The organism is Campylobacter sp. P0085, from assembly GCF_002139495.1.
GTDB classification, from domain to species: domain Bacteria; phylum Campylobacterota; class Campylobacteria; order Campylobacterales; family Campylobacteraceae; genus Campylobacter; species Campylobacter devanensis.
The window spans coordinates 173,015-229,212 of sequence record NZ_MJKB01000003.1; the positions used below are offsets into that span (position 1 = coordinate 173,015).

Genomic DNA, 56,198 nt, shown 5'->3' on the forward strand with positions numbered 1-56,198 from the left:
TTTTAGCGAAATTCATGTTAGCGGCCACGCAGCCCAAGAGGAGCAAAAGCTTATGCTAAGGCTGATTAAACCTAAATTTTTCCTTCCAGTTCATGGCGAGTATAATCACATAGTCAAGCACAAAGAGACAGCGATGAGCTGTGGAATTGATGAGAGAAATATATATTTGATGAGTGATGGAGATCAAGTTGAAGTATGCCAACGCCATATCAAAAGAGTAAAAACAGTTAAAACTGGTAAGGTATTTATAGATAATCAGATAAACAAACAGATCGCCGATGATGTAGTAATTGATCGTCAAAAGTTAGCTGAGGCTGGAGTTGTTACTATCATTTCACAAATTGATAAAAATGCTAAAACTCTAATTCATAATAGAGTAATTAGCTATGGATTAGTAAGCGAAAGACATACAAGAAGTCTAAGTAAAGAGCTTGAAGAGATATTGCTACAATTTTTAACTAATGTCAAAGATGATATGCTAAACGACCAAAGAGCGTTAGAAAATCAAATTCGTCAAGTTATTAGAAAGCATATATTTAGAAAGCTTAAAAAATATCCGACAATTGTACCAGTTGTCTATCTGATGTAACGGAGTTAAAAATGGATATAGCTAAAATTGCAAGTGAAGTTTTAAATTTAGAAGCTGATGAGTTAAGGCGTCAGGCTGGTTTAGTTGGTAGCGAATTTCAAAAAGCTGTAAATTTAATTTATAGTTGCAAAGGCAAGCTAATAGTAACTGGCGTTGGCAAAAGCGGCCATATTGGAGCTAAGATTGCTGCTACTTTAGCAAGTACTGGAACGCCTAGCTTTTTTATCCATCCAACAGAGGCTATGCATGGTGATTTGGGGATGATTGGGAGTGATGATGCAGTTTTGGCTATTAGTTATAGTGGCGAAAGTAGCGAGCTATTAGCTATTCTTCCGCATATTAAAAGAAGAGATATAAAAATCATAGGCATCTCTAAATCAGGTTCAAGCTTAGCTAATTTAAGTGATGTAAATTTAAATATAGATATAGAGCGTGAAGCTTGTCCAATAGGTGCAGCGCCTACAGTATCAACTACGCTAACCTTAGCGCTTGGTGATGCGTTAGCTGTTTGCCTTATGAAGCTTAGAGATTTTAAAAGCGAGGATTTTGCAGCATTTCATCCAGGTGGAAGCCTTGGCAAAAGGCTATATCTAAAGGTAAAAGATACTATGAGAAAATCAAATTTACCAATTGCCAAAGATGATATATCGTTAAAATCAGCCATTACAGCAATGAGCGAAGGTAGATTAGGTAGTGTAATTTTAGTAGATAATGATGGCAAGCTTAGTGGAATTTTAAGCGATGGAGATTTAAGAAGAGCATTAGAGCAAGATAGCTTTGATATTAACTCTAAGGCTATAGAATTTGCAACCAAAAATCCAAAAACTCTAGATAATCCAGATATGTTAGCATATGATGCATTTAGATTAATAGAAGAGTATAAGATTCAAATTCTCATAATACAAAAAGATCAAAAACCAATAGGTCTTTTACATATTCATGATTTAACGAGCTTAGGGCTATAAAATGCGTATCAATAAATTTATCTCACACAATACAAACTACTCACGCCGTGAGGCTGATGAGCTTATCAAGGCTGGTAAGGTCAGTATAAATGGGCGAATTATAAGCGACTTATCAACCGATATCAAAGATGGCGATAAAGTAAGAATCGGCTCAAGGCTAGTTAAGCTCAAAAAAGAATTTAGCGTCATAGTCTATAACAAACCAAAAGGCGAGCTAGTAACCAAAAGGGACGATCGTGGCAGAAGGACGATTTATGATAGTTTGCCACGGGGATTTTCTAAATTTATTAGTATCGGTAGGCTAGATTTTGCTAGTGAGGGGCTTTTGCTTTTGACTGACGCTCCTGTGATTGCTCAGGCTCTTATGGATAGTGATATAGAGCGCGAATACTACCTAAAAATTAAAGGCAATATCACAGAACAAGTGATAAATGCGATGCGTGAAGGCTTTTTCGCTAAGGATGCTACCAAAGGAGCTCATGCTAAAACAAAGCAAATTTCAATGGAATTTAAACCATTTTTAGCCTATAGAATCATAAGCCAAAGCGGTGGCTACACAAGGCTAAAAGTCATCATAAATGAGGGGCAAAATAGAGAGTTAAGAAGGTTTTTTGGCTATTTTGATTTAGAGGTTATGGATCTAAAGCGAGTTAGCTTTGGTAGGGTTAGCTTGGATCAATTAGGCGAGGGGAAATGGCGGTATTTCACGAATTCTGAATATGATGATTTAAGAGATTTTTTAAAGCAAAATGGAGTAAGGTATTAAGTAAGATGGTTCCAAAATTTAATGAAATGGCTTTTGTAATTTTGAAATTTGCTATGAGTAAAGATGTTTTTACTCGTCAAGATGTTTATGCTTTTGTAGCTGATTATTATAAATTTAGTCAAGAGGATTTGGAAAAAACTACAAAACGAGGACAGCAATTATATAAAAATAGGGCAGATTGGGCTATTACTTATTTAATGGGTTCTGATAAAACAAATGGTAGTATAAATCGCATCATGAGAGGCGAGTACAAAATTACTGAATTTGGAATACAACTTAGCAAAGATGAAAATAAATTTAATAAATGGTTTTATGACAAGACGCCGACAAACCAAAATTTAGTAGACGATATCCAAACTCCAGATGAAAACCTAGAAGCAAATATCGAAGAGATACATTTAGAAGTGAAAGATGAGATCATTAGTCGAATTTTAGAGCGTGAGCCTAGATTTTTTGAGAATTTGGCTTTGGAGCTTATGAAAAAGATAGGCTATGACGTGGGTGGCTCTAGTTTAACCCAAAATGGTGCAGATGGCGGGATAGATGGTATTATAAATGAAGATTTATTTGGATTTTCTAAAATTTATATACAAGCTAAACGTTATGATAAGGGTAAAATCGGTCGTGATGCGCTTCAAGCATTTGCAGGAGCGCTTTCAAATAAACCAACAACAAAAGGGCTTTTTATAACTACTTCAACATTTACAAAAGAAGCTATAGAATTTGCTAAAGAACATCAAAATTATTCTATAGTTTTGATAGATAAATACAGACTTACTGATTTGATGCTAAAATATGAAGTTGGCGTGGAAGTCAAAGAGATCAAGAAAATTTATAAAATAGACGCTGATTTTTTTGAACAAGAAATTTAATAAATAGGATAATTATGCGTCGAAGTGATCGTGAATTAGATCAAGAGATTGCCTTGAAGATTATCGATGAGTGTCAGTATGCGACTCTTAGCTGTATAGATGAAAATAATGAGATATTTAGTATCCCTATTTTTATAGCTAGAGATGGTATGAGTATTTATATCCACGGAGCAAAAACTGGCTCAAAAGCTAGATTATATAAAGATGGTAAAATCGTAGAGCTAGTCGCCGTTAGCCATAACAGAGTTCCCACACCTAGCTATGAGTATTGTGAGAGTATCAAAGATAGTGCTAGTGAGCTTGGGAGTAGAGTTTTTACTACTGAATATCAAAGTGCCATAGCCAAAACTAAGGCTTATGAAGTTACTAATGAGAGTCAAAAGATAAAAGCTTTGGAGCTATTGTGTAAAAAATATACGCCAAATTATATGGATTATTTTGATACTGCGGCGATTGGATCGCTAAGTAAAATCAATATTTATGAATTAAAAATAGCGCATTTAAGTGCTAAAGCAAAGATTATCAAATAAATGATATTTTAAAGCAAAATATAAAGAGGTGTTAATGGTTAAATCAATTTTGTTTGTATGTCTTGGCAATATTTGTCGCTCGCCTTTGGCTGAAGGCATCGCAAGAAAGGCGCTTAATTTTTTTTTAAGTTAAAATTAGGGAATTCTAGAATTCCTAAGATAATTAAAATTAAAAGGATATAAAAATGTATAAATGGAAAGATGGCTTTGAGCCTGATATTTGCGATAAAGACGAGCAATGTAGATATGTGCTTGGCAAAAAAGGCAATAAAACAATGATTTGTATAGGGGCGAATCCTAGCGTAGCAAAAGGCAATGAGTCTGACAGGACTATGAATAATATTTGTTCTATTTTAGCAAACAATGGCTATGACGGCTATGCGATGATAAATTTATATCCGCTAATATCTACTAACCCAGATGAACTAAAAGACTTTGATGAAAAAATTCATAAAACTAATTTAGAAAAAATCAAAGCTATATTAGCCGAGTTTAAAAATAGTGATATTTTGCTTTGCTATGGTGATGTTTTAAATAAGCGTAAATATTTGAAAGAACCTTGCTTAAAAGATATTTTAAAGCTTTTTGATGGACATAAAATAAAATGTCTTGGAACCACAAAAAATGGCTTACCAAAGCATCCATCACGCATAAGCACTAAAAGCGAAATAATTGATTATAAAATAAAAACCGACAATAAATAGTCTGTAATTTTAGCTAGAATTCTACTTGTAAAACCTAAAACCAAAGGATAATCAATGTTTGCGTATATTCACGGATATGGCTCAAATAAAAACGGCAGAAGTGGAAAGGTGCTAAAAGAGCTTTTAGGGGCAAGGGGCGAAGTTTTAGAGCCACTTGGCTGGGATAGTAATGCCACTTATGATGAGATTTACGCTGATTTAAAGTCGCAAATTCTAGATTTGCAAATTCACACAAATGATAGTCTAACGCTAATTGGCTCATCGCTTGGTGGATATCTCTCAGCTCGTTTTGGTATGGATTTGGGGCTAAAATCTGTGCTTTTTAATCCATCTTTAACACCTCGCTTTCGTATCCCTAGTGTGCCTGATTTGGTGCTTGATAAGCCTATAAATGCGCTTATTTTTGTATCTGCTGATGATGAGCTTTTAGCTCAAAATGATATAAAAGTAAAAGCACTTTTTGGCTCTAAGGCGCAAATATTCATCACTCACACCACTCATAGAGTGATGGACTATGAGCCTTTTATAGCTAGAATTCTAGAATTTGCTAAAAACTAGAATTCTAGTTGTATTTTGATATAATACTATTTTTATTTAAGGGGAATAATATGCTTGAATTTAGCGTTAAAATCGATCCTAGCTTAGAAAAAGTAGCGATAAACGCAATAAAAGATGTGCTAAAAAAAATTGACCCAAGTGCGATTTTTGTGCAAAATAGTGGGCTTAGCAAAAACGATGAAGATGATTTTAAAGAGCTTTTAAAGGACAAAAAAGCTGGAAAATTAGAGTTTATAAACGCTGATGAAATGTGGGCAAATATAGATAAAACAATAGCAAAATACGAATGAAAATAATTTATAGTAAGAAATTTCAAAATTCCTTAGCGAATATAGTAGATTTCATCGCACAAGACAGCCCAAAAAGAGCTAGAGAATTTGCCACAAACCTTAAATCAAACAATCGCTTTTATGCCCTATAAGCATAGAAAAAACTTCATAGCAAATGATGAAAATATCCGTGATTTTATTTTTAAGGGTTATGTAATTATCTTTGAAATAAATGAAAATATTGAAATCTTAAACATTTATAAGCACAATTTGCCTAAATGATAAATTTAAAAACGACAATAAATAGTCTGCAATTCTAGCTAGAATTATGTTATAATTGCCAAAATGCAAAAAATGTATCGGCAGAAAGGATAATAAAATGGATACAAATCTTACAAACTACTTGGAATTCTTAGAAAATTCTAGCAAATTCAAAGCGATGGATAAAGCTGCGAAGGCGCAAATGCTAAGCCAAATAAATGAACTTATCAAAAGCGACGCTCTTTGGGTGCGAAACTCACACAAAGATGAGATTAAAAGGCGCATTTCAAAGGCTCTTTTTGCTAGGCTTTATAGTGACAAAAAAGATGAAATCATCGCAAAAATCAAAGAAGAAAAAATTGCTATTTTTAGCGTGTTTAGCAAAGAACCAAACCAAAAATACCCAAAAGAGCTAAAAGAGCTTAGAAAGCGTGGAGATATAGAATTTGCCGTAGCTTTTGGCAGGGGCAAGGACGAGAGCGGCGAGAATATTTTTGCCACTACTTTTATCGCATTTGCCAAATCAGTAAGCCTGCCTATCTCGCCTATCGCCCAAAGGGTAGCTTGCAAGTATGAGTGCGGTGGCAAGTATATTTACGGAATAAATAGATTTAAAATTTATGATGCTTTTGATGAGAGTAGCGAGTTCTATGGCATTGCCAAAAAGTGCGATATAATCAATTTTGATAAGCAATGCGAGATAAATTTGGCTTTGCTTAAAGAGCTGATTTTTCTGCCTGATTGGATAAAGGACTTTGCTTTTACTCACGCTAAGGCGCTGTTTTATGAGCGGCTCTGCGATGAGATAATAAGCGCAAATAGGCAAGTAATCGGCTCTGTCACCGGACAAACTGCTCGCTCGCTGTGGAGCGATAACTACGATGTAAGCTCGTATTTTAAAACCCCAGAGCCAAGCAATACCACGCTAAGTTATGTATTTAAAGTGATAGCAGACAAAATGGAAGAAGATAGGAATTTAAGTGGTTTATACAAAGAGAGCTAGAAAAAGACTTTAAATAGTCTGCTTGTTTTGTTAAAATTGATACTTTAAAAAAGTTATAGTTTTACTATAATCATAAAATTTTTTGAAATTCTAAAACTAAATCTTTTAAGGAGAGAAAATGACTAAAATATTGCTAAACAAAGTTTTTGTTGGTGAGTATTTAGATAAAAATATTGGTCACGAAGCAGTATGTCTTTTTAAGGCGGATAATGGTGAGCATTATATTTATGTAACACCTTATGGTGAAGTTAGTAAAACAAATGAGCTTAAAGAGAATGATTATATTCTTTTAGTAAGAAGTGGTATACAAAAAAAATTTCTAGAAGTCATAGGCTATGCTACTGGATTAGAGTGTATTTGTAGTAAAGAATTTTTAAAATGTAAGAATAACAATAAAAACGATAAAATAAAAGCGCAAAAAGAATGGATAGAAAACAATAATATACGATATGGTGGCGCATTACTTACTGAAATATTAGAAAGTAAAAATACAAAAAAATCGGATGGAACAGAGTATAAAAAAACAGCATTTTATACTTCATTTAGAGCCAAAAAAGTGAAGTTAGCAAAGGAAAAAATATACATTACTAGAGATGAGAATGAGGAAAAGAAGGATGGAGAATATGAAAATATATGTTATATCCCTTATACTTTTACAAGAAATACTCAGTATTTGTATGATGGCTTACTTTTGGGGAAAAATAAAGATAAAGTAAAATTAGAAAAACTTATTAAAGTTATTGAAAATGATAAATTCTGGGACGATAATATTAAAAAAATCAATCTAGAGGCTGAAGATTTTGAAAGCCTTGTAAAAAATGAAAATTTAAGTTTTATGAAAATTATAGGCAAACAAAATGATGAACTGGCATTTTCGAGCTGGATAAGCTACTGGCTTGATGAAGATAGAGAGTTGTTAGCTAAATTTTGCCAAAAATTTACCAACACGGAAATAGACAAAGAAAATACTAGGATTTTTAGAGAATATGAAAATATAGATATTTACATAAAAGATGACAAAAATGCTATCGTGATAGAAAATAAAATTAAATCTGGTATAAATGGTATAAAGCAAGATGAAGAAACAAACGAAATAACAAGCCAGCTCGATAAATATTATGGTGTTGCCAAAGAAAAAGATAATGAAGAAAAAGAAAGAGAAGTTAAATGTATTTTACTTTTACCAAACCATCACAATATAGTAAAAGAATATGCAACGGAAAACAGCGAAAAAATATATAAGACTTCAAAGGACATTGAATACAAAATTCTAACATATACCGATATTTATGGCTTCTTTAAAGAATATTTTGAAGATAATAAGCCAAAAACAGATTTTGAAGAAGCAATGCGCAAGGAGTTTCTAAAAGCCTTAGAGCCACATACAAAACCATATCAAAATGAGCTTTACGAAACAGCTATGTATAGATTGGCAAAAAAAATTATAAGTTTGAATAAATAACATTAGGAATGAGTATTTTAAATGCTCATTCCTAATCTAAAATTCTCATAAAGCCAAAAAACCGACAATGAATAGTCTGCTTTATATGTTAGAATTCCTATAAAATTTATAAAATCAAAGGAATTCTAGATGGAAAAATATCGGCCAAAAAGTTTAGCCCAGCTAAAAGCTCTTGTAAAAGATGAGAGCGTGTATCTAGGCGATATCGATACTAATCTTATTGCCGATATGACTTCGCTCTTTGAGCCTGATGATATGTTTGGTGGCTGTGATTGCGCCGTTCCTAGCTGGTATAATAAAATGAAAGGATGAAAAATGGGCATCTCAAAATCTCTATATATAAATGATATGCAGTGTCCTAAGCTGCTGTGGCTAAGTAAGCACCGCAAGGGCGATGAGAGTGTGTTTGCGCCAAATGCTAGCTTGGAGGCTGTTTTTGAGCGTGGAAATGAAGTTGGTGAGCTAGCGTGCGAGCTATTTAAAGGCGGAGAGCGCATTGAGTGGGAGGGCACGAGCTTTGATGAGAAAATCGCTAAAAAACGCAAAGAGCTACTAGCTTATTGCGGACTTGATACACTGGCGATGGTAAAGGTGCTCGAAGGACTAAAAGAGCTGGTAAAATAGGTATTTGCAGCTATAAAAATAGTCTGGAATTTTGGCTAGAGTTATTAGTATTTTTAGGAGTAAAGATGAAAAAAGTGCTTATTTTAAGTGGTGCTGGGCTATCAGCTGAGAGTGGGCTAAGGACTTTTAGAGACTCTGACGGACTTTGGGAAGAGTATGATATAGAAGAGGTCTGCTCGGCTAGGGGTTTTAAAAAAGATAGGCAAAAAGTGCTAGATTTTTACGACAAGCGCAGGGCTCAGTTAGCTGGCTGTGAGCCAAACGAGGCTCACCGCATGATAGCTCGTATAAAGGCAAAATACCCTGAGCAAATCGCAGTACTAACGCAAAATGTAGATGATTTGTTAGAGCGGGCAGGCTGCATGGATGTCGTTCATTTACACGGATTTTTGCCTGAGATTTACTGTGAGCATTGCAAAAAAATAGAATATATCGGCTACGAGGCTATAAATGCTAGAGAGCATATTTGTAAATGTGGGTGTAAGAAGTTTCGCCACAATATCGTTATGTTTGGCGAAGCAGCACCTTTTTATGCTACTTTATACCACGAGCTAGAAGATTTACGATATGCTGAGGACTCTCTTTTTGTATGTATAGGCACGAGTGGTCAAGTGCTAGATGTGGCAAGCTTTGCGCGCTTTGCTAAAAATAGCATTTTAAACAACCTTGATAAAAGCGATATAGACCACGCATTTAACAAATGCTACATAGAAAAAGCCACAACTGCTGCGCCAAAAATAGAAGCTGATATAGAGAAGTTTTTTAGCTAGAGTTTTAGCAAAATAGCTATATAGAGCTTAAGAGATGCGCTTGTTTTAATATCCTTATTGGATACTGGGATGTAAGTAGTGTAGAAAACACAGAAAGCATGTTTAATGGAGCTAGGGCTTTTAATCAGCCCTTAGATAAGCCAGCAAATCTTAAAATTTAGTGTCGCATGTTTCATAATTGTAAAGGTTTTACCTACTTACTAAACGATAAAAAATGCAAAAAGATTACTTACCACGCTGTTATTTTATATATGAAGCGATAAATAAATAGTGTGATAATTACTCACGCTATTTATTTGCTAACAAGGTGTATAATTTGCAAATTATACACCTGCTAAAATTTTTATAATAAAATATAAGAAATCGTGCTTTTCATAATGAAAATCTATTAAAAATACAACAAAATGGTTTGCCCAGGCTAAGCGCAAAGGTTGATTTTGAAAATAATGATTTTGCTATTAAGCGTATAAATCCAAACAAACTCATAACCTTTTTAGATGATATTTTAAAAGGATTTGAAATTAACTTAGTGGAGTAAAAGTGGGGAGGCGTCTCCCCATAAATCATTTTAATTATAGCGCAATTTTAGCCAAAAAGCAAGAGTTTTGCGATAAAATTTTGCGCTATTTTCTTTGTTTTATTCCGCCTAGCATGATACCACAAGTGATTGTATCGCTTGTTTGCTCTTGGCTTGTGTTTGTGCCGATATAGACATCATCAATCTTGTTGCCTAAGCACTCATTTATCGTTTCTATGGTGTTTTGCGCTATCTCAAATGGTAAATCAGGGCGAGTGCTAATGTGGATAAATGCTATTTTTGCGCTTTTTAGATTGTAAAGTTCGCTCTCTATATCAAAAAGCTCTTTGATTTTTAAGACTATGCTTTGCTCATTTGCTTTGATTTCTTTGATATAAGAAAGTCCGCCGATATCTAAAAAGTCCTTTAAATCGTTATGGTCAAAATAGATATCGTCTTGCTCATGTGCTTTGAAAAATGATTTTAGTAGTTGCATTGTTGTTCCTTTTTTAATATAAAATTATAGCAAAACAAAGCGACAATGTGTGTCGGTTTTTAGGCTTTTTAGATATATCTTGGGTTTATAAAAAAGCTACAAAATTAGCTATAATCACAAAAACTAAAAAGGGAAGAAAATGAGTAAAGTTAAATTAAAAGAGCTTTTAACGAAAGAGTCTTTGCTAGAAAATGGAGTTAATGGGTTAGAAGAAAAATTTGATGAAATTGCCAAAATTCTACTAACAAAAACAAAAATAGTAAAAGGCATAAGAGAATACTATATTACGGATATAGAATTCTACCTTTATTGCGATGGACATGAGGATATTATCACTTATCCACGAAATTGTGAGGCAGGCGATTGGTTTTTTCACGATAGTGGCGTAGATATAAGTTTTGGTAGCAATTTAAGTTTTGAAGACGATAAGGCGATTTTGGAAAATAATTCCTTTTTTGGCGGAATTTTACTGCGTGGAATAAAGCCAGTGGGTGGATATTCAAGCAGCAAAAACCTAACGGATGCCCCTAAAAATATTGTTGACGAACTTTTTGATAAATTTAGTGCTTTTGAAGAATCGGAGCATTTTTTAGTAAATTTTCCTCTTTTAAAAGAAGAGTCAGGTCATGACCTAAAAGATCGAAAACTGAACGATATTGTTACAAGAACTTATCGTCATCATATTTTACGGAAATGCGAAAACAATAAAATAATAAAAGGCTTTATAGGAAAAGAAGAAATTGATAGAATAAAAAGCAGCATAGAAGAAATAAAAAAATATTCAACTCCAAGAGCTGAGTTGATTCTATCAGATAGGTATGTAATTAACAATGATAAAGGAAAAGAGAATATAATAAATGCTTTTGCTGATAGTGCTCTAAAGCCTTACCGCTACACAGTAAAATTAAACTAAATAACTTACTAGAATTCTAGAATTCTCTTAGGGGAATTCTAGAATTTTCCCCTAAGAAATTCATAAGAAATTTTTCAGTTTTACTACATTTTTACGCCGTTATAATCTCACAAAAAAAGGCGCAAAAATGAATGATTTTGATACAAACTTTGTGTATATCTCAAGGCTTTTGCGAAGTGATTTTAAGCCCTTTTGCGATGAGCTAACTGGGCTTTTTGATAAGCTTGGCATTGCATGGGATTTTTTAGATGGCACGAGAGATATCTGGGTGCGTGATTTCATGCCAGTTCAGCTGAGCAAAGATAGCTTTTGGGGCTACAAATATAGCCCTGATTATCTGCTGGGCAAAGAGCGATATATCAGCGACCAAGCCAAAATCGCTAAGAGTATAAAACTAGAATTCCGCCCTAGCGATATAGTCTTTGATGGTGGAAATATCGTCTTTGCTGGCGAGTATGCGCTGGTCTGCGATAAGGTTTTTGCTGAGAATTCTAGAAGCAAAAATGACAAAGAGTTTATAGCTCGCTTAGAAAAAGAGCTTGGCAAAAAGCTGATTTTCTTGCCTTGGAGAGCGCACCCTAGCGATAAAAATGGCGATATTTACGGACATAGTGATGGCTTTGTCAAATACTTCGGAAAGAACAAAATTCTAATGTCAAGCCACGCTGATAGCTATCCTAGCGAAGCGCAAGATATAAAGCTAATTCTAGAATTCCATGGATTTAGCGTGGAGCAGATGAGCTTTGCCAAGCCTTGTTATGAATACGACTGGGCATATATAAACTTCTTACAAATAGGCTCGCATATCATCATGCCTAGCTTTGGCGGTGCTAATGATGAAATAGCAAAGGAATTTATAGCTAGAGCTTTTGTGGGGGCAAAAATATCTAGCATAAACTGCCAAAAAATCGCTAGTTTAGGCGGTGCCTTACACTGCGTAGCATGGAATATTTTTAAAAAATCTAATGCTACAAACGACAAATTTATGTCTGCTTAGTCTTGTATAATACTATAAAAATTCAAAGGAGCTAAAATGAAAGTTTACACGCCAACTGGTCTAAGAGATAAAATCAAGCTATGGGCACTAAGAGCGATATTTGAGTGCGATGGAGTTTATGACCTTGTGATTAGAAATGATGATAGCTGTAATCTTTTTGGTATTCCTTGTGATTTGGAGAAAAAAGACGCTCCAAAGGTAAGCAAAATGCTAAAAGACGAGCTAAGACGCCTTGAAGAGCTAAATGAGGCTGGTAAAATAGGCTCTAATGCTAACCTAAACGCAAACTTAGAGCTAGTAAAAAACACTCTTGGTCTAAGTCAAACTGAGCGTGATTTGCTAGAGTTTTTTGCTGCGTCAAAGTCTATAGGAGTGTTAAAAGAGCTGATGAGAGATATTAAGGTGGATACTTCCCAGCTAAGCTTTTTCATCTCAAAGGTGCTTGGAGTAAGGCTAAATCTAGTAAAATCTGCGCTAAAGGCTAACTCGGCTCTGCTTTCTTGTAAAATAATTAAGCTTAATAAAAATCGTTATAGACCTGATTTTGACGATTTGATAGAGTTTTGCGATGATGATTTTCCTTTTAATTTAATAGAGCTTAAAAAGCCTAGTATTGATATGCTTTTTGCTGGGATTTTGCGCAAGTGTTCTAGCCCAAAGCTTGAAATAAGTGATTATGAGCATTTGAGTATAAAGACTGATGATATCTTAGAGTATTTAAAAAACTGCCAAAAAGGCGCAAATATCTTGCTTCATGGTTTGCCTGGCACTGGCAAAACCGAGTTTTGTAAGGCTATTGCTAGCAGGCTTAAAAAAGAGCTTTTTGAGGTGGCATTTTGCGATGATGATGGGGATAGTCTAAACTCACCCCAGAGATTTTCTAGCTTAATTTGTGCAAATGCTCTGTTGGAAGCGAAAAATAGCGTTATTTTGTTTGATGAAGTGGAGGATATTTTTAGAGATAGGCATATTTCAAAGGCTCTCATAAACCGCACGCTTGAAGAAAATATAGTGCCTACATTTTGGCTTACAAATGATGTTTATAGCATGGATAATGCGTATATTAGGCGATTTGATATGGTAATAGAGTTTAAAATCCCACCAAAAACTAAGCGCAAAGAGCTAATAAAAAATTACACAAAAGGGGCTGTGTGCGAAAAAACTATAAATAAACTAGCCAAAAACAAAGATATCGCCCCAGCTCTAATAAGTAGCGCAAGCAAGGTGCTAAATACCCTAAAAGTAACAGATGAAAAAGAGCGAAATAAGCTCTTTACTACACTAATAAATGCTAATCTAAACGCCCAAGGCAAACTACGCATAGAGAGCAAAAAGTCTAAAAAAATCAAGGGTACAGAACTGCCGCAAAGCTACGATACTAGCTATATAAATACTAGCGTAGACCCGCAAGCCATGGTAGCAGGGATAAAAGAAAGACCAAATGCTAGAATCTGCCTATATGGCGTAGCTGGCACTGGCAAAAGTGCGTATGCTAAGTTTATAGCTAGCGAGCTAGGCTGTGAAATAATTATCAAAAAAGCTAGCGAAATCCTAGGTATGTATGTGGGGCAAACTGAAAAAAACATAGCAAATGCCTTTAAAGAGGCTAAAAATAAAAAAGCCGTGCTAGTCTTTGACGAGGTTGATAGCTTTTTGCAAGATAGAAGCAGCGCAAATCGCTCGTGGGAGATAAGTCAAGTAAATGAAATGCTTGTTCAAATGGAAAGCTTTAATGGTGTTTTTATCGCTACAACCAACCTTTGTGAAAGCCTTGATAAAGCGAGTTTAAGGCGCTTTGATATGAAAATTGAGTTTGGGTATTTAAAGCCTTGGCAAGCTAGCGCATTATTTAAAAAAGAATGCGAGCTTTTAGGACTTGAAATAAGCGCTGGTGCTTTGGAGTGTGTAAGCTCTCTAAGAGCCTTAGCCCCTGGCGACTTTGCGGCGGTTAAAAGAGCAAATGCCTTTTATCCTATAAAGGATAGCGATGACTTTGCTAAACGCTTGGCTGATGAAGTAAAGATAAAAAACGCCGAGAGTGGCAACAAACTAGGCTTTGTGAGATAGGGAATTCTAGAATTAGCTGAGGATAAAGGTAAAAATTTACAATTTTACCTTTATTTTTAAAATATTTTGCTATAACATGGCTTAAAGCGTTAATGCGCCAATGTAGTCAAGGCGGACTGCAAACATAGGGAGATATAGGTTCAACTCCCGCTTAGTGCTTTACTTTTTTACTCTTGGCTACTTTTCTTGTTTTTGTTATCTTACAAGTTTGAAATATATCATTATTATGTTAGAATTTTGAAAATTAAAAAAGGCAAAGCATGAAAGAAATACAAAAAGAACCAAATGAGCGTTTTTGGCGCATAAATGAAATCTGTAAGCTAATCGTAAAAACTCCACTTAGCACCAGCCAAATCGCAGACAAGCTAGGAGTGAGCGAGCGCACCATCCAGCGTGATTTAAATGGCGTTCTAGTCAAATACGGAGCTGTGCGAAATGGTAGGCTGTGGAGCATAGATGAGAGTAAAATTGACCCAAAAGACGAAAATCAAATCATCCTAGCCGTGCTTGATAAAATGGCAAAAAATGTAGGGGCTGAGTTCTACTCAAAGGCTCATGGTTTGCTAAAAGGTATAAGCGAAGGGCTAAATCATCCGATTTTTGTAAGTCTAAGCGCTGAGAAGCTAGGGAAAAAAGACATTGAGCTAATAGAAAACCTAGAGAGTGTCATCGCAAGTCGCAATGAAATAGAACTACTGTATTTTAGTAAAACTCACAGACTCTCGCCTATTAAAATTGCGCTATTTGATGGCTTTTGGTATCTGCTTACAATGGCTGGTGAAAAGCTTAAGAAATTTCACCTAAAAAGTATAAAAGAGATAAAAATTCTACCTAGTAAATTTAAGATAGATGAGAGCCTAGAAAACCGCATTAAAAGTGCTAATTCGGCTTGGTTTGACCCTGAGAAAAGCTTTATCGTAAGGCTATGGATAGATAAAGTGGTCAAAAAATACTTTGAGCGAAAACCACTGCCAAATCAACAAATAATGTGTGAGAACGAAGATGGCAGTATAGAAATAGAAGTTCAAATCACACATATAATGGAGATAAAACCGCTTGTTTTTTATTACCTGCCGCATATCAAAGTTATAGAGCCTAGCAGTCTAGCCGATGATATACTAGCGGAGATGGAGAGGTATATAAAAGAAATAAGGGGTTAGTTTTGTTTGTTATAATTACTAAAGTGCTTAGAAAAGGCAAAAAATGAAAGATAAAAAACAAAAGTATTTATCCCTTATAGAACGAGCAAGACAAAATTACGAATATAAAAAACACGCAAATTTCAAGTGGTGTGATGAGTGTAAAAAAGCAATAAACCTATGGACTTATTGGCAAGGTCTAGGCTATGAAATAGATACTCCAAAAATAAGTATCTTGCTTGTGGGGCAAGACTGGGGCAATACAGATTTTGACAGTGGAAAAACACTAGAAAACATTTCTAAGATAAATTCACTAAGTCCAAATGAATATGAAAAGATACAATATTTAGATAGTTTAAAACCTTTTGTAACTGATAAAAATTTAGTAGAATTATTTGCCAGCATCGGCTATCCTAATATAGACAAAAAGCGATATAGCGATTTATTTTTTACAAACATTTCGCTAGGATATCGCAAAATAAATACTTCAGCACACATTACAAAAGCCGAAATTTCTACAGATAAAGAGATTTTTAAAGAGCTTGTAGAAATTCTAGAGCCCAAATATATCATAGCTCTTGGCAAGATGACTTATGAGATTATTTTAGAAGCATTAGAGCTTGAAGTACCAAAAATTGCATCATTTAATCATTTTATTGTAACACAAAATGGCTTAAAATATAACAAAAGCAAAATCTATGTTGTAGCGCACCCTGGCGGAATGGGTAGTGCAAATAGAAAAAAGGGTGATAAAAGCAATAAAACTAGCATTGAGCTGCAAAAAGAAGATTGGATAAAAATATTTTTTAATACGACATAAAAGTGTCTGTTTTGATATATATAATTCCTTTCAAATCCTATTGTCTGATGAAAGCAAATACTACGGTGAATTAGTTGATGAAAGGGTAAAAAAGGCGACTATGAATACGAGCTTTGCGGATATAAGCTTGTTGATGATGCGGATGATGATTTTGAGTTTTGGAGTGCTTATATCTCTAAATGATGACTTTTGAGGTACCAGTAAAATATCTCTCTCGTATTGAAAAAAGTGATGATTAAAAAATCATGCCTTTATGAAGAGGGCGAGATCGCTTTATCAAAAGTTATTTTAATGTTTTAAATGATTTTTACAACAGATAATAAATAGTCTGCAATTCTAGCTAGAATTATGATATAAAAGCAAATATAGAACTAGGGAATTCTAGAATTCCCTAGAATTATAATGTTGGTTTTGTTATAATTCACAAAATAATTTTAATTATAAACTAAGGAAATATTTTGGTTTTACAAACTTTTTGGCTAGAAATGGTGGTAGAATTATATAATTCTTAAAAAAATTAAAATTGGAATGATATAAAAATGTATAAATGGAAAGATGGCTATCCGCCACATCCATCACGCAAAAGCAAAACAATTAAAATAATTGATTTTAAAATAAAATATAAGAGGTCTTAATGGTTAAATCAATTTTATTTGTATGTCTTGGCAATATTTGTCGCTCGCCTTTGGCTGAAGGTATCGCAAGAAAGGCAGCCAAAGAGCGTGGCTTAGATATTTTGATAGATTCGGCAGGGACTAGCAATTATCATATATCAGAGCCACCAGATAGTCGCTCTATAAGGATCGGGCGGCAAAATGGAGTTGATATCTCTATGTTAAAAGGTAGGCAAATTGATAGGAGTGATTCTAAATTTGATTTGATTATAGCGATGGATAGGCAAAATTATGATAATATTTTGCGTTTAAAGCTTGGCAATAAGGTAGCTTTGATGGGGGATTTTGGGCTTGATGGGGCTGAAATTCCAGATCCGTATTATGGTGATATGAGTGATTTTCAAAGCGTTTATAATATGCTTAAAAATGCGATAAATACGATGTTTGATGAGGTTTGTAAATGAGTTTGGATTGTAGATTAGTTGATATAAATAGCGATATTTTTACAGATATTTTAAGGCTAAATTCAGAAGTTTTCCCTTCAAATGAGCTAGTAGCACCAATAAATTTATCTAATAACATATATGCAAATGATGAAAATCTATCTATTTTCTCTTTTTATAATGATAATGAGTTTGTAGGTTATGCTGCTATATATAGCTATGAAAATATATCTTATTTAGCATTTTTAGCAGTTTGTGTTAAGTATCAAGGGCGTGGTTTTGGTGGTTTAATTTTAGAAATTTTAAAATCAAATTTTAGCCAAATTGTCTTAGAGATTGAGAGTTTAGATCCAAAAGCTACTGATTACTTACAAAGAGTCAAACGCAGTAAATTTTATAACAATCACGGATTTAAAGATTCTGGTTATAAAATATCATATTGCAAAATGACCTATAGTATTTATAGTAATTTTGAGTTTGATTCTAAGCAATTTATAGATATGTTTAATCTATTTAAGAGCAAAAATTATTTTGATTTTAAATTTGAATAGCAGATAATATTTAGCTAAATCCAGCCAAATTTGGCTGGATATAATTATGAGTATAAAACTGATTTAAATCTATTTGCGATCATTTGAGCGCGCATTAAGATCATATCAGCAATTTCAGGCTCATAAATGCTATCTAAGCTCTCTTTAAACAAATTTAGCCAATTATCAAAATATTCAGGCGGAAATGGATCAAGATTCATATGAGCTTGCATAGGATTGCCTCTAAATTCGCTCTGACCTATGAGCATCCCTTTCCAAAATTCACCAATCTTAGCCTTATGAGCGTCCCACGCCTCTTCGCTTGTGCCGATTTTGTTATTAAATATCTCGCCAAGACCGCTCTCATCTTCTCTAATAGCTTCATAAAAGCTCTCCATAAGCTTAGCAATGCTCTCGTTTGTGATCTCTTTGTATTTCATTTTTTATCCTTTTAAATTTGATTAATGACAGCCAGATCTACTCATATCAGGCTGAATAGCTGAGTTATCAGCACCGCCATTTGCGTTGATATCTTCTATAATCTCCCATAGCTTTGTAGCGGCCTCTTCATATCTTTTAGCGCTAATTGAATTTGGCTCATAAAAGCTAACTGGCCTTCCGCTATCACCACCTATTCTAACAGATGGTTCTATAGGAATTTGGGCTAGTATCGTGGTATCATACTCACTAGCTAAAGCATCAGCTCCACCCTTGCCAAATATATCATACTCTTTGCCATTATCAGGGCAGATAAATCCACTCATATTCTCTATCACGCCAGCCACTGGAATATGGAGCTTTTCGAACATATCAAGGCTTCTAGCGGAGTCATCTAGGGCGACTGTTTGCGGAGTTGTAACGCAAATTCCAGCTGTTACTGGCACGCTTTGGGCTAGGGTGATTTGTGCATCGCCGGTGCCTGGAGGCATATCAAGAAGCAAGATATCTAGCTCTCCCCACTCAACTTCATTTAAAAGCTGAGTTATAGCCTTCATAATCATAGCGCCACGCCACATTAATCCTTGACCCTCTTCTATCAAAAGCCCCATGCTCATCATCTCGATTCCGTGAGTTTGAAGTGGCTTTAACTTTTGGCCTATGACTTCGGGCTGTTTGCCTTGGACACCTAGCATTCTTGGGATATTTGGCCCATAGATATCAGCGTCTAATAGCCCTACTTTTTTGCCTTGTTTGGCTAGGCTAATGGCTAAATTTAAAGTAGTTGTGGATTTACCTACGCCACCTTTGCCGCTGCTTACCATTACGAAGTTTTTAATCTGTGGGGCGATATTTTTGCCGCTTTGTGAATTTGATTGCTGGGTTTGAGGTTTTGGGGCGATGATCTCTATCTCTTTGTTTAAATTTAGCTTTTCTATCTCATTTTTGATAGTTTGAGCGACTTCAGGTTTGGCTGAGGTGATCTCTACTATGATCTTTGGATCTGTGGATTTAACAAAGCCAAATTCTACAATGCTCTTTTTAAAGCCTGGGTAAATCACGCTTTTTAGTCTGTCTAGAATTTTTTCATCCATTTTTAGTCCTTTTTAAAATTTAGGTATATTAGCTAAAAATTATAAATCTTTGGCTAAAATTTTTTAAATTAAAATAGAGAATTATATGAGTGAATTTAGCATTTTTGGTAAATATTTATATCGTGATTTAAAAAGCGAATTTATCTGCTTTAATAAAGATGAGCTTAATCAAGCTTTAAAAACTATACAAAAGATAAAAAATTTATATTTTGTAGGTTATATAATTTATGATATTAGCAAAACAGCGTCAAATTACCCTATAGCGCACTTTAAAGGTTATAAAAATAAAGAGATTTTCAAACCTAAAAAAAGCTTTGAATTCTCTATATTTAAGCCATATTTTTATCCGCAAATTGTAAAAAATTTATCCAAAAAAGAGTATGAAAAAGCATTTAATCAAATAAAAGATGAATTAGCCAGTGGCAATAGTTATCAAATAAATTTCACAAATGAACTACAAATATCCACCAAAGCTAGTAGCAAGGAGATTATAACCTCACTTTTAAGTAGGCAAAAGAGTAGATATTTTGGCTATTTTAAGAGTGAATTTTGTGAGATAATATCATTTTCGCCAGAGCTGTTTTTTAAATTAAAAGGCAAGAAAATCACCTTTGCGCCTATGAAAGGCACTATAAAACGGGGTCAAAATAAAGATGAAGATAGGGTTTTAAAAAATAAGCTTAAAAACGACCCAAAAAATAGAAGTGAAAATTTGATGATAGTTGATTTGCTCCGTAATGATATGAGTAAGATTATCAAAATTGGCTCATTAAAGCTAAAAGAGCCGATGAAAATCATCAAGCTAAAAACGCTATTTCAAGCGATTTCGCCGCTTAAAGCAAGGCTTAAGAGCAGAAATTTAAATAAGATTTTTGAAGCGGTTTATCCTTGTGGGTCGATTACTGGTGCGCCAAAACTTGCCACAATGCGTATTATAGAGCGTTTAGAAGCTAGAGATCGTGGGGTTTATTGCGGTGCGATGGGGGTGATTAGTGATAAAAGGGCGGAATTTAGCGTGCCGATTAGAACGCTTCAGAAATGGGCTAAAGATGAATATTATAGATATGGCGTTGGGAGTGGCGTGGTATGGGACTCAAAGTGCGATGATGAATTTGCTGAATTGGAGCTAAAAAGTAGCTTTTTAAGACCAAAAATTGAATTTAATCTTTTTGAGACTATGTTGCTACGTGGAGATAAGATATTTTTGTTACAAAATCACTTAAAAAGATTGATAAATAGTGCTAGATTGCTAGGATTTAAATTGCCTATGGGATTTGAGCTTTGCGAGATGGATGAAGAGAGATTGAAATTTAGCGATATAGTTGGTGGGATTAATGGCGGATTTGAGAGTATAGATAAATTTACAGATATTTTTGCTAATTTAAGGGCTGATAATGTGGATTTAAGAGTGAATTTAACCCTTAATAAAAATGGCGAATATCAGATAACTCAAACTCAAATTCCCCCACTTAAATCCCATAAAATCGCAATTAGCCAAAACCGCCTAAACTCTTGTAATGATCTATTGTATCACAAAACCACGCTAAGAGATGAGCGGATTATAGATGATGGGCTTTTTGATATTTTTTATCTTAATGAAAGAGATGAGCTATGCGAGGGGAGTCGCTCAAATATCGTCTTAAATATCGGTGGTGAGCTATTAACACCAAAATTAGATTGTGGTATGCTAGATGGGACTTTGCGCAAAAGGCTACTGAAATTTGGCGAGATAAAAGAGGCGATTTTGGGTTTAGATGATTTAAAAAATGCTAAAGAAATTTACGCTATTAACTCACTTCGTGGCGCTATCAAGGTGGAGTTATGAGAGTTTTACTAATAGATAATTATGACTCATTTACCTATAATATAGTCTATTATTTAAAGGAGTTAGGCGCTAAAGTCAAGGTAGTCAAAAATGATTTTGCTAAAGCCAAAAAAGCTATAAAATATGCTAATAAATTTGATAAAATCATTATTTCACCAGGCTTTGGCACACCTGATGATTCTGGAGTTTGTATGGATATTATTAAGGCTCTTGGGGCTAAAAAGCAGATTTTAGGTATATGCTTAGGTCATCAATGTTTGGCTAAGGCTTTTAGCGCAGAAGTGGTGCGGATGCCACGCCCTTTTCATGGGGTGAGCGTGGAGTGTGAATTTAGCAAATCCACACTTTTTAAAGGGGTGAAAAAGCCATTAAAAATCGCTTTGTACAACTCATTGCGAGTTGTAAATACGGCTGAATTTGATATCTTAGCAGATATAAAAGTGGAGAATAAAAGCATTATAATGGCTATCAAACATAAAAAATATAGTTGCTATGGGGTGCAGTTTCACCCTGAGTCTATATTACAAGCTCAAGGTAAAAAGATATTAAAAAATTTCTTAAATTTAAAATAGCAAATTTGCTAAGACAAAAGCCAAAACAATAAGCCACAAAAATATCAAACTAGAAGCGATAAATACCTTTAAATTCGCATTTTTCAAAGCTTTTTTGGTGATTGTAAGCCCTAGGGCGCTCATCGCAACACTAAGTAAGAAATTATCAACTAAAGATATGAATTCTCTAACTTGCGGATTTATAAATCCAGAGCAGAGCAACGCTACAAAAAACCATAGAGCAAAATATGGGAAATTCGCCCTAATGCTTGATTTTTCGCCGATGAAAAATCCACTAGCAAGGCTTAGAATTATCAAAAATGGCGCTAGCATTAGAACTCTTAACATTTTTATTATAATTGCGTTATTGGCTACTACTTCATTATAGGCACTAGCACCAGCTACATGCGCTACTTCGTGTAAGCTAGCACCGATTATAAATCCAGCTTTGAGATTTTGAGCTTCACTAAGGACAAATGGATATACAAACATCCCTAAACTACCAAATATCACAACCGAGCAAAGTGCGATGGCCACGGCATTTGGTGAAGCTTTAACAATACTTTGAGTAGCCATCAAAGCAGCCGCACCACAGATGCTAGACCCAGAGCTTATTAAGACTGAAAGTTTCTTATCAATACCAAAAACACGACAGATAAAATATCCAAAAATAAAACTACTAAAAACAATGATAAAAGCGCTTAAAATCCCAGCATAGCCGATACTAAGTGCATCATCAAGGCTGATTTTAAATCCATATAAGATAATGCCTAGTCTTAGAATTTGCTTTGTAGATATAGCCAAAATCCCACTTCTAGCTATCAAATTCGCACTTTTTTGGCTACTATTGGCTAAAATAGCACCCAAAATCACAGCAATTATCAAAGCGCTAATCCCATAAGCACTTAAAAAATTCGCTAATAAAATAGATATCGCCGCTAAAATTATCAAGATAGTAGCGGCGTAAATTTTCCTTGTTTTATATATCTTTGCTCTCATTTGTAGGGTAGCTTTCACAGCTAGTTTTGGCTATCTCTTGGCTGATTTTATAAGCGCAAAATTTCGGCCCACACATAGAGCAAAATTCAGCTTCTTTAAAGACATCTTGAGGCAAGCTCTCATCATGAAGTTCTCTAGCCTTATCAGGATCTAGGGCTAATTCAAATTGCTTATTCCACTCAAATTTATATCTAGCGTCGCTCATAGCGTGATCTCTATCTATAGCTCCTGGTCTATTAAGGGCGATATCAGCAGAGTGGGCAGCGATTTTGTGTGCTATTATCCCATCTCTTACATCTTTTGCGTTTGGTAGGCCTAAATGCTCTTTTGGCGTTACATAGCATAGCATACTAGCACCATGATATGCAGCCATAGTCCCACCAATAGCACTTGTAATATGATCATATCCAGCGCCTATATCAGTTGGAAGTGGCCCAAGGATATAAAATGGCGCATCATCGCAAAGTCTTTGCTCCTCTTTCATATTAAATTCAATCTGATTAAATGGCACATGGCCAGGGCCTTCTACCATTACTTGGACATTTTTGGCCCAGGCTCTTCTAGTTAGATTGCCAAGCTCTTTAAGCTCGGCCATTTGAGCCGCGTCACTCGCATCAGCCAAGCAGCCAGGACGCAAGCTATCACCCAAAGATAGAGCCACATCATATTTAGCACAGATATCGCATATATCATCAAAGGCTGTGTGGAATGGATTTTCTTTGTGATGTTTCATCATCCAACTAGCCATCAAGCTACCGCCACGGCTGACAATTCCCATTTTGCGTTTAGCCACTAATGGCATAAACTCAAGCAAAAATCCAGCGTGGATAGTGAAGTAGCTAACGCCTTGTTTAGCCTGTTTTTCGATACAATCTAGCATAATTTGTGGTGTGAGATTATCTAAATCCTTGATATCGTGAATGATTTGGTATATTGGCACGGTGCCAATCGGGACGGTTGAGTTGGCTATTATAGCCTTTCTAATAGCATCTAAATCCCCACCAGTGCTTAGATCCATCACGGTATCGGCTCCATATTTTAAGCATACATTTAGCTTTTCTATCTCTTCATTTATATTGCTGATTATCGCACTTGATCCGATATTTGCGTTGATTTTACAAGTTACGGCTCTGCCTATTGCCATCGGAATTAGATGATGATGATTGATATTTGATGGGATTATGAGCTTTCCACTTGCGATTAGGTCTCGAATTTGGGTTGCTTGAAGCTTTTCTATCTTGGCTACATACTCCATCTCTTCAGTGATTATGCCCTTTTTGGCGTAATACATTTGAGTTGGGGTAGCGTCGTTTTGGCGTTTTTGACACCACTCTTTTCTCATTTATTATCCTTTTTTAAGCGTTTAAAAAGTGAATTTTACAATATTTAATTAAATACAAAACAACTCTTAAATAATTTGTTGATTTAAATTTGATTTATATAATTTGTTCATTAAATTTAGACTATTTTGAGCTATTTGTGTTACAAATTTAGCTGTTATAATATTATTGAGTAGAGATTACACATTAAAAAGCTTAAATTTAATATATCTTAAATATAGTTTTTAAGTGGCTTTTGTAAGTAAATTTGGTTTATATTTGATTAAAATATCTATAATTTGGTGATTAACTAGCCAAATTTGGATTAAAATTTATGTTAATTTCAGTCAAATGAAATTTAAAACTATGTATAATTTCGTAACATGATTTTAAATTTAGGATCTATTTTGATTGATATATCTTTAATAATGCTAGGTGCGGGAAGCTCTACAAGGTTTGGATTGCCTGTTAAAAAGCAGTGGTTACGCAGCGGCGATACCCCATTGTGGCTAAAAGCGACTAGAAATATAAGCTCAAATTATAATTTCAAAGAGATTATTGTAGTTAGTAATGAGTGCGAATATATGTCCAAATTCGCTACTAATATTAAATTTATCCAAGGTGGCGCCACTAGGCAAGAGAGCCTTAAAAACGCTCTTAATCATATAAATAGCGATTATGTTATGGTAAGTGATATAGCTAGAGTGGATATAAGTCAAGCTTTGATAAAGCGGTTGATAGATAATGCGAATTTGGCTGATTGTATCGTGCCAGTTCTAAAGGTCAGCGACACAGTTGCTTATGGTAGTGAGTATATAAATAGAGATGAATTAAAGCGAATTCAAACCCCACAACTCTCCAAAACTGCGGTATTAAAAAAGGCTTTAAATAGCGATAAAATTTACACAGATGATAGCTCGGCTATCGCTGCTACCTGCGGTAAGGTATGGTATATTGCTGGTGATGAGAGAGCTAGGAAACTAACATATAAAGATGATTTGAAGCTTATAAATCTTGATCCGCCTTCATCTGATATATTTTGCGGTAATGGCTTTGATGTCCATGCCTTTTGCGATGGGGATCATCTGAATTTAGGCGGTGTGAAGATAGAATTTGATAGAGCTTTTAAGGCTCATAGTGATGGCGATGTAGCTATACACGCACTTTGTGATGCGATCTTAGGGGCGGCTAGTGCGCCTGATATTGGGCAGTTGTTTCCTGATAATGATATGAAATTCAAAGGCATTGACTCCAAAATTTTGCTTGAAAGGAGTGTGGATTTCATCCGTTCTATTGGATTTGAGATTGTAAATGTGGATTTGACTATCATTTGTGAAAAGCCTAAAATCTCTCCATATAAAGATGAGATGGCTCAAACCTTAGCAAGTGTGATGGGTATAAGCAGATTTAGAGTAAATATCAAAGCCACAACAAGCGAGAAATTAGGTTTTACAGGGCGTAGCGAGGGCGTAGCTGTGATAGCAAATGCGAATTTAAAATATTTTGATTGGACTAGGATATGAGAGTTTTAATAGTAGAAAATGAAATTTACCTAGCTCAAAGTATCGCTAGCAAGTTATCTGAATTTGGCTATAGCTGTGAGATTGCTACTCATACATTTGAGGCTTTAAGGGATGATAAATATGATGTAGTTTTGCTCTCTACTAGCTTTGGGGCTAATGAATTTTATAAGGTTATAGAAAATCACAAAAATTCAATTATAATTTTATTAATTAGCTACATTAGCTCTGATACCGTGCTAAATCCTATTAAAGCTGGGGTGAGTGATTATATCCAAAAGCCATTTATGATAGAAGAGCTTGTTAGAAAGATTAAATTTTTTGAGTCTTTTAAGCGATATGAGACCTTAAATGAAACTTACCGCATTATGCTAGAATCGGCTATGATAATTAATAAACCAGCTAGCTTAGACCATAAAAAGATTAAGCTACCATTGATTATCAGCTCTAGTAAAATCCAAATTAGCGATGGTTTTGTTTTTAGTTATGCTAAAGAGAGTGGATTAAATTGTAAAATTGTAGATGCTAAGCTTGGCTTTGATATTAAGGCTTTATTGCCAAATAGCTTTATATATATTAGAAATATTGATGAGCTTAGCTTAGATGCAAGGGCTAATATGCTTGATTCTTTGCGAGGTACGCCAACTATCGTTCATAGCGCAAGTGATCATATAGGATTTAATTTTATGATGCTAGGTGAGCCGCGTGCTGCTATGATGAGTGATATATTATCAATTGATGAGTATGTTAAGCAGATGATTTTATTATATCAAGATATCTTGCCAGATACTGAGATATCAAAAAAACTTGGAATATCACGCAAATCAATATGGGAAAGAAGAAAAAGGCATGATATCTACAGACAGAAGTAATATTATAAATATCAATCAAGATACATATGGCACCTTAGGTCTTATCAAAAATCAAATTTTAGGTAAATTTAAAAGGCTTATGGATGCTAGCGAAGCCAAAAGCGTCTATCAAACTGGATATTTTAGAGGTGAGCCTATGCCATATGCTTATACCTTTGCTCCATTTGGTAGGCGAAATCAAGCTGTAATTAGAGCTATAAAGCAAGGTCAAAAACTTGAATTTGCACTAAATGGAAATATAGTTGGTCATATGGTTGTCTCATCTGTTTATAAGCTTGAAAATCCTTATAATAGTATTTTTGCTGCTAGAGAGATTGAACTTGATGAAGATAATAAAACAGGTAAATACGCAGTTAGCGGCGAATTTGAAATTTATGATAATAATTTAGCTAAGATTAAAGAAAATGTTCTAAATAGAATAAAGGAAAATAACTATCAAAAAGTAACCGCCCTAATGCTCACAGCTGATCCATTTCACAGACTTCATGAAAGGCTAGTGAGAATGACTATTGATAAGGCTGATATCACTATAATTTTCTTGATTTGCACCCTTGAAAATAGGCGAAATTTGGATTTTAAATTAAGGCTAAAAACCTTAGAATATTTCGTAAGCAATTTCTTGCCTAATGAGCGTGTGGTTATAGTGCCTTTTGAAAATACCTATCTATTTAGTAATCATATAAATCCGGTTTTGGAGTGCTTAGCCGCTTATAACTTTGGTGCGACAAAGTTAGTAGTAGGGCAAAATCACGGCGGTATCGGAATGTTTTACGATCATAATCAACCAAATACAATCTTAGATAGCGTAACAAAAAATTTGGATATAGAGCTTATAGTTATGCCTGAATTAGTCTATTGTAATCAGTGTAGAACGATTGTGAGTATCAAGACTTGTCCGCATGGTCAGCACCATCATATCAAGTATAAATCCGATACGCTAAAAGAGCTTTTATTTAGTGGGATTTTGCCGCCTGCGATTTTAATGCGAAAGGAGATTTCGGCTATGATATTAAGCACGCTATTTCCAAATAGATTTGAAAATTTCCAAAAAATTTGTAATGATCTATTCCCTAATGTTGGGTTATTAGAAGATCGCACTCAAAATGATTTTTATCTAGATTTAATGAGTTTATATCAGACTACTTCGCTTACATAAGGATGAAAATGCAAAAGTTATTTGTAACATTTTTTTACTCTGGATTGCTAAGGCCAGCACCTGGGACTTGGGGTAGCTTGGCTGGGAGTATAGCGGGCGTGGCGATATATTATTATATCGGGCTTGAGACGCTTTTTATGGCTAGTATATTGCTATTTTTGGCTAGTATTAGCGTGATTGACTCTTATGAAGCCAAAAGTGGCACACACGATGATAGCTCTATAGTCATTGATGAGGTTGCTGGTGTGTGGGTGGCAATATCTATAGCTTTATCTAGCTGGGAGCAGTTTGGGGTGGATAAATTTGGATGGGTTAGTGTGATTTTGGCTTTTGTCTTTTTTCGAATTTTAGATATTACTAAGCCTAGTATCATTGGCAGGCTAGATCGCAATCTCAAAGGCGGCCTTGGTGTAATGAGCGATGATATGGTGGCAGGGGGATTTGCTGGGCTTATCACCGCTGCAGTTGTGGCTATTTTGGTTAAATTTGGTTTAATTATTTAGTGGATTTGTGGCTGATTATGCCCAAAATTCAAATTAAATTTGATAAAATACAAGCCAAATTTTACAAAAGAGGCAGATATGAATCCAATACTAAATACCGATAGTTACAAAATTTCACACTATTTGCAATACCCAAAAGATATTAAATTTATAAGCTCATATATTGAGTCTCGTGGTGGGCGGTGGAATCGCTTGTTATTTTATGGATTACAGATATTTTTGATGGAGTATCTAAGCCAAAAGATAAGCTACGATGATATAGATGAGGCTGATGAGTTTATCAAAGCACATGGGATGAAATGTAATAAAGATGGCTGGAAATATATAGTAGAGCATCATGGTGGGGTTTTGCCTTTAGAGATAGAGGCGGTGGCCGAAGGTAGCATTATACAAACTGAAAATGTCCTTTTACAGATTAAAAATACAGATCCGAATTTAGCGTGGCTTGTGGGGTATTTTGAGACGGCGATTTTGCGTTCAATTTGGTATCCTGTGGCTGTAGCGACTAATAGCTACTTTTGTAAGCAAAATATCTTACACTTTTTAAAAGAGAGCGGAACACCTGAAAATATCGATTTTGCCTTACATGATTTTGGTGCTAGGGGGGTTAGTAGCTTTGAGAGTGCCGGTATTGGTGGGAGTGCTCATATGGTGAATTTCAAAGGCTCTGATACCATCACAGGAGCGTTATTTGCCAAAAAATATTATGGTGCGGATATGGCGGCATTTAGCATACCAGCTAGCGAGCATAGCACGATGACTTCATGGGGCAAGGATGGGGAATTTCAAGCTTATGAGAATATGGTACAAAGCTATGGCGATGGGATTTTTGCTTGTGTGATTGATAGCTATGATACCTTAAATGCTATTGATTTGTGGGGCAAACTCTTTGATAAGGTTAAAAAGCTAGGTGGCAAGGTGGTTCTTCGCCCAGATAGTGGCAATCCTGTGACAATGGCTAGTGAGTGTATAGAGAAGATGATGAGCCTAGCAGGATATAGCGTAAATTCCAAAGGTTATAAGGTCTTGCCAGATCATATAAGGCTTATATATGGCGATGGGATAAATCCGCAAAGTATAGAAGATATCTTAAATGAGCTTAAATTTAGAAAAATTAGTAGTGATAATATTGTCTTTGGTATGGGTGGGGCGTTGCTTCAACACTTAAATAGAGATACTCTAAGGTTTGCTATGAAGGTAAATGCCGTAAGTAGCGATGGGATAAAGTGGAGAGATGTATATAAAGATCCAGTTACAGATCCCAAAAAACGCTCAAAATCAGGTCGCTTAGCACTCATTAAAGAGAATGACCTATATAAAACTATAAGATTTGATGAGTTAAATGGTAGGCAAAATTGGCTAACTAAGGTATTTAAAGATGGTGAAATTTTACGCAAATTTAGCTTTGATGATATCAGGGCTAGGGCTAAGGAGTATGATTAATTTATAAATTTAGATAAAGGATAGAAAATGCATAGAAAAAAGATATATAATCCAGCATCAAATGAGACGCTAGGTGAGCGTAAAATTTTTAATGGCAATCCGCATGGGATTTTGAATTTCACAAAGGCCAAATATACTTGGGCGCTTAAACTTTGGGATCTTATGGAGGCAAATACTTGGTTTCCAAAAGAGGTTGATACTACTGATGATGTGCGTGACTATGCTTGTAATCTCACAGCAGCTGAAAAGCGTATGTATGATTTAGTGTGGAGCCAGCTTATCTCTATGGATAGTTTTCAGACAAACAATCTAGCCGATAATATAAACCCATATATAACTGCTCCTGAGATAAATGCTGTTCTAGCCCGTCAAGCCTACGAAGAGGCAAATCACTCTAAAAGCTATGCTGTGATGGTAGAAGCGATCTGTGATAATACAGATTTAATCTATGAGATGGAGAAGCATGATGAGGTTTTAAGGCGTAAAAATGATTATATCTCAAGTGTTTATGAAGAGTTAGCTGGAGAGGTAACTGATGAAAAGCTACTTTTAGCTATGGTAGCAAATCAAATTCTAGAAGGGGTATATTTTTATAGTGGATTTACAGCGATTTATGCTTTGGCAAGGGCTGGAAAGATGCTTGGAAGCGCTCAAATGATAAGGTTTATCCAAAGAGATGAGATAACTCATTTGTTATTATTTCAAAATATGATAAACTCAGTTCGCAAGGAGCGTCCAGATCTATTTACTCCACAAATTGAGGCTAAAATTTATGATATGTTTCAAAAGGCTGGAGCTTTAGAGATTGAATGGGGTAAATATATTACTCAAAATCAAATAATGGGCTTTACAGATGATATAATCGAGCAATATATAAAGTATTTAGTAGATGATAGACTTACATCAATTGGGCTTAAAAAGCTATATAATGTAACTCATCCGATAAAATGGGTTGATGATTTTGCTAAATTTAATGACCAAAAATCAAATTTCTTTGAAAGCAAGGTTACAAATTATAGCAAAGGTAGCCTAAGCTTTGATGATTTCTAATCTTAAAACGCAAGTTTTAAGCTCTTTAGGAGCAGTTCGTAGAGCTAGTGAGCTTTGCGAATTTGCTAGTTCGCTTAAAAGTGGGGATTTAGCGCTTTGTGGTGAGCTGTGTGTTAGCGGCTATGAGAGACTTGATAGGATGTTTTGGCTGGATTTGGATGAAAATTTAGCCAATTTTTTAAAAAGTGGTGCATATCTAGGATATAGCTGCGAGTTTGATGGGTATAATGAGTTTAGGCTTTTAGGTTCAAATGGGCTTGAGTTTAAACAAAGAAAATATAAATTATTTAAGCCAAATGGTGAGGATAAAATTTTTAAATTTGGAAATTTAGATGAGATTTTCATACGAGAAATAGCAGGGATAAAAGTTGGCGTTTTGATCTGTTTTGAGCTTAGATTTATAGATCTTTGGAGTAGATTGCGTGGCGCTGATGTTATACTAGTACCAGCAATGTGGGGGCAAAGCAGGCGTGAGCATTATGAGACTTTATGCAAGGCTTTGGCTCTGCAAAATCGTTGTTACACTTTAGCGTGTAGCGATGTGGATTTGAAATTTAGTGCAGTTTTTGCCCCTGATGGTAGCAAGGCAGATGCGGCGAAATTTGATATTAATTTGATTAAAAAATTTAGAAAAATGGATAGATGATGAATAGTTTAGAAGCAGCAAAATGTCAAAAAATGAGCGATGAGATAGCGAATTTAGTAGAGCTTAGCCCCTTGGTTTATAAGGCCTTTAGCAGTACGCCTAGGACGCCTTTTGTGCCTGTATCTATCAATGCTTTTAAGCTTGATGCGCATCCAATTGGTTCAAATCAGTGGATTAGTTCACCGCTAACTGTAGCTAAGATGACAATGGCACTAGAGGCCGAAAATTGCGATAATATACTAGAAATTGGCTGCGGTAGCGGATATCAAGCGGCGATTTTGGCTAAGATCGCAAGGCGTGTTTTTAGTGTGGAGAGGATTGAGGCGTTGGCAAATTCGGCTAAATCTTTGATGAAAAATTTAGGGATAAATAATGTATTTATACGATTTGATGATGGGAATTTAGGTTGGCGAAGCTATGCGCCTTATGATAGGATTATACTTAGTTGCTTTTGCCAAAGTGTGCCTGATAGGCTATTTAATCAGCTTAAAGATGATGGAATTTTAGTCGCACCAGTAGCTAAGGATAATAAACAATATATCACACAATACAAAAAATCAAATGGCCAAATCATTAGCAAAATTCTAGATGAGTGTGTATTTGTCCCATTGCTTGATGGAACAGAGCAGAGATAAAAAAGGAGTAATATGCCAACTTTAAACTGGGTAGGAAAAGATGAGGTTTTAAGATACAATCCACCTTATCACACGCTAGAGAAAAAATATACTTTTAATGTTAAAAATAGTGATAATATGATAATCAAAAGGGGATAATCTACTCTAAAAGCCCTTCTTTTGATTTCATTGTTTATTTCTTTGTTTAGGAGATTTTTAAGTGAGAATTACAGAAAGAATATCTTTTAAATCATCTTTTGATATGGAATTTTCGGCAATCTTAACAACTACATTTTCCATTTTGGTATAATATCGATTTGGGCAATCTAAGCCATTTACTTTAGCAAAATGACAACCAAGATAAATTGCAGCTCTTTTGTTGCCATCTAAAAAAGGATGAAATTTTACACAAGAAAAAATTATATGAGTCATTTTATCCAAAAAAGTTGGATAATAATCATCATTTTGTATCTGCTCTAATGCTGAATTTAGGTATCCTATTTGAGTTTTATTGTATCTTTCTAAACCACCTATTTCACTGATTATATCATCGTGAAAATCAATAGCACATTGCAAATCAAAATAATACATTATTTATCTTTTAAACGCATAAATACGGCTCTAATTTCTGGGTCTTTTAGTTTTTCTAATCCATATTGTCTAGTTTTTTCAAACTCTTCACGAGTAATCATACGAGATGTTTCTTTATTTTTTTTCTCAATATTTTTTTGGGTATTATTTACATTATTCATTCTATCTCCTTATTAGTTTGATTATTATATATTTTCAATATTATAAAATTACTTAAATGGAAATTATATTATGGATATTTGAGCTATACACAAAAGTGGTTTAAAATTTATAATTTTTAATGTAATTTAAATGAATTTAAGCGAATTTAAAGTGATAAAAAGTGATAATTTTAATTATTAGGCAAAATTATTTATCATATTTTTAAGGAAAATTCGTGAAAAAAATCTCAAAAATCACGCTATCATTAGTTTGTGCTTCTGTTTTATTATCAGCTACAAATTCCCTAGCGCAGGCCAATGATAAGGTTTATAGCGTTATAAATCTCCATAATGCCAAAGCAGAAAATCCAAATATAGATGGCAGCGGCGTGGTGGTCGGCGTCGTAGATAGCGTCTTTAATACCAAAAATCCAATAATCCAAAATAAATTGATAAATTCGATAAATAACAGCATAGACCCAGATCGCTTCGCTGGTGGTGATAAGATTACTATGCTTCATGGCACTCAAGTATCATCTCTCATAGTGGGTAATAGTAGCGATCTAATGGGCGTGGCAAATGGTGCGACATTCTACGGCCTAGCATATCTAAATCCAAGCCCATTATACACAGGCGATATAAAAGCCGATATCCAAAAGATGATAGATAGTGACGTAAAGGTGATAAATCATAGCTATGTTAGCAATGGATTTGCTCTTATAAATCGCAAATGGGGCAATGGCCTAGAGGCTATAGCCCCAAATAGCCAAAATAGCAGCGCTATAAGCTATGATGAATTCCAAAAGCTCACACAAAGTGATATAAGTTTGCAAAGGGCTCAAGCCTTAGCTGAACTATCTAAAGAGCAAGGGATATTAAATATCGTTGGCGTAGGAAATGATGGTTTTAGCTCACCTAGGGCGAATTCTGTTTTGCCAAGTTATGATGAGAGCTATCGTGGGCTTTTGACTGTTGGGGGCTTGAACGCTGATAAAATCACTATCCAAAATGACAAGATAACAATCGGTGGAATCACTGATGATGAGTGGAAAGCCGCAGCCGATAAATGGAGCCAAGGCACAGGCAATAAAAAAAGCGGAATAATCCTAAATGAGCTAATTAATAAGCAAGGGATCTATACTTATAGCAATTTTTTTGCTGGATCAGCCTCGCTTTATGGTATTATGGCACCGGCTCAAAACATAGTAACAGCTAATGGTAGATATGGCTATACATATTATGATGCTAATAATGGGTATAAAGAACAAACAGACCTAACCACCACTATCACAGATTCTGGGACTAGCTTCGCTGCGCCACTTGTGAGCGGGGTGGCGGCTTTGGTAGAGCAGAAATTTCCATTTTTAAATGGCTCACAAATCAGCGATATTTTGCTAACTACGGCTAATAAAAATGTAGAGACTCCAAAATTGGTAGTAACCAAAAATGTCGGCAAAACTGGCTTGTCTGAATTTTATAGCATTTTTTATATTGGTCATGAAGTGCCAACAAATGGTAGCGGTATAGACTGGGAACAAGTCAAAAAAGATTTAGTAGCAGCTGGATTTAAATCAAGCCAAAATGATGAAAGCATAGCAAACTATATAATAGAACATTTGTTAAAAAGCGATGCCGATGCTAGCAGTGGTCTCAAAGCAAATTCGGTAGCAGTGATGAAACTAAGCAAAGAAGATTTCATAGGTAGTGGTATCTTGGATGCTAGTAAGGCTCTAAATGGCTTAGCAGCACTAAATATAAATCGCCTAAATCCTAGTGATATACAGAATTTTGATAATAAATATTATGGATTTTATACCATCGATACAAATGGGCTAAATGGCACCTTCACAAACAGTATAGATGAGATAAAATGGGATGATAAATACCATCTAAATGACGCTATAAACTCTCTTAAAAGTGATAATAGAGTAAATGCGGATTTACCTGCTTTACAAGCTGGATTTATAAAAACTGGCGATGGGAAATTGAAATTTAGCCAAAATACTCTAAATTATTCTGGTCCTACGATAGCTCGTGGCGGGATTTTAGAATTTGATAGAGTAACAGCGAATAATTCGGCTCTCTATGCTGATAATGGCGGTCAAATCCTAATATCAGGCGAAACTAACGCTAAACAAAATTTATACGCTATCAATGGCGGTTTAGCCACGATATCAGGCACTCTAGCTAGTGGCGATGTGTTTGCTAGAAATGGCGGTATAATAGGCGGAAATGGAACAATAGCCAAAAATCTCACCAATGAAAGCGGTATTGTGATGCCTGGTGGCGCCGGGCAAATCGGCGTTTTAAATGTAAATGGCACATATACCCAAAACCAAAATGCAAGCCTACACATAAATTTTAATAACCAAGCAAACTCCGATATCATCGCTATAAACTATGATATCAAGGGCGGAAATTTGGTTTATATCCCGCTTAGTGGGGAGTTTTTCAAAACTGGGCAAGAGATTAAAATTGATTTTGATAAGCTTAGTGAGAATGGAAATTTAGATAAATTTACTAATATCTCAGTCCTAGGTACAAGCACTTTAAATTTTAAACTAAAAGACAATAATACAATAATATCAAGTGAAAATACCAACAATTCTGGAAACCAATCTGGCAACCAATCTGGCAACCAAAACAACAATTCCGGCAATCAAAACAACAATTCCGGCAACCAATCTGGCAACCAAAACGACAATTCCGGCAACCAATCTGGCAACCAAAACAATAATTCTGGAAATCAATCTGGCAACCAATCTGGAAATCAATCTGGCAACCAATCCGGTAACCAAAACAACAATTCCGGCAACCAATCCGGCAACCAATCTGGAAATCAAAACAACAATTCTGGCAACAATTCCGGTAACCAATCTGGCAACCAATCTGGAAATCAAAACAACAATTCTGGCAACCAAAACAACAATTCCGGTAACCAATCTGGAAATCAATCCGGTAACCAAAACAACAATTCTGGAAACCAAAACAACAATTCTGGAAACCAATCCGGTAACCAAAACAACAATTCTGGAAATCAATCTGGAAATCAATCTGGCAACCAAAATAATGAAAATACCAACAATTCTGGAAACCAATCTGGCAACCAATCCGGTAACCAAAACAACAATTCTGGAAATCAATCTGGAAATCAATCCGGTAACCAAAACAACAATTCTGGAAATCAATCTGGAAATCAATCCGGTAACCAAAACAACAATTCCGGTAATAGCAACACTATAATAGTAGAAATAAAAGAAGATGCCTATAAACCTACAAACTCTTCACAAGCGACAAACTTGGCAGTATCTAAGTCATTGATACAGATTAGAAATTCAGCGAATTTAAGCCCAAAATATCAACAATTCTTTGGAGAATTAGATACAACAAGCAATAATCGTAAAAAAGAAATTCTATCAAGTGTAAATTCAAAAGATATCTCAAGATCCGCAGGAGAAGCTGCGACCTTCACAGGTAGAACTTTAGGCCAACAAACATTGCCATTTGCAACTCTTCAAAGTGGCGCTACAAAGGTCGCTACTATAGCTAAGAATTCGAAATTAGCTCTCATAAATAGCGATATGACTGATAGTATGGTCTATGATATCTTAGAGAGTTATAACGCAGCTTTGAGTAAAAGCGAGATTTTCAGTAGGGTTTCATACTCATATTTCAAAGGCGATGACTATAATATCGATACATATTCTGTGAATTTAGGTACCAACAAATGGGTAAGCGATGATGTTAAATTGGGTGCGTTTTTGAACTATTCTCACCAAAAAGGGGATTATGGATTCTCAGATATTACAAGCAAGTTAATATCTGTGGGTTTGGCTGGTTTAAAAGATTTTGGCGATTTTAATTTAATAGCTAGCGTGGATGTCGGTATGGGATTTAATGATACTAGTCGTTATATCCTAACCTCAAGTGATGAGCTAAAAGCCGATTATAATAGCTATTTTGTCTCAACTGGGCTTGGTCTATCAAAAGATTTTGAGATAAATGATAGCTTTGTTTGGACGCCGATATCTATGCTAAATTATATATATACTAAGCAAGATGGATTTGAAGAGAGTGGCGGTATATTGGCTAAGGGGTATAAAGATATATCTATAAATAGCTTAAATTTAAGTCTAGGTGGCAATATAGCTTACAATATAGCTACTCAAAACAATCTTTTTGCTACTTTAAATGGCTTTGCTTTTTATACAAGGCGATTAAATAGCGATAGTTTTAGTAGTACAGAGTATTTTGTAGATGCTAAAAATAATCTTTGGACACAAACAACTAAGCTAAATACCGATAGTGTCTATTTTGGTGCTGATGCTAATATCGAAAAGGGTAATAAATTTATAAACTTTTTAGTCTCAAGCGAGATAACCAAAGATACACATAGTATAAATACTGCTATTAGGGCTGGGATTAGATTTTAAGAGTGAAATTATAATTTTATGAAAAGCAATAAGTGGAGAAATTTAGCGATAAATTATAAAAATTTATCGCTACCGGCCTTTAAGCCTAGAAAACAAAATTTAATATCCGCTGATCTATATAAAAATATAATTTATCGCTATTTTGATGAGTTTAAATTTATAAACCAAAATATAGATAAATTTGATGAGTTTATCAAGATGAGTATCGAGACTCTAAAAATCATAGCAAATATAGACAAAATCATCCCCACACAATACAAAAAATCAAATGGCCAAATCATTAGCCAAATTTTAGATGAGTGTGTATTTGTCCCATTGCTTGATGGAACAGAGCAGAGATAAAAAAGGAGTAATATGCCAACTTTAAACTGGGTAGGAAAAGATGAGGTTTTAAGATACAATCCACCTTATCACACGCTAGAGAAAAAATATACTTTTAATTCTAAAAATGATACAAGCGAAAATATGATAATCAAAGGCGATAATCTACTTGCTCTAAAAGCCCTTTTGCCACAATACGAAAATAAAATTAAATGTATTTACATAGACCCGCCATATAACACCGGCAATGAAAACTGGGTATATAACGACAATGTAAATAGCCCAAAAATCAAAAAATGGCTAGGCGAAGTGGTAGCAAAGGACGACCTTTCACGGCATGATAAATGGCTATGTATGATGCTGCCACGCCTTAAGCTACTTCATAGGCTTTTAAGCGATGATGGCGTGATTTTTATCTCAATAGATGATAATGAAATGGCAAATTTAAAATTGCTTTGTGATGAAGTCTTTGGTGGTGGGGGATTTTTAGCTAATATAATTTGGGAAAAATCTTATTCTCCGATAAACTTAAAAAAACATTTTTCAAATTCACACGATTAAAATATCTTAAATGCTAAATGTAATGGCTTACAAAGAAGCGATGAGGCAAACAGTAGATACTCAAATCCAGATAACGACCCAAGAGGTGTATGGAAAAATGCCTGCTTATATGTAGGTCCAAGAGTTGAAGAAAATGTGTATCCTGTAACATCGCCTACTGGAAAAGTTTTTTATCCATCTAGTGGATATAGCTGGTTGTTTTCGCAAGAACGATTTAAGGAAATGCTAGATGATAATAGAATTTATTTTGGTGTAAACGGAAATAATGCACCTTCGTTAAAAAGATTTTTGAGTGAAGTTAAACAAACTGTTACGCCTATGACTATTTGGAAATATACAGAAGTTGGTCATTCTCAGGATGCTACTAAAAATTTAAAAAGTATTTTTGATGGAAATGCTGTTTTCGACTATCCAAAATCAGTAGATTTATTGAAAAGATGTTTTGAATTATACGCCGATAAAAATTCCATTATACTAGATAGCTTTGCTGGGTCTGGAACTACTGCGCATGCTGTTTTGGAGCTAAATAAAAAAGATGGTGGAAATCGTAAGTTTATTTTAGTAGAAATGGAAGACTATGCTGAGAATATCACAGCTGAGCGTGTAAAGCGTGTGATAAAGGGCTATGGCAAAGAGCCAGAGAATTCCGCTACTGGTGGGGATTTTAGCTTTTATGAGCTTGGAGATAGGCTGCTGCTAGAAAATGGCAATCTAAATGAAAACATAAGCATAGAAAAAATAAGAGAATATATCTATTTTAGCGAGACAAAAGAAAAATGCGAACAAAACGATAGCGATTTTTTAGGTGAGTGTAATGGAGTGACTTATTATTTTATCTACAAAAAAGATGACATAACTACACTAGATTTTGAGTATTTAGCAAAGTTAAAAAAGGCTAGTAGTTATGTGATTTATGCTGATGTATGTGTGCTTAGTGATGAGACTATGATGAAATACAATATAACTTTCAAAAAAATTCCAAGAGATATTAAAAAGGTGTAAAAATGGAGCTAAAATCATATCAAAAAAAGGCTATAAATGATTTAAAAAGCTATTTGGAGTGTTTAGATAGCTATGGTATAAAAGAAGGCTGGAATAAATACTGGCGAGACATGGGTGTAAATGCTGGTAAATACCACGACAAAATAAAAGCTGTGCCAAATATCTGTGCCAAAGTGCCAACCGGTGGAGGTAAGACTTTTATAGCTTGTGCTAGCATAAAAGTAATAAGCGATGTAATATCAAAAATAGATAAAATATTTGTAATATGGCTAGTGCCAAGTGAAGCAATACTAACTCAAACCCTAAAAAATCTAAAAAACCCTAAACACCCTTATAGAGAGCGTTTAAACGCTGATTTTAATAGCGATGTAGAGATTTTTAGCTCAAATGATTTGCTAACTAAGCTAAATAAAAGTAATCTAAAAAGCCTAAATATCGCAGTTTTAAGCTTTGCTAGTTTAAGAATAAACAATAAAGAAATGCGCAAAATGTATCAACAAAATGGCTCCTTGCTTGATTTTGATAGTTTTTTAGATGATAGAGAAAACCTAGAAGATGTAGAAAAATTAAGCGTAATAAATGTAATAAGAAATTTTAAGCCAATAGTGATAGTAGATGAGAGCCATAACGCAAAGAGTGATTTAAGCATTGAAATGCTTGAAAATTTAAACGCTAGTTTTATTTATGAGCTTACTGCCACACCAAAGGATAGCTCAAATATCATACACTACACAAACGCTATGGAGCTAAAACAAGAAAATATGGTAAAACTACCAGTATTTTTATGTAACTTTGTAAATGTGGCAAGTGTCATAGAAAATGCAATAAGCTTACAAAATAGACTAGAAGCAATAGCAAAAAATGAAAATTCTAATTTACGACCAATAGTACTATTTCAAGCACAAAGTGGAGCAAATGAAGATGCGCAGACTTTTGAGAAACTAAAAAATAAGCTAGTAAATATCGGTATAGAAAAAGAGCAAATAGCTATAAAAACTGCTAAAATCAATGAGTTAAATGGAATTGATTTATCACATAAAGATTGTAAAATACGCTATATCATCACTATAAATGCGCTAAAAGAAGGCTGGGATTGTCCTTATGCGTATACTTTAGCTAGTATTGCTAATAAAAACTCTACTGCTGATGTAGAACAGCTAATAGGTAGAGTATTAAGGCAGCCAAACGCTAGAAAATACACAAATCAAGAATTAAATGTAAGCTATGTGCTTACTTGCTCAAATGACTTTGAAAGAACCGCTAAAAGTGTGATAGCTGGATTAAATGGAGCTGGGTTTAGTAAAGATGATTATAGGCAAAAGGATTTTAGAGAGCTAGAAGAGATGGCAGAAAAGCCACAAGAGCTAAAAGATATCCTTGAATATGCTAACAATGAAAATGATAGCGATGAAGATAAAAATAGTGAATTTTTATCTGCTGATGTTAATGCCCAAAATATCGCAAAAAATATAGAGTTAGGAAATAAAACTAACGATATACTCAAAAATGCTAAAACACAGGCTAATGAATACGATAAAGAAGTAGAGAAAACTTCATCAAATTTGGATTATTTTGGAGATTTAGAAGTGAAAGCTAGTAAGATAAAATTTGAAGTAGAAAAAATACCGCAATTTGTAAAGCTTTTGCCTAGTGGCTCTATTTTATTTGAAGAATTAAATAGTAAGGTGCTAGAAAAAGAAGATTTAGAAAAAGATTTTAAATTAGCAGATAAGGATATACAAATCAATTTTGACTTAGCAGAAGGCAGTATTTTTGAAGTAGATTTAAGCAAAGATGATAATTTGCCAAAATATAAAAAAGTATCACAAATGCAAAGAGAGTATTTTAAGCAGTATCTAAAAACAAAAAATGATGAAACTAGAATTCGCCAAAGTATAAATTTGATTTTTGATAAGCTAAGAAATGATAATGCTTTAAACGAAAATGATTTAAAAACTATATAGAGCGTATAGTAAATAATCTAAGCGATGAAAGAAAAGCAAAATTATTAGATGAAATAGACGCATACACAATAAAAATAAAAAATAAAATTAAAGAGCTAAAAAGTGAATATAGAGAAAAAGTATTTTATGATTTGCTAAATAAAGGCAATATTAAAATAGAAAATACTTTTAGTTTTGAGCCAACAATACAAGCTTCTAAACTAAGCTCTTTGCGTGATAAATCCCTATATGAAGAAGAAATAGATAATTTAAACTCACTAGAAAATAGGCTTTTAACCGAAATCGTATCATTAGATAACATAAAATGGTGGCATAGAAATAAAGATATGAAACCTGGATTTTGTATAAATGCTTTTATCAATCATTACCCAGATTTTATAATTTGCACCGAAAATGAAAATATCATAATGGTAGAAGTAAAAGGCGATGATAGAACAAATGATGATAGCAAGACAAAGCTCAAATTAGGCTCAAAGTGGGCGGATAAAGCTAGGGATAAATATTTTTATTTCATGGTGTTTGAAAATAGTAAAATTGAAGGCTCTTTACTCGTAGATGAGTTTATTGATACTATAAAAGAGTTGTGATATTTAAATTTCGCCATATTTGTAAATTTATTTAAGAGTTTTATACTCTTATTTAATATTTTAGGCTATAATTTCAAATCTCAAATTTAATCAAAGGATAAAATATGTTAGAGTTAAGAAACCTACCATTTGACCCAAATTCCAACGCAGTAGTGAGTAAAGAAGCCTGTGATTATCACCATGGCAAACACCACCAAACATATGTAAATAATTACAATAATCTAACAAAAGATAGCGACCTAGCTAAAGCTAGTCTATTTGATGTACTTGTAAATTCACAAGGCGGATTATTTAATAATGCTGCGCAAGTGTATAATCATGATTTTTACTGGGATTGTATAGCGAAAAAAAGCGATAAAAGCAGTGAGCTTGAAGCAGCTTTAAAAAGCGATTTTAAAGACTTTAAAGCTGAATTTATCAGCTCTGCTACAACTCTATTTGGCTCAGGCTGGACATGGCTAGTTTATAACCCAGCTACAAGCAAACTAGAGATTAAAAATACTTCAAATGCCGCTACTCCAGTAACTGATGGATTAGTGCCACTACTTGTAGTTGATGTATGGGAACACGCATATTATATAGATAGTCGCAATGCTCGTCCAGCTTATTTAGAAAAATTTTATGAAAATATCAATTGGGATTTTGTAAGCACAGCGTATGAGTGGGCTAAAAAAGAGGGATTAAACTCAGTTAAATTCTACATCGATGAGCTTCATCCAGTAGCTAGTTGCTGCGGACATTGCGGTTGTAATTAATCATTTTAAATACTAAATTTGGCTAGAATCATAGCCAAATTTAGCTAGAAAATAGATAAAAATTTATTTTTATCACAAAGATGGTAAAGCCATTATATATTATTTGAGATTTAGCTCCAACTTTGCTGGAGCTAAAAATTTAAAATTATTTATCACTTTTGCAAGCAAGATCGCAATATATAACAAATTTAAATCTTTTTCTCCCATGCAAGTGCTGAGGCGATTATAGTCTCTAGATTATCCTTTTTAGGCTTCCAAGATGTAAGATTTCTAAGCTTAGATGAATCTGCTATAAGCACAGCAGGATCGCCTAAGCGTCTTGGCGCATCTATTACTTCAAAATCCACACCGCTTATTTTCTTAGCAGTATTTATAACCTCAAGTACGCTAAATCCATGCCCATATCCGACATTAAAGATATCACTATCATTGCTATTTAAATAATCTAAAACCGCTAAATGTGCACTAGCAAGGTCTTCGATATGAATATAATCTCTAATACAAGTTCCATCTTTAGTATCATAATCACGCCCAAAAATACTCATATTTGCTCTTTTGCCAGTTATTGTTTGTGTAGCAACTTTAATTAAATGAGTTGCGTTTGGATAGTTTTGACCGATTAAAGAGTCGCTTGAAGCGCCTGCGACATTAAAATATCTTAAAATTCCATACTTAAATTTGCTATTTGCAGCGGCTGCGTCTTTTAAAATTTGCTCACTCATTAGCTTTGATGTACCATATGGATTTATAGGATTTTGTGGGCTATTTTCACATACTACTCCATCTTTTGGCTCACCATAAGTTGCAGCTGTAGAGCTAAATATAAACTTCTCTACGCCAAATTCCACCGCAAGATTAATAAGATTTGCTGTATTTGCAGTATTGTTTAGATAGTATTTTAATGGATTTTGCATACTCTCAAACACCTCTATATACGCAGCAAAATGTATAATAGCATCAAATTTATGCGAAGCAAAAATCTCTTTAAGATGAGCAGTATCAGCTAAATCGCATTTGATAAAATCAAATTTGCCTACACTCTCAAGCGCTACTAATGCATCTTGCGAACCACTATAAAAATTATCAATGACAGTTATCTTATCAGCTGCACGCTCCAATAAAGCTTTTAATACATGCGAACCAATATATCCAGCTCCGCCAGTTATCAAAATATTCATTTCTACTCCTTAAATTTGCGATATTATAGCCAATTTAATTCTCATCTTGACTATAAATTTTTAAAATAAATTTCTTTTTATCCTTATAAAAATATGCTGGATACTCATCATTGCTAGCAATTCTTAATTGATTAAAAAGCTCATTTAAGCTTAAATTTGGATCAAGCTGACTATCTTTTGGACTGCGTTTTGGGTAAAATGTACGCTCTCCTATTTGTTTGATTGGAGTTAGATTTTTATAATTTATTATAAATTTCAAACTCATCTCAATACACATATTAGCTTGTAACTCTCTAAGCTCATCATTTAACTCTAGGCCGCTTAATTTCAAAGTCTCCTTAAGATAGTAATCTCCGCTATCAACGCCACTATCAGCCTCAAAAAGAGTAAAAACTATATCATTTTTACCTTCTAAAATCTGCCAAAACATTGGCGACCAGCCACTACCTCTTGGTAAATCAGAAGCATGAATAACAATATTATGGCGATTTTTAATCAAAAACTCTTTATCAATTATTCTATGATAACTAAGTATAAAAACAACATCATAACCACTAATTCGTTCATGAAAATTATAAATTTGGCTATCAAATCTACGATGTCTTAATAGATCTTGCAATTTTAATGCATATGGCTCAAACCATTGATTAGCTGTAGTAAGAATTGCAATCTTCATGCCAAGAGCCTTTCTTGGCAAAAAATAGGTATATTAAGCCCTACCCCCCCCCACTGGCGGCTAAAATATACCATATCTTTATCCTTTTTAATTATATTAAATTCAAATTTTTTATAAAGCGTTATAGCTCTTAAATTATCCATAAAAGCTTTAGCCAAAATCTCTTTAACACACAGCCTATTAAACGCATAATCTACAACCACTTCCATAAGTAAATCGCCCATACCACGCAAATCTGGACTAGCATATATCCCAAATTCACAAGAGCCTTTAGAGATATTTACAAATGAGATCACTCCAATTGCTAAATCATCTTTATAAGCTAAAAAATATATTTTATCATTAGAACTACTAAGAGTATCTATAAATCTTATATGCTCATTCCACTCTATACTTTTATTTATCATATATCTAGCAATTTTAGGGTTGTTTCGCCAATTATAAATCATCTTTATCTCTTTAGTATCTAAGCTAGTAAAATTGACAAGCTTTATACCATTAATCAAGCTTTCTAGCATCTATCTCCTCGCTTTTATCAACCCAACCATACTCGCACCACTCTAGTTTTTCATTATCGATATTTTTAAATTTCCTATCACACTCCCATTTGCCCATACCTAGCATTCGCATCGTCTGACCATATCTGTAGCCCTCTTTTTGCTCTTTTGTTTTTGGCTCATATAGTATTAGCGCATTTAAGCTAACGATCAATACGCATAAAAATATAATTTGTTTCATCTATTCACCTCTTTTAATTCGTAAAAATACTGGAAATCTTGGCTTATTATTATTGGTTATATTTTGAAATTTATATGTGATTATGGTGCCTATTTTTGGGGGATTTTTTCGTATTTCATCACTAAATCCAGATCCAATTTTAAATTTAATTTTACTAAAAATATCTACACAATCTACTGAACCCATAGCACCTTCATACTTGCCTTTACCATTATTTATAGCTACTATTTGACACTCACTATCATGCCACTTTTTTAATTTTAGTATTTTATCGTTTCGGCCACTTATATATGATGCATTTGGATCACGAACTACTATACCTTCGCCACCTTTGCTTACAATCTCATCTAAAAAGGCAAAAGCATGAATATTGTTTTGAATATAAGTTTGCTTTACAACTTTTATAAAATTACTTGGATTTAGGCTTAAAAACTCTTCTAAATAGGCCATTTTATCACTTAAATTTCCATCAAATTTAGGTAGATCAAATACCATATACTTAATATTTTGCCATGCTTTAATATCAGGATTTTTATCTAGTACTATAGAAGCAATTAGCTCAAACTCTCCTCTATTGCTCCACAGCTCTCCATCAAGTGCAAAATCTGGCAATTGAGCTATAAAGCTAGATGGTGCATTAATTATATTACCATTACGACTTTTTAACTCCTTGCCATCCCAAATAGCACGCACGCCATCATATTTTTCGCTCATCATCCATCCAGTTAGATTTTCATCTTTATACTCTTTAAGAAGCATTACAGAAGAAAAAGCACTAGAACAAACTAGCCAAATTAATAAACATATCCTAATCATCTACGCCCTAATCTATCAAGTTCATTTTTTATATATCTATCAAATACTATGCTATAACTCATATCTGATTTTTGGGTGTTTAGATACTCATTCATCAAGCTTAAATAATTAGCATAATCATCTAAATTTAACCTGCCACGCAATAATTCATATTTTAAAAATAACCAATATGTATTTAGCGTATCAGATTCACAATATTCATCAATTTTATCTTGCTCTCCATTATAGTATAAGTTCATCACCTCATCGCCACAAATATCATATTTACCAGGCAGATTTAAACTAGCACAAAGCAGATCTAGTTTTAGCCCGCTTACAGCCTTAAAATCGCTAATATGATCAAGCAAATCAAGATGAAAAACTCCATCATACCTACTTCTATAATTGCACCATTTATCCTTGCCATTAGCCCTATCATTGGTGTTAAAATACTCACTAGCTTCTATATTATAACGCATCGCTCTTATCATCAGCATAGGTAGATCAAAGCCTCTACCATTATAACTTACAAGTCTAGGATTATGCTCATTTATAAATTTAATAAATTCAGCTATTTTTTTCTCTTCACTATCTCCAGCAATTGTAGATACTCTTTTAAATCTACCAAACTCATCAGCTATTACTGCACTAATAGTTACTACTTTATGAAAACAAACTGGCAAAAACTCACTTCCACTTTGCTCTTTTTGCGCCTCAAGTGCCATTTGTGCTACACTCTTATCATCACCTTCATAACCATAAGCCTCTCTTAAAGAATCACAATCAGGCACAGTCTCACAATCAAATACACATATATAACCGCTCATAAATTACCAACTTTTAATCAAATTTAGATAAAATAATAGCAAAAAATCTTGGAAAATTAGTTGAAAATAGCAATTATTAGACTCTCAGCTCTTGGTGATATAGTTCATACAAGCATTGTTGTGCAATTTATCAAAAAGCATTTTAAAGATGCTAAAATTAGCTGGTTTGTAGATGAAAAATTTAGTAGTATTGTTCATCTTTTAGATGGCGTTGATGTTATCACACTTCCTTTAAAGGATAAAAAATTTATTAAAAGTTTTAAAATTCTTAGAGAATTTAGTAATCATTTTGATCTTATTATAGATTTTCAAGGCCTTATAAAATCAGCCCTTGTAGCTAAAGTTTTAGGTAGCAATATAGCTGGATTTGATAAAAATAGCATAAAAGAGCCACTAGCTTCTATATTTTATAAGAGTAAGTTTAAAATTGATTATAATGAGAATATTATAAGGCGAAATTTGGCTCTTGCTAGCGCTGCTTTGGGCTTTAGCTTTAATGATAATGATATCAAGCAAAAATCTGCTTGTTTCATCTCAAATATAAAGCCTAAACCATCTAAAACTATTTTAATAGCACCATTTGCAAGCGAAATGAGCAAATGCTATGATAAGTTTAATGAAGTTATAAATTTGCTAAAAGATTATGAGATTAATATCATATCAGCAAATGCTAAAGAGTATGAACTTGCTAGTAAAATTGCTTATAATACCCATGCTAAAGTACTTAGTCCTATGAGTTTATCTAAGGTAATAGATTTTATGCAAAGCGTAGGACTTGTAATTGGCAATGATAGCGGTATAACTCATCTAGCTTGGGCTCAAAATAGAGCTAGTATCACTCTTTTTGGAAATCGACCAAGCCATAGAAATAGCTTTATCACGCCTATAAATCATACTATTGATACAGGCAAAAAAATCGATGCAAGAAATATAGATAAGAGCGATTACTGCATAAATGAGATATCACCAATTAATATAGCAAATTTAGCAAAAAATATTTTAAATTCTGAGCTTTTAAATGGTTGATTTTTTATATTTATGGCTATATTATATGCTTAGATTTATCGCAATCTACACTCCAAAAGCTATTCAAAATATATTTTTTGATCTACTTGCAAAATGCTTTTATAAATTTGATAAAAAACATACAAATATAATGCGAATTAATCTAAAAATGTGTAAATTTGAGAATATAGAAGAGATTATTTTACAAACTTATCGCAATTTTGCTCACTTTGGCGTGGAGTTTTTACGCAATCAAAATAGCACAAAAGAGCAAATTTTATCTAAAGTTGAATTTAAAAATGCTCAAATTTTAGATAAATTCAAAGATCGTCCAATTATCATCACCACTGCACATTATGGCAATTGGGAGCTTTTTAGCCTTGCGATGGCAGCTAAATTTGGCCCTGTAAGCATTGTAGGTAGAAACCTTGATAGTCCTGTGATGGATAGAATTTTAAGCAAAAATAGAAGTAGATTTAATATAGAAGTAATTCCTAAAAGTGGTGGTGCAAGAGCGATTATGAAAGCATTGCAAAATAGAAGGCTTCTTGGCATTTTAGTTGATCAAAATGTAGATATTAGAGATGGAGTAGAGTGTGAGTTTTTTTCTAATCGTATCTCGCACACACATGCTGCTAGTATCTTTGCTACTAAGCTTAATGCAATAATAATCCCAGCTTTTATCAAAAGAGTTGGCGATAAAAATGAGATTAGCTTTTATGACCCAATAGATATCAATCAACTAAATGGCGATAAAATCAAACAAGCCACACAAGCCCAAAGTAGCGCTACTCAAGATATGATAAAAAGCAAGCCAGATGAGTACTTTTGGATGCATAAGAAATTTAAACAGTTCTACCCAGAGATTTACAAATGAAAATTTTAATTATTAAATTTAGATTTATAGGCGATGTGCTTTTAACTACGCCATTAGTTGCTAATCTTAAAACCCATTATCCTAATGCTTCTATACACTTTGCTTTAAATCAAGGAACTCAAGCAGTAATACAAAATAATCCACAAATTGATAAAATCCATATCTATGATAGAGGCACTATTAAAAAATCTAATATATTTAAGCGAATTTGGCTTGAGTTAAAATACGCCTTAGAGTTAAGAAAAGAGAAATTTGATATAGTAATAAATACTGAAACTAGCGATCGTGGGATATTCTTAGCTAAATTTAGCGGAGCTAAAACCATAGTATCACGCAAAGGAACAAACCAAATTCTAAACAAACTCATAACTCACGAATCCAAATCAAACGGCCATATCGTAATGCAAAATTTATCTGCCATTAATGCTTTGGGTAAAGATATTATCACTACTAAAGTAAATTTATATTTTAATAATTATGATTTAAATTTACCAGATTATTTTATCCATATTCATCCTATGGCTAGGTTTGATTATAAGTGTTTAAGCAATGAAGCAGTAGCTAAAATTATTGATTTTTGCGAAATTGAGCTAGATAAAAGAGTTGTGCTAACCTGTGATAAAAATCCAAATGAGATAAGCAAAATGAAAAATATCTTATCACTTTGTAGCTCAAACCCAATTGTATTTATGGGAAATTTAAGCTTAGATGAAGTGGCATTTTTAAGCTCTAAATCAAAGCTATATATCGGTACTGATACTGCTATAATGCATATGGCTGCAGCCAATGATGTGCCGTGTATAGCTATTTTTGGGCCTAGTTATACATCTGCTTGGGGTCCATGGGATAATTCAAAATCCAAAAGCCTCTATCAAAGCAAAGGAGGGATTCAAAAAATGGGTATTCACACTGTAATTCAAAATAATTTAAAGTGCGTCCCATGCGGTCTAGAAGGGTGCAATAATTCTGGTGTGAGTGAATGCTTAAATAGTTTAGATATTAACTGGATAAAAAATGAAATAAAAAACCATTTTATTACACAAAGTCAACAAAATTTAAATAAATAAACCAATTTATAAGCCTAGCTATGTTAAAATCAAAAAATGAAAAATATATCAATCTTAGAAATAAGCTTTTCTAGCAAAAATCAGAGGTTTATCGAGCGCTTAAAAGCTGCTTTAAATTCGCTTAAATATACTACTATATCTAAAAATTATAGTGGCATTAAAGCTAAAACTAGCCTACTGGGGCCGCTTAAAATCAATAATATAGCCAAAAAGCAAAAGGGCAATGAGTTTTATATCTGTTTAGATAGATTTGATAGTGCTGATATATATTTAGCCAATGATGGTGTACAAAAAATTTATAAAAAGCTTTATAAATTTTGGTTTTTAAGCTTTTCAAATTTCATCGCTGGTCAAATTGAGAAAAAATGCGTCCAAAACGCTACTAAAATTATAGCAAATTCAAATCTAACTCGCTTTGGATTAGAGACTGTTTATAATCTAGACCCAAATAAATTAGTTACTATTTATCCAGGAATCACACCTCCAATTCAAATCCAAAAAGGCAGAGCCAAGATGCGTTTATGTAATGAGCTTGGGCTTAATATGGAATTGCCAATTATACTATTTGTATCAGATAATTTTAGGATTGATGGAGCTGGGGAATTTATTGAGCTTTTAAGTCGTTTGGAGACCAAGGTAAATGCACTTATTATCGGTAGCGATAAAGCTGTTTTAAAATATAGAAAAATTGCCCAAAATCTTGGTGTTACAGTTATTTTCCGTCCATCTCAAACTATAATGAATCACTACTATGAAGCAGCTGATATATTTGTTTTGCCATCGCATTATAACTCATTTAGCAATCAACTCTTAGAAGCACTTAGCTATGGTTGTGCGTGTTTTACTACTGAACAAAATGGAGCTAGTGAGATTTTAGGTAGTGAGTTTATTATGAAGGATGCTAGTGATCAAAGTATAGATGAATATATAAATCTTTTGCTAACAGATCATGATCTACTTTTAGAGATTTCAGGGCAAAATAGCGAATTAGCACGTGAATTTAGCGTTGAAAAGAATCTAAATGAAATTCTAAAGGTTATTGGTGAGAGTATTCATTGAGTTGCCAACATGGCTTGGCGATGGGGTAATGAGTAGTGCTGCTATTGCAAATATTAGGGCAAATTTTAAAGATACAAAATTAACATTTTTTGGCTCTGCGGCTAGTACAGCTCTATTTGCTAATCTTGGCGATATTATAATAGATGAGTCCAAAAAATCCAAATTTCGCCTAGCATATCTATATAAATTAGCCAAATCCCAGCCTAAATTTGATGCATTTATCAGCTTTAGAAGTCATCTAGCCTCAAAGGCTTTGGCATTTTTTATTCACGCTCCAAAAAGTGGAGTATATAGGCCAATTAATAAAAATGACCATTTAGTAGTTGATTATCTAAATTTTAGTTCAAAAGCCCTTAATATTGGTATTTTAACCAATGAAATGGAGTTAAGCTTTACCCCACAAATTTATACTAGGCCGACTCTAGGGCTAAATCCAGGCGCAACATATGGAAGTGCTAAAAGATGGTATCCTAGCTATTTTGCTCAGGTTGCTATGGAGTTAGCAGATAAATTTGATATTTTGATTTTTGGTGGAAATGGCGAGATAGAGATTTGTGATGAGATTAGCTATATTTTGACTAAAAGCGGTATATCGCATATAAATCTTTGTGGTAAAACTAGTATAAAAGAGTTAGCTAGTTATATTGCTGGACTTGGGCTTTTTATTACTAATGATAGCGGACCAATGCATATCGCAGCTGCTTTTAAGGTGCCAACAGTTGCACTATTTGGCCCAACTAACTTTACTAGAACTAGCCCATATAATAACCCAAAAGCAAGACTAGCACATCTAAATTTGCCATGTATGCCATGTATGAAAAGAGTCTGTCCGCTAGGCTCTCATGAGTGTATGAAAGAGCTAAAACCAGCCCTTGCATTAGAGCTAGCTAGACAAATTATATAATTTAAACTCAAAACGCTCCATCTACTGCAGCGCAAATAGTGTGAATTATTAAGATATGCATCTCTTGAATTCTAGCTGTATCATTAGAAGGCACAACTACATTTATATCACATAACTCATTCATTGCTCCACCATCTCTGCCACTTAATCCTATGGTTTTAATGCCCTTTTGTTTTGCAATCTCAAATGCTTTTAATACATTTTTGCTATTACCGCTTGTACTTATACCTATTAGTAAATCTCCGCTATTTCCTACGCCACTAAGCTGTCTTGCAAAAATTTCATCATATCCATAGTCATTACCAATTGCAGTAAGCGCTGAAGTATCAGTAGTTAATGCAATTGCTGGAAGAGAAATTCTCTCGCTCTTATATCTACCAGTTAGTTCTGCTGCAAAGTGTTGTGCATCAGCTGCGCTTCCTCCATTACCACAAATTAAAATTTTATTTGAGTTTTTTAGCGTTGCTACTACTGTATTTGCTACACTCATCACCGCTTCATCTATGGACAAAACTCTATTTGCCACCTCTAAATGTGCTTTTAATTCATCTGTAAATATACTCATTTTAGCCTCTTATTTTTTGATTTTTTCTATTATTTTTGTGGTGCTTTTGCCCTCAATAAACTCTATTAACTCAACTCTTTTAGCAAATTCACTACCTACTATCTCTTTGTCTTTATAGTCTGCACCTTTTACTAATATATCAGGTTTAATTGCTTTGATTAACTCATGTGGAGTTAGCTCATCAAATATCACGACAAAATCGACAAACTCCATCGCACACAACATCGCAGCCCTATCATATTGCACATTTACTGGCCTATCTTTGCCTTTTAACTCTCTTACTGAATTATCTGAATTTAATCCTACTACTAATATATCGCCAAGCATTTTAGCCTTTTGCAAGTAGCTGATATGACCAATATGCATAATATCAAAACAGCCATTGGTAAATACTAAAGTTTTACCACTTCTATCAACCTTTAAAAGCTCATCAAGTTTGACAATTTTACGCTCAAAACCAATTTTTTTACTCTTTAGATTCTCTATTTCGCCCCAGCTTGCATCTGCACTTCCTACCTTACCTACAACTACTGCTGCGGCCAAATTTGCATTATCTATCGCCTCTTCTATGCTCATCTTGCTAGCTAAGCAATAACCCAAAGTAGCTAGTACGCTATCACCAGCACCGGTTACATCAAAAACCTCTTTAGCAAGAGCTGGAAATTTCTTAACCTCATCGCTTAAAAGCCCAATCCCATCTTCGCTAAGAGTGATTAAAGAGTACTCTAATTCATAGTTTAATTTCATACTTTTTAAAGCCAATTCCAAGCTTTCATCGCTATCTATAGAAAATCCTAACGCCTCGCTTGCTTCTTTTTTATTTGGGGTTAAAAGTGTCGCACCTTTATATTTACTATAATCCTTACCCTTTGGATCTACTAATACCATCTTATGATTATTTTTAGCAATTGATATTATCTGCTTGGTTAAGTAATTACTCAATACACCCTTACCATAATCACTTAGCAAAACAATATCATAACTAGCTAAAATATCTGCAAATTTACTGACAATCTCGTCAGCACAATTTATATCACTTATACTCTCAGTATCTAGCCTAATTACTTGCTGATGTGATACCATTATACGACTTTTTTGGCTAGATTTTCTTCCACTTTGAGATAAAACTAACTCAGCCTTAGCTCCACGAGCATCTAAAAGCTCTAAAATTTCTTTACCTAAATCATCATCGCCAACTACACTTACTACGCCTACTTCTGCACCAAGAGCGATCAAATTTGATACTACATTACCACAGCCGCCAAGCCTTTTAGTTTCATTTTTGATATTTACTACTTGCACTGGGGCTTCTGGGCTTATGCGATCACAACTACCCCAGATATAGTGATCAATCATTAAATCCCCAACTACTAAAACCTTAGCCATTATTTAAACTCACTATTATAAATTCTTTTTATTGCTGGTAGATAGTCTTTTATAGCATCTTCTAAGCTCCATCTAGGCTCATATTTTAATCCAGTTCTTGTAGGTTCAATATCAGCTTGTGTAAAGAATTGATACTGTGATGCAAATGGATTAGCAATATACTCATTACCTAAATTTACGCCAATCTCACGCTGTAAAATATCGGCAATATCTTGAAAACTTCTAGCATTGCCCGTGCCGACATTATAGACTCCGCTATCGCCATTTATCGCTAATTCATTGGCTAAAATTATATCTTTTATATAGACAAAATCCCTTTTTATCTTATCGCTACCTTCAAAAAGCCTTGGTGCTTTTCCACTTAAAATTTGAAGCCCAAACTGCAATATCATAGAGGCAGTTTTATTTTTATAAAACTCTCCATCTCCATATACATTAAAATATCTAAGCCCTACAATATGAAGTCCAGTTTTAGCATTAAATTCACGCCCCATCTCATCCATCATAAGCTTACTAAATCCATAGACATTGGCCGGATTTTCACCTACACCTACACTTTGTGGGCTTGGTGCATCTCCATATGTAGCACCGCTACTAGCATATATTAGCTTTGAGCCATTTTCATAAGCAATATCAATAATATCTTTAAATGAATTTAAATTCACCCTCATTATCTCATCTTGTTCAGCCACAGTTGTATCAGATATAGCAGCCTCATGATATATCACATCGGGCTTAAACTCTCTCATCTTTTTAATAGTATCTCTATCGCATATATCTCCGCAATGAATTTGGCCTTTAAAGCCGATCAAATTTTTATAATGACCAAAACTTTTTAAATTTCCATTACTAAAAGTCTCATTAGAGCGAAATTTATCCACTACTAAAACCTCATGTTTATCCATAAAATATTTAGCCAAATTTGATCCTATAAATCCAGCTCCACCAGTTATTAATATCTTCATTTTTGTCCTTTTATATGCTCTAAAACTTCTAATACGCTTTTAAATTCATCGCCGATTAAATAGCCTTTTTCTACTCCAGCTCTTCGTGCTGATTCTAAATCGCTTGGCTTATCTCCTATCATTAATGAATCTTTTAAACTAATATTAAATTCATCTAAAGCCTGCAATATCATTCCAGGTTTAGGCTTTCTGCAATTACAATCATTGCTTGGAGTGTGAGGACAATGGTATATTTTTTTAATCTCAATACCATAAGATTTAAACTCATCAATCATATACTTGCTAAGCTTTGCAAAATCATCTTCACTATAATATCCCCTACCAATTCCAGATTGATTTGTAACTACAAAAATCTCATATCCAAGCATCATAAATCCAGCCAAAGCCTCAAAAATTCCAGGCATAAACTCAAAATCTTCTATACGATAAACATAACCAGGATCTTTATTTATCACCCCGTCACGATCTAAAAATAGTGCTTTAATCTTTTCCATAGGTTGATTTTATCTATTTTTAGTTTAAATTCACTTAATATAGATGAATTTATCCAATAATCGCTAACTAAAAATTAAAAATTTAATTCTAGTATTTAATCTAAAATTCAGAATATTGCCACTATAATACTCTTTTAAAATCTCTCAAAAAAGGATATAAAATGAAAAAAATAGTTCTATTAGTTGCATTAACCTGTGTTGGCGCATTCGCTGCTGATGGTGCTGACATTTACAAAAAATGTGCAGTTTGTCATGGTGCTAAAGCTGAAAAAAAATATCTAAATAAAGTTCCAGCTCTAGTTGATGCAGATCCAGCTCAAAGATTAGCTGATATGAAAGCTTATAAAGCTGGTGCTCTAAATGATGGTAAAGGCAAAATTGGCATGGGTGCTATCATGAAAGGTCAAATGGCTACTTTAAGCGATGCTGATATGGCAGCAGTTAATGACTATATCTCTACACTTAAATAATTCTATCTAGCTAGCATTTGCTAGCTAGGCTTTTAATTTATTTTTATATATTCATTTAAATCAATCACAATAGATATTTTCACTCTCTAGCTCATTAGGTCAAGCCATATCTAATGGTAATGATGCAAGCTGAAATGATGAATGGTGTAAGCGATAAAACTGGTGTAAGAGTTGAAGTTAATAATACTCAAATTTTTGGCGTGGTTGTTACTGGTACAATTAAAGATTTTATGATTAATGGCATAACTATTGGAAATATTACCGTAAAAGCTAATGATTCTGGCAAGTGGGACGAGGTTAAAGTAATAGCCTATACTATAAAAGATAACCTAGAAAAAGTTCTAAAACTTATGCTAGATAGAGCTAAGCAGACATATCAAGAGAGCTGTTCAATCTGCCATCATTTGCACAAAGAGAGTCAATATAATTCAAATCAGTGGCCATCGCTATTTAAATCAATGCTATCTCGTACTCCAATTGATAAAAAAGATGAGTTGCTAATAATTCAATATCTACAAAAAGTTTCAAAAGGAGATATCAAATTAAAACCAATAGAAGAGAATTTTTAAAACTAGGCGCAGCTTTAAGTCTTGCTCCAATGCTTCCTAGCAATCTATAGTAAAAGATGGTAAAATCATAAGTTCTAAACCCTATCAAGTGCTATAAAAAATCCCAAATCCACTTCAAGATACAATGGCAGATTTAGTATATAAAACTAGAATTACTGCTCCAATGGTAAGAAAGAGTTATCTAGAAAATCCAGATAGTCCAAAACCTGAATTAAGAGGTATAGATGAGTGGGTAGAGGTAAAATACGAAGATGCTATTAAGCTAGTAGCAAGAGAGTTTAAAAAGACAAGAGCACAAAAAGGTATGCAAAGTATATTTGCAAGAAGCCA

At 34.0% G+C, this 56,198-nt stretch carries 64 protein-coding genes and 2 pseudogenes (3 of these 66 only partly in view); 49 read left to right on the top strand and 17 right to left on the bottom strand.

Going from position 1 to position 56,198, the window contains the following annotated elements; all coding sequences use genetic code 11:
- The 15 genes and pseudogenes from CIGNP85_RS04455 to CIGNP85_RS04530 form a co-directional block, all read left to right on the top strand.
- Positions 1-589, top strand: partial view of a ribonuclease J gene (locus CIGNP85_RS04455; protein WP_086287162.1) — the end only. It extends 1,379 nt beyond the left edge of the window; 589 of the gene's 1,968 nt are visible here — the last part of the coding sequence; its start codon lies off the left edge, out of view; the stop codon is at positions 587-589.
- 11 nt (positions 590-600) lie between these two features.
- On the top strand, positions 601-1,554 hold the full coding sequence (locus tag CIGNP85_RS04460) for a KpsF/GutQ family sugar-phosphate isomerase (protein ID WP_086225253.1): 954 nt from the start codon (positions 601-603) through the stop codon (positions 1,552-1,554).
- 1 nt (position 1,555) lies between these two features.
- Positions 1,556-2,320: a pseudouridine synthase gene (locus CIGNP85_RS04465; RefSeq protein WP_086287164.1), complete on the top strand. Its 765-nt coding sequence runs from the start codon at positions 1,556-1,558 to the stop codon at positions 2,318-2,320.
- Positions 2,321-2,325: 5 nt separating this feature from the next.
- Positions 2,326-3,192, top strand: coding sequence for a restriction endonuclease (locus CIGNP85_RS04470; RefSeq protein WP_059434219.1), 867 nt, complete (start codon positions 2,326-2,328; stop codon positions 3,190-3,192).
- Between the two features lie 14 nt (positions 3,193-3,206).
- Complete coding sequence (locus CIGNP85_RS04475) at positions 3,207-3,722, top strand: pyridoxamine 5'-phosphate oxidase family protein (RefSeq protein WP_086287167.1); 516 nt, start codon at positions 3,207-3,209, stop codon at positions 3,720-3,722.
- A 34-nt stretch (positions 3,723-3,756) separates the two neighbouring features.
- Positions 3,757-3,831: pseudogene (locus CIGNP85_RS04480) on the top strand (arsenate reductase/protein-tyrosine-phosphatase family protein); the annotation flags it as partial.
- Between the two features lie 76 nt (positions 3,832-3,907).
- A complete protein-coding gene (locus tag CIGNP85_RS04485; protein WP_086235489.1) occupies positions 3,908-4,426 on the top strand; it encodes a DUF1643 domain-containing protein in 519 nt (172 codons plus the stop codon).
- 54 nt (positions 4,427-4,480) lie between these two features.
- Positions 4,481-4,984 (top strand): YqiA/YcfP family alpha/beta fold hydrolase, encoded by a 504-nt coding sequence (locus CIGNP85_RS04490; protein WP_086235488.1) that lies wholly within the window; start codon positions 4,481-4,483, stop codon positions 4,982-4,984.
- Positions 4,985-5,034: 50 nt separating this feature from the next.
- Positions 5,035-5,274: a hypothetical protein gene (locus CIGNP85_RS04495; protein ID WP_086238470.1), complete on the top strand. Its 240-nt coding sequence runs from the start codon at positions 5,035-5,037 to the stop codon at positions 5,272-5,274.
- Between the two features lie 358 nt (positions 5,275-5,632).
- Positions 5,633-6,517, top strand: a complete 885-nt coding sequence (locus tag CIGNP85_RS04505) for a hypothetical protein (protein ID WP_086287171.1) — start codon at positions 5,633-5,635, stop codon at positions 6,515-6,517.
- Between the two features lie 118 nt (positions 6,518-6,635).
- Positions 6,636-7,979: a PD-(D/E)XK nuclease family protein gene (locus tag CIGNP85_RS04510; protein ID WP_086268604.1), complete on the top strand. Its 1,344-nt coding sequence runs from the start codon at positions 6,636-6,638 to the stop codon at positions 7,977-7,979.
- Between the two features lie 129 nt (positions 7,980-8,108).
- The gene (locus CIGNP85_RS04515; protein ID WP_086268605.1) at positions 8,109-8,291 is read left to right on the top strand and encodes a hypothetical protein; all 183 of its coding nucleotides are present in this window, start codon (positions 8,109-8,111) and stop codon (positions 8,289-8,291) included.
- 3 nt (positions 8,292-8,294) lie between these two features.
- On the top strand, positions 8,295-8,603 hold the full coding sequence (locus CIGNP85_RS04520) for a hypothetical protein (RefSeq protein WP_086268606.1): 309 nt from the start codon (positions 8,295-8,297) through the stop codon (positions 8,601-8,603).
- A 65-nt stretch (positions 8,604-8,668) separates the two neighbouring features.
- A complete protein-coding gene (locus CIGNP85_RS04525; RefSeq protein WP_086268607.1) occupies positions 8,669-9,373 on the top strand; it encodes an SIR2 family NAD-dependent protein deacylase in 705 nt (234 codons plus the stop codon).
- Between the two features lie 20 nt (positions 9,374-9,393).
- Complete coding sequence (locus CIGNP85_RS04530) at positions 9,394-9,534, top strand: BspA family leucine-rich repeat surface protein (RefSeq protein ID WP_086268644.1); 141 nt, start codon at positions 9,394-9,396, stop codon at positions 9,532-9,534.
- 462 nt (positions 9,535-9,996) lie between these two features.
- Here the strand turns inward: CIGNP85_RS04530 and CIGNP85_RS04535 are convergent, their stop codons facing one another.
- On the bottom strand, positions 9,997-10,386 hold the full coding sequence (locus CIGNP85_RS04535; RefSeq protein WP_086241565.1) for a hypothetical protein: 390 nt from the start codon (positions 10,384-10,386) through the stop codon (positions 9,997-9,999).
- Between the two features lie 139 nt (positions 10,387-10,525).
- On the opposite strand from CIGNP85_RS04535, the gene CIGNP85_RS04540 reads away from it, so the two are divergent.
- The 7 genes from CIGNP85_RS04540 to CIGNP85_RS04570 all read left to right on the top strand — a co-directional run bounded on the left by CIGNP85_RS04540 (position 10,526) and on the right by CIGNP85_RS04570 (position 17,930).
- The gene (locus CIGNP85_RS04540; protein ID WP_086241564.1) at positions 10,526-11,299 is read left to right on the top strand and encodes a hypothetical protein; all 774 of its coding nucleotides are present in this window, start codon (positions 10,526-10,528) and stop codon (positions 11,297-11,299) included.
- 127 nt (positions 11,300-11,426) lie between these two features.
- Positions 11,427-12,296, top strand: coding sequence for an agmatine deiminase family protein (locus CIGNP85_RS04545; protein WP_086241563.1), 870 nt, complete (start codon positions 11,427-11,429; stop codon positions 12,294-12,296).
- Between the two features lie 36 nt (positions 12,297-12,332).
- Positions 12,333-14,363, top strand: a complete 2,031-nt coding sequence (locus tag CIGNP85_RS04550; protein WP_086287173.1) for an AAA family ATPase — start codon at positions 12,333-12,335, stop codon at positions 14,361-14,363.
- Between the two features lie 260 nt (positions 14,364-14,623).
- The gene (locus CIGNP85_RS04555) at positions 14,624-15,523 is read left to right on the top strand and encodes a helix-turn-helix transcriptional regulator (protein ID WP_086241561.1); all 900 of its coding nucleotides are present in this window, start codon (positions 14,624-14,626) and stop codon (positions 15,521-15,523) included.
- Between the two features lie 43 nt (positions 15,524-15,566).
- The gene (locus CIGNP85_RS04560; RefSeq protein ID WP_086241560.1) at positions 15,567-16,322 is read left to right on the top strand and encodes a uracil-DNA glycosylase family protein; all 756 of its coding nucleotides are present in this window, start codon (positions 15,567-15,569) and stop codon (positions 16,320-16,322) included.
- Positions 16,323-16,956: 634 nt separating this feature from the next.
- A complete protein-coding gene (locus CIGNP85_RS04565; protein WP_086282874.1) occupies positions 16,957-17,400 on the top strand; it encodes a low molecular weight protein-tyrosine-phosphatase in 444 nt (147 codons plus the stop codon).
- On the top strand, positions 17,397-17,930 hold the full coding sequence (locus CIGNP85_RS04570) for a GNAT family N-acetyltransferase (protein ID WP_086244922.1): 534 nt from the start codon (positions 17,397-17,399) through the stop codon (positions 17,928-17,930). Before CIGNP85_RS04565 ends, CIGNP85_RS04570 begins: the two co-directional genes overlap by 4 nt.
- 44 nt (positions 17,931-17,974) lie before the next feature.
- On the opposite strand, the gene CIGNP85_RS04575 is transcribed toward CIGNP85_RS04570, so the two are convergent.
- Positions 17,975-18,349 (bottom strand): group III truncated hemoglobin, encoded by a 375-nt coding sequence (locus CIGNP85_RS04575; RefSeq protein WP_086229611.1) that lies wholly within the window; start codon positions 18,347-18,349, stop codon positions 17,975-17,977.
- A gap of 21 nt (positions 18,350-18,370) precedes the next feature.
- Entirely contained in the window at positions 18,371-19,441 is a 1,071-nt protein-coding gene (locus tag CIGNP85_RS04580; protein ID WP_086229610.1) for an Mrp/NBP35 family ATP-binding protein, read from the bottom strand.
- Between the two features lie 85 nt (positions 19,442-19,526).
- Here CIGNP85_RS04580 and CIGNP85_RS04585 point away from each other — a divergent pair, with 85 nt between their 5' ends.
- Both CIGNP85_RS04585 and CIGNP85_RS04590 read left to right on the top strand, forming a co-directional pair.
- Positions 19,527-21,266: a bifunctional chorismate-binding protein/class IV aminotransferase gene (locus CIGNP85_RS04585; RefSeq protein ID WP_086287174.1), complete on the top strand. Its 1,740-nt coding sequence runs from the start codon at positions 19,527-19,529 to the stop codon at positions 21,264-21,266.
- The gene (locus tag CIGNP85_RS04590; protein ID WP_086252300.1) at positions 21,263-21,838 is read left to right on the top strand and encodes an anthranilate synthase component II; all 576 of its coding nucleotides are present in this window, start codon (positions 21,263-21,265) and stop codon (positions 21,836-21,838) included. The genes CIGNP85_RS04585 and CIGNP85_RS04590 overlap by 4 nt, the downstream gene beginning before the upstream one ends.
- Here CIGNP85_RS04590 and CIGNP85_RS04595 read toward each other — a convergent pair.
- Both CIGNP85_RS04595 and thiC read right to left on the bottom strand, forming a co-directional pair.
- A complete protein-coding gene (locus CIGNP85_RS04595) occupies positions 21,830-22,816 on the bottom strand; it encodes a YeiH family protein (RefSeq protein WP_086287176.1) in 987 nt (328 codons plus the stop codon). The genes CIGNP85_RS04590 and CIGNP85_RS04595 overlap by 9 nt on opposite strands.
- Positions 22,797-24,158 (bottom strand): phosphomethylpyrimidine synthase ThiC, encoded by a 1,362-nt coding sequence (gene thiC / locus CIGNP85_RS04600; RefSeq protein WP_086253570.1) that lies wholly within the window; start codon positions 24,156-24,158, stop codon positions 22,797-22,799. Before thiC ends, CIGNP85_RS04595 begins: the two co-directional genes overlap by 20 nt.
- Before the next feature lie 384 nt (positions 24,159-24,542).
- Between thiC and CIGNP85_RS04605 the strand changes: the two genes are divergently transcribed.
- The 9 genes from CIGNP85_RS04605 (at position 24,543) to CIGNP85_RS08600 (ending at position 32,098) form a co-directional block, all read left to right on the top strand.
- Positions 24,543-25,658 (top strand): bifunctional 2-C-methyl-D-erythritol 4-phosphate cytidylyltransferase/2-C-methyl-D-erythritol 2,4-cyclodiphosphate synthase, encoded by a 1,116-nt coding sequence (locus CIGNP85_RS04605; RefSeq protein WP_086232646.1) that lies wholly within the window; start codon positions 24,543-24,545, stop codon positions 25,656-25,658.
- Positions 25,655-26,527: a response regulator gene (locus tag CIGNP85_RS04610; RefSeq protein ID WP_086225275.1), complete on the top strand. Its 873-nt coding sequence runs from the start codon at positions 25,655-25,657 to the stop codon at positions 26,525-26,527. The genes CIGNP85_RS04605 and CIGNP85_RS04610 overlap by 4 nt, the downstream gene beginning before the upstream one ends.
- Complete coding sequence (locus CIGNP85_RS04615) at positions 26,505-27,683, top strand: sulfate adenylyltransferase (protein ID WP_086234778.1); 1,179 nt, start codon at positions 26,505-26,507, stop codon at positions 27,681-27,683. Before CIGNP85_RS04610 ends, CIGNP85_RS04615 begins: the two co-directional genes overlap by 23 nt.
- Positions 27,684-27,691: 8 nt before the next feature.
- Positions 27,692-28,186: a phosphatidylglycerophosphatase A family protein gene (locus CIGNP85_RS04620; RefSeq protein ID WP_086234777.1), complete on the top strand. Its 495-nt coding sequence runs from the start codon at positions 27,692-27,694 to the stop codon at positions 28,184-28,186.
- Between the two features lie 78 nt (positions 28,187-28,264).
- Complete coding sequence (locus tag CIGNP85_RS04625) at positions 28,265-29,629, top strand: nicotinate phosphoribosyltransferase (protein ID WP_086228643.1); 1,365 nt, start codon at positions 28,265-28,267, stop codon at positions 29,627-29,629.
- Positions 29,630-29,656: 27 nt separating this feature from the next.
- The gene (locus tag CIGNP85_RS04630; protein ID WP_086229602.1) at positions 29,657-30,679 is read left to right on the top strand and encodes a ribonucleotide-diphosphate reductase subunit beta; all 1,023 of its coding nucleotides are present in this window, start codon (positions 29,657-29,659) and stop codon (positions 30,677-30,679) included.
- A complete protein-coding gene (locus CIGNP85_RS04635) occupies positions 30,669-31,325 on the top strand; it encodes a carbon-nitrogen hydrolase family protein (protein ID WP_086287177.1) in 657 nt (218 codons plus the stop codon). The genes CIGNP85_RS04630 and CIGNP85_RS04635 overlap by 11 nt, the downstream gene beginning before the upstream one ends.
- Positions 31,325-31,960 (top strand): protein-L-isoaspartate(D-aspartate) O-methyltransferase, encoded by a 636-nt coding sequence (locus CIGNP85_RS04640; protein ID WP_086241552.1) that lies wholly within the window; start codon positions 31,325-31,327, stop codon positions 31,958-31,960. Before CIGNP85_RS04635 ends, CIGNP85_RS04640 begins: the two co-directional genes overlap by 1 nt.
- Before the next feature lie 12 nt (positions 31,961-31,972).
- Complete coding sequence (locus CIGNP85_RS08600; RefSeq protein ID WP_272888183.1) at positions 31,973-32,098, top strand: hypothetical protein; 126 nt, start codon at positions 31,973-31,975, stop codon at positions 32,096-32,098.
- 57 nt (positions 32,099-32,155) lie between these two features.
- Here CIGNP85_RS08600 and CIGNP85_RS04645 read toward each other — a convergent pair whose 3' ends face one another.
- Positions 32,156-32,530, bottom strand: a complete 375-nt coding sequence (locus CIGNP85_RS04645; RefSeq protein WP_086241551.1) for a type II toxin-antitoxin system death-on-curing family toxin — start codon at positions 32,528-32,530, stop codon at positions 32,156-32,158.
- The gene (locus CIGNP85_RS08330; RefSeq protein ID WP_179187366.1) at positions 32,530-32,691 is read right to left on the bottom strand and encodes a hypothetical protein; all 162 of its coding nucleotides are present in this window, start codon (positions 32,689-32,691) and stop codon (positions 32,530-32,532) included. Before CIGNP85_RS08330 ends, CIGNP85_RS04645 begins: the two co-directional genes overlap by 1 nt.
- 215 nt (positions 32,692-32,906) lie before the next feature.
- Between CIGNP85_RS08330 and CIGNP85_RS04650 the strand changes: the two genes are divergently transcribed.
- The 7 genes from CIGNP85_RS04650 to sodB all read left to right on the top strand — a co-directional run bounded on the left by CIGNP85_RS04650 (position 32,907) and on the right by sodB (position 42,293).
- Positions 32,907-37,103, top strand: coding sequence for a S8 family serine peptidase (locus CIGNP85_RS04650; RefSeq protein ID WP_086287179.1), 4,197 nt, complete (start codon positions 32,907-32,909; stop codon positions 37,101-37,103).
- Between the two features lie 18 nt (positions 37,104-37,121).
- The gene (locus tag CIGNP85_RS04655) at positions 37,122-37,445 is read left to right on the top strand and encodes a hypothetical protein (RefSeq protein ID WP_086243352.1); all 324 of its coding nucleotides are present in this window, start codon (positions 37,122-37,124) and stop codon (positions 37,443-37,445) included.
- Between the two features lie 12 nt (positions 37,446-37,457).
- Positions 37,458-37,985, top strand: coding sequence for a site-specific DNA-methyltransferase (locus CIGNP85_RS08430; protein WP_201790149.1), 528 nt, complete (start codon positions 37,458-37,460; stop codon positions 37,983-37,985).
- Positions 37,986-38,120: 135 nt separating this feature from the next.
- Positions 38,121-38,987 carry a site-specific DNA-methyltransferase gene (locus CIGNP85_RS08435; protein ID WP_201790150.1) on the top strand — a complete coding sequence of 289 codons (867 nt, stop codon included), beginning with the start codon at positions 38,121-38,123 and terminating at the stop codon, positions 38,985-38,987.
- A gap of 2 nt (positions 38,988-38,989) precedes the next feature.
- Positions 38,990-40,951: a DEAD/DEAH box helicase gene (locus CIGNP85_RS04665; protein ID WP_086287184.1), complete on the top strand. Its 1,962-nt coding sequence runs from the start codon at positions 38,990-38,992 to the stop codon at positions 40,949-40,951.
- Between the two features lie 131 nt (positions 40,952-41,082).
- Complete coding sequence (locus CIGNP85_RS04670) at positions 41,083-41,538, top strand: hypothetical protein (RefSeq protein WP_086287186.1); 456 nt, start codon at positions 41,083-41,085, stop codon at positions 41,536-41,538.
- A 104-nt stretch (positions 41,539-41,642) separates the two neighbouring features.
- The gene (gene sodB, locus CIGNP85_RS04675; protein ID WP_086225287.1) at positions 41,643-42,293 is read left to right on the top strand and encodes a superoxide dismutase [Fe]; all 651 of its coding nucleotides are present in this window, start codon (positions 41,643-41,645) and stop codon (positions 42,291-42,293) included.
- A 188-nt stretch (positions 42,294-42,481) separates the two neighbouring features.
- Here the strand turns inward: sodB and galE are convergent, their stop codons facing one another.
- The 6 genes from galE to CIGNP85_RS04705 are packed head-to-tail and all read right to left on the bottom strand — an operon-like array spanning position 42,482 to position 46,507.
- Positions 42,482-43,471 (bottom strand): UDP-glucose 4-epimerase GalE, encoded by a 990-nt coding sequence (gene galE / locus CIGNP85_RS04680; RefSeq protein ID WP_086225288.1) that lies wholly within the window; start codon positions 43,469-43,471, stop codon positions 42,482-42,484.
- Between the two features lie 34 nt (positions 43,472-43,505).
- Positions 43,506-44,147 carry a formyltransferase family protein gene (locus CIGNP85_RS04685; RefSeq protein WP_086252313.1) on the bottom strand — a complete coding sequence of 214 codons (642 nt, stop codon included), beginning with the start codon at positions 44,145-44,147 and terminating at the stop codon, positions 43,506-43,508.
- A complete protein-coding gene (pseH, locus tag CIGNP85_RS04690) occupies positions 44,144-44,665 on the bottom strand; it encodes a UDP-4-amino-4,6-dideoxy-N-acetyl-beta-L-altrosamine N-acetyltransferase (protein ID WP_086287188.1) in 522 nt (173 codons plus the stop codon). Before pseH ends, CIGNP85_RS04685 begins: the two co-directional genes overlap by 4 nt.
- The gene (locus tag CIGNP85_RS04695; protein WP_086226601.1) at positions 44,646-44,885 is read right to left on the bottom strand and encodes a hypothetical protein; all 240 of its coding nucleotides are present in this window, start codon (positions 44,883-44,885) and stop codon (positions 44,646-44,648) included. Before CIGNP85_RS04695 ends, pseH begins: the two co-directional genes overlap by 20 nt.
- Positions 44,886-45,701: a DNA ligase gene (locus CIGNP85_RS04700; RefSeq protein WP_086287190.1), complete on the bottom strand. Its 816-nt coding sequence runs from the start codon at positions 45,699-45,701 to the stop codon at positions 44,886-44,888.
- Positions 45,698-46,507 carry a 3'-5' exonuclease gene (locus tag CIGNP85_RS04705; RefSeq protein ID WP_086228656.1) on the bottom strand — a complete coding sequence of 270 codons (810 nt, stop codon included), beginning with the start codon at positions 46,505-46,507 and terminating at the stop codon, positions 45,698-45,700. Before CIGNP85_RS04705 ends, CIGNP85_RS04700 begins: the two co-directional genes overlap by 4 nt.
- 60 nt (positions 46,508-46,567) lie before the next feature.
- Here CIGNP85_RS04705 and waaC point away from each other — a divergent pair, with 60 nt between their 5' ends.
- The 5 genes from waaC to CIGNP85_RS04730 are packed head-to-tail and all read left to right on the top strand — an operon-like array spanning position 46,568 to position 51,419.
- A complete protein-coding gene (waaC, locus tag CIGNP85_RS04710) occupies positions 46,568-47,533 on the top strand; it encodes a lipopolysaccharide heptosyltransferase I (RefSeq protein WP_086225293.1) in 966 nt (321 codons plus the stop codon).
- The gene (locus tag CIGNP85_RS04715; RefSeq protein ID WP_086287192.1) at positions 47,526-48,389 is read left to right on the top strand and encodes a lipid A biosynthesis lauroyl acyltransferase; all 864 of its coding nucleotides are present in this window, start codon (positions 47,526-47,528) and stop codon (positions 48,387-48,389) included. Before waaC ends, CIGNP85_RS04715 begins: the two co-directional genes overlap by 8 nt.
- Positions 48,386-49,456 (top strand): glycosyltransferase family 9 protein, encoded by a 1,071-nt coding sequence (locus CIGNP85_RS04720; RefSeq protein ID WP_086225295.1) that lies wholly within the window; start codon positions 48,386-48,388, stop codon positions 49,454-49,456. Before CIGNP85_RS04715 ends, CIGNP85_RS04720 begins: the two co-directional genes overlap by 4 nt.
- A 36-nt stretch (positions 49,457-49,492) precedes the next feature.
- Positions 49,493-50,515, top strand: coding sequence for a glycosyltransferase family 4 protein (locus tag CIGNP85_RS04725; protein WP_086287196.1), 1,023 nt, complete (start codon positions 49,493-49,495; stop codon positions 50,513-50,515).
- Positions 50,499-51,419 carry a glycosyltransferase family 9 protein gene (locus CIGNP85_RS04730; RefSeq protein ID WP_086243364.1) on the top strand — a complete coding sequence of 307 codons (921 nt, stop codon included), beginning with the start codon at positions 50,499-50,501 and terminating at the stop codon, positions 51,417-51,419. The genes CIGNP85_RS04725 and CIGNP85_RS04730 overlap by 17 nt, the downstream gene beginning before the upstream one ends.
- 7 nt (positions 51,420-51,426) lie before the next feature.
- On the opposite strand, the gene gmhA is transcribed toward CIGNP85_RS04730, so the two are convergent.
- The 4 genes from gmhA to gmhB are packed head-to-tail and all read right to left on the bottom strand — an operon-like array spanning position 51,427 to position 54,829.
- The gene (gene gmhA, locus CIGNP85_RS04735; RefSeq protein WP_086234761.1) at positions 51,427-51,984 is read right to left on the bottom strand and encodes a D-sedoheptulose 7-phosphate isomerase; all 558 of its coding nucleotides are present in this window, start codon (positions 51,982-51,984) and stop codon (positions 51,427-51,429) included.
- Positions 51,985-51,993: 9 nt separating this feature from the next.
- Positions 51,994-53,370 (bottom strand): D-glycero-beta-D-manno-heptose-7-phosphate kinase, encoded by a 1,377-nt coding sequence (gene rfaE1 / locus CIGNP85_RS04740; RefSeq protein WP_086226592.1) that lies wholly within the window; start codon positions 53,368-53,370, stop codon positions 51,994-51,996.
- Positions 53,370-54,335 carry an ADP-glyceromanno-heptose 6-epimerase gene (gene rfaD / locus CIGNP85_RS04745; RefSeq protein ID WP_086287198.1) on the bottom strand — a complete coding sequence of 322 codons (966 nt, stop codon included), beginning with the start codon at positions 54,333-54,335 and terminating at the stop codon, positions 53,370-53,372. The genes rfaE1 and rfaD overlap by 1 nt, the downstream gene beginning before the upstream one ends.
- Complete coding sequence (gene gmhB, locus CIGNP85_RS04750; RefSeq protein WP_086287200.1) at positions 54,332-54,829, bottom strand: D-glycero-beta-D-manno-heptose 1,7-bisphosphate 7-phosphatase; 498 nt, start codon at positions 54,827-54,829, stop codon at positions 54,332-54,334. The genes rfaD and gmhB overlap by 4 nt, the downstream gene beginning before the upstream one ends.
- A gap of 161 nt (positions 54,830-54,990) precedes the next feature.
- Between gmhB and CIGNP85_RS04755 the strand changes: the two genes are divergently transcribed.
- Positions 54,991-55,299 carry a c-type cytochrome gene (locus tag CIGNP85_RS04755; protein WP_086225302.1) on the top strand — a complete coding sequence of 103 codons (309 nt, stop codon included), beginning with the start codon at positions 54,991-54,993 and terminating at the stop codon, positions 55,297-55,299.
- A gap of 113 nt (positions 55,300-55,412) precedes the next feature.
- Positions 55,413-55,868 carry a hypothetical protein gene (locus CIGNP85_RS08525; RefSeq protein ID WP_236845595.1) on the top strand — a complete coding sequence of 152 codons (456 nt, stop codon included), beginning with the start codon at positions 55,413-55,415 and terminating at the stop codon, positions 55,866-55,868.
- Between the two features lie 49 nt (positions 55,869-55,917).
- Positions 55,918-56,198: pseudogene (locus CIGNP85_RS04765) on the top strand (trimethylamine-N-oxide reductase TorA); its annotated part runs 4 nt beyond the window's last position; the annotation flags it as partial.
- Position 56,198 carries a 1-nt sliver of a helix-turn-helix domain-containing protein gene (locus CIGNP85_RS04770; protein WP_086232670.1) on the top strand. Its footprint extends 185 nt past the window's final position, so a 1-nt sliver of its 186-nt coding sequence is all that appears in the window; only part of the start codon is in view: it crosses the right edge, with 1 base visible at position 56,198; the stop codon falls past the right edge of the window. The pseudogene CIGNP85_RS04765 and the gene CIGNP85_RS04770, both read left to right, overlap by 5 nt.

Excerpts from the sequence above, each read along its gene's own strand:
- CIGNP85_RS04460 (WP_086225253.1), top strand. The coding sequence starts at position 601 with ATGGATATAGCTAAAATTGCAAGTGAAGTTTTAAATTTAGAAGCTGAT.
- CIGNP85_RS04465 (WP_086287164.1), top strand. The coding sequence starts at position 1,556 with ATGCGTATCAATAAATTTATCTCACACAATACAAACTACTCACGCCGT.
- CIGNP85_RS04470 (WP_059434219.1), top strand. The coding sequence starts at position 2,326 with ATGGTTCCAAAATTTAATGAAATGGCTTTTGTAATTTTGAAATTTGCT.
- CIGNP85_RS04475 (WP_086287167.1), top strand. The coding sequence starts at position 3,207 with ATGCGTCGAAGTGATCGTGAATTAGATCAAGAGATTGCCTTGAAGATT.
- CIGNP85_RS04485 (WP_086235489.1), top strand. The coding sequence starts at position 3,908 with ATGTATAAATGGAAAGATGGCTTTGAGCCTGATATTTGCGATAAAGAC.
- CIGNP85_RS04490 (WP_086235488.1), top strand. The coding sequence starts at position 4,481 with ATGTTTGCGTATATTCACGGATATGGCTCAAATAAAAACGGCAGAAGT.
- CIGNP85_RS04495 (WP_086238470.1), top strand. The coding sequence starts at position 5,035 with ATGCTTGAATTTAGCGTTAAAATCGATCCTAGCTTAGAAAAAGTAGCG.
- CIGNP85_RS04505 (WP_086287171.1), top strand. The coding sequence starts at position 5,633 with ATGGATACAAATCTTACAAACTACTTGGAATTCTTAGAAAATTCTAGC.
- CIGNP85_RS04510 (WP_086268604.1), top strand. The coding sequence starts at position 6,636 with ATGACTAAAATATTGCTAAACAAAGTTTTTGTTGGTGAGTATTTAGAT.
- CIGNP85_RS04515 (WP_086268605.1), top strand. The coding sequence starts at position 8,109 with ATGGAAAAATATCGGCCAAAAAGTTTAGCCCAGCTAAAAGCTCTTGTA.
- CIGNP85_RS04520 (WP_086268606.1), top strand. The coding sequence starts at position 8,295 with ATGGGCATCTCAAAATCTCTATATATAAATGATATGCAGTGTCCTAAG.
- CIGNP85_RS04525 (WP_086268607.1), top strand. The coding sequence starts at position 8,669 with ATGAAAAAAGTGCTTATTTTAAGTGGTGCTGGGCTATCAGCTGAGAGT.
- CIGNP85_RS04535 (WP_086241565.1), bottom strand. The coding sequence starts at position 10,386 with ATGCAACTACTAAAATCATTTTTCAAAGCACATGAGCAAGACGATATC.
- CIGNP85_RS04540 (WP_086241564.1), top strand. The coding sequence starts at position 10,526 with ATGAGTAAAGTTAAATTAAAAGAGCTTTTAACGAAAGAGTCTTTGCTA.
- CIGNP85_RS04545 (WP_086241563.1), top strand. The coding sequence starts at position 11,427 with ATGAATGATTTTGATACAAACTTTGTGTATATCTCAAGGCTTTTGCGA.
- CIGNP85_RS04550 (WP_086287173.1), top strand. The coding sequence starts at position 12,333 with ATGAAAGTTTACACGCCAACTGGTCTAAGAGATAAAATCAAGCTATGG.
- CIGNP85_RS04555 (WP_086241561.1), top strand. The coding sequence starts at position 14,624 with ATGAAAGAAATACAAAAAGAACCAAATGAGCGTTTTTGGCGCATAAAT.
- CIGNP85_RS04560 (WP_086241560.1), top strand. The coding sequence starts at position 15,567 with ATGAAAGATAAAAAACAAAAGTATTTATCCCTTATAGAACGAGCAAGA.
- CIGNP85_RS04565 (WP_086282874.1), top strand. The coding sequence starts at position 16,957 with ATGGTTAAATCAATTTTATTTGTATGTCTTGGCAATATTTGTCGCTCG.
- CIGNP85_RS04570 (WP_086244922.1), top strand. The coding sequence starts at position 17,397 with ATGAGTTTGGATTGTAGATTAGTTGATATAAATAGCGATATTTTTACA.
- CIGNP85_RS04575 (WP_086229611.1), bottom strand. The coding sequence starts at position 18,349 with ATGAAATACAAAGAGATCACAAACGAGAGCATTGCTAAGCTTATGGAG.
- CIGNP85_RS04580 (WP_086229610.1), bottom strand. The coding sequence starts at position 19,441 with ATGGATGAAAAAATTCTAGACAGACTAAAAAGCGTGATTTACCCAGGC.
- CIGNP85_RS04585 (WP_086287174.1), top strand. The coding sequence starts at position 19,527 with ATGAGTGAATTTAGCATTTTTGGTAAATATTTATATCGTGATTTAAAA.
- CIGNP85_RS04590 (WP_086252300.1), top strand. The coding sequence starts at position 21,263 with ATGAGAGTTTTACTAATAGATAATTATGACTCATTTACCTATAATATA.
- CIGNP85_RS04595 (WP_086287176.1), bottom strand. The coding sequence starts at position 22,816 with ATGAGAGCAAAGATATATAAAACAAGGAAAATTTACGCCGCTACTATC.
- thiC (WP_086253570.1), bottom strand. The coding sequence starts at position 24,158 with ATGAGAAAAGAGTGGTGTCAAAAACGCCAAAACGACGCTACCCCAACT.
- CIGNP85_RS04610 (WP_086225275.1), top strand. The coding sequence starts at position 25,655 with ATGAGAGTTTTAATAGTAGAAAATGAAATTTACCTAGCTCAAAGTATC.
- CIGNP85_RS04615 (WP_086234778.1), top strand. The coding sequence starts at position 26,505 with ATGATATCTACAGACAGAAGTAATATTATAAATATCAATCAAGATACA.
- CIGNP85_RS04620 (WP_086234777.1), top strand. The coding sequence starts at position 27,692 with ATGCAAAAGTTATTTGTAACATTTTTTTACTCTGGATTGCTAAGGCCA.
- CIGNP85_RS04625 (WP_086228643.1), top strand. The coding sequence starts at position 28,265 with ATGAATCCAATACTAAATACCGATAGTTACAAAATTTCACACTATTTG.
- CIGNP85_RS04630 (WP_086229602.1), top strand. The coding sequence starts at position 29,657 with ATGCATAGAAAAAAGATATATAATCCAGCATCAAATGAGACGCTAGGT.
- CIGNP85_RS04635 (WP_086287177.1), top strand. The coding sequence starts at position 30,669 with ATGATTTCTAATCTTAAAACGCAAGTTTTAAGCTCTTTAGGAGCAGTT.
- CIGNP85_RS04640 (WP_086241552.1), top strand. The coding sequence starts at position 31,325 with ATGAATAGTTTAGAAGCAGCAAAATGTCAAAAAATGAGCGATGAGATA.
- CIGNP85_RS08600 (WP_272888183.1), top strand. The coding sequence starts at position 31,973 with ATGCCAACTTTAAACTGGGTAGGAAAAGATGAGGTTTTAAGATACAAT.
- CIGNP85_RS04645 (WP_086241551.1), bottom strand. The coding sequence starts at position 32,530 with ATGTATTATTTTGATTTGCAATGTGCTATTGATTTTCACGATGATATA.
- CIGNP85_RS08330 (WP_179187366.1), bottom strand. The coding sequence starts at position 32,691 with ATGAATAATGTAAATAATACCCAAAAAAATATTGAGAAAAAAAATAAA.
- CIGNP85_RS04655 (WP_086243352.1), top strand. The coding sequence starts at position 37,122 with ATGAAAAGCAATAAGTGGAGAAATTTAGCGATAAATTATAAAAATTTA.
- CIGNP85_RS08430 (WP_201790149.1), top strand. The coding sequence starts at position 37,458 with ATGCCAACTTTAAACTGGGTAGGAAAAGATGAGGTTTTAAGATACAAT.
- CIGNP85_RS04665 (WP_086287184.1), top strand. The coding sequence starts at position 38,990 with ATGGAGCTAAAATCATATCAAAAAAAGGCTATAAATGATTTAAAAAGC.
- sodB (WP_086225287.1), top strand. The coding sequence starts at position 41,643 with ATGTTAGAGTTAAGAAACCTACCATTTGACCCAAATTCCAACGCAGTA.
- galE (WP_086225288.1), bottom strand. The coding sequence starts at position 43,471 with ATGAATATTTTGATAACTGGCGGAGCTGGATATATTGGTTCGCATGTA.
- CIGNP85_RS04685 (WP_086252313.1), bottom strand. The coding sequence starts at position 44,147 with ATGAAGATTGCAATTCTTACTACAGCTAATCAATGGTTTGAGCCATAT.
- pseH (WP_086287188.1), bottom strand. The coding sequence starts at position 44,665 with ATGCTAGAAAGCTTGATTAATGGTATAAAGCTTGTCAATTTTACTAGC.
- CIGNP85_RS04695 (WP_086226601.1), bottom strand. The coding sequence starts at position 44,885 with ATGAAACAAATTATATTTTTATGCGTATTGATCGTTAGCTTAAATGCG.
- CIGNP85_RS04700 (WP_086287190.1), bottom strand. The coding sequence starts at position 45,701 with ATGATTAGGATATGTTTATTAATTTGGCTAGTTTGTTCTAGTGCTTTT.
- CIGNP85_RS04705 (WP_086228656.1), bottom strand. The coding sequence starts at position 46,507 with ATGAGCGGTTATATATGTGTATTTGATTGTGAGACTGTGCCTGATTGT.
- CIGNP85_RS04715 (WP_086287192.1), top strand. The coding sequence starts at position 47,526 with ATGGTTGATTTTTTATATTTATGGCTATATTATATGCTTAGATTTATC.
- CIGNP85_RS04720 (WP_086225295.1), top strand. The coding sequence starts at position 48,386 with ATGAAAATTTTAATTATTAAATTTAGATTTATAGGCGATGTGCTTTTA.
- CIGNP85_RS04725 (WP_086287196.1), top strand. The coding sequence starts at position 49,493 with ATGAAAAATATATCAATCTTAGAAATAAGCTTTTCTAGCAAAAATCAG.
- gmhA (WP_086234761.1), bottom strand. The coding sequence starts at position 51,984 with ATGAGTATATTTACAGATGAATTAAAAGCACATTTAGAGGTGGCAAAT.
- rfaE1 (WP_086226592.1), bottom strand. The coding sequence starts at position 53,370 with ATGGCTAAGGTTTTAGTAGTTGGGGATTTAATGATTGATCACTATATC.
- rfaD (WP_086287198.1), bottom strand. The coding sequence starts at position 54,335 with ATGAAGATATTAATAACTGGTGGAGCTGGATTTATAGGATCAAATTTG.
- gmhB (WP_086287200.1), bottom strand. The coding sequence starts at position 54,829 with ATGGAAAAGATTAAAGCACTATTTTTAGATCGTGACGGGGTGATAAAT.
- CIGNP85_RS04755 (WP_086225302.1), top strand. The coding sequence starts at position 54,991 with ATGAAAAAAATAGTTCTATTAGTTGCATTAACCTGTGTTGGCGCATTC.
- CIGNP85_RS08525 (WP_236845595.1), top strand. The coding sequence starts at position 55,413 with ATGGTAATGATGCAAGCTGAAATGATGAATGGTGTAAGCGATAAAACT.